This is a genomic window from Streptomyces sp. NPDC058662, from assembly GCF_042716255.1.
Classification (GTDB): domain Bacteria; phylum Actinomycetota; class Actinomycetes; order Streptomycetales; family Streptomycetaceae; genus Streptomyces.
Map to the genome: position 1 here is coordinate 1 of NZ_JBHXRU010000035.1, position 55,748 is coordinate 55,748.

Below are 55,748 nucleotides of genomic sequence, written 5' to 3' on the forward strand. Positions count from 1 at the left end.
GGGCGGGGACACCCAGAAGGAAGGGTCAGGAACCCGGCGTCGGACCGGCGGGCGTCGGCGCCCCGCCGTCCTCGGCCGGAGCCCCGGCGTCGGCGTCGCCGCCGGCCGGAGCCGATGACGTGCCTGCGGCGACGGCCGCGGCCGGCGCCGCGGTCCGCTCGTCCGCCGCGGCGCGGATCCCGCGCCACGCGGACTCCGCAGCCTGCTGTTCCGCTTCCTTCTTGCTGCGGCCGGTGCCGGTGCCGTACGAGACACCACCGACGCGGGCGGCAGCGGTGAAGGTCTTCTCGTGGTCCGGACCGGTCTCGGTGACCAGGTATTCCGGTACGCCAAGACCTTCGGCAGCCGTGAGCTCCTGGAGACTGGTCTTCCAGTCCAGGCCGGCCCCGAGGTTGGAGGACTTCTCGATGAGCGGATCGAAGAGCCGGTGCACCAGCTCCGATGCCGCGTCGAGGCCCTGGTCGAGGTAGACCGCGCCGATCACCGCTTCAAGGGTGTCGGCGAGGATGGAGGCCTTGTCCCGGCCGCCCGTGCCCTCTTCGCCCCGGCCGAGCCGGATGAAGGAGCCGAGTCCGAGGCCGCGCCCGACCTCCGCCAGTGCGCGCGAGTTGACCACCGCGGCCCGAAGCTTGGCCAGCTGGCCTTCGGGGAGATCCGGGTGGGTCGTGTACAGCGTGTCCGTGACCACCAGGCCCAGCACGGAGTCCCCGAGGAACTCCAGCCGTTCGTTGGTGGGCAGACCGCCGTTCTCGTACGCGTACGAGCGGTGGGTGAGCGCACGCACCAGAAGGGCGGTCTCGAGTTGATACCCGAGCCGCCCTTCCAGAAGCGTGTGGGACGAGGCCGCGTTGCTACTGACTGCCTGCTTCTCAGCGTTGGACAGCTCAGACATTGCGCCTCTCACCGGCCGCTCAGACCTCTAGGACCTGGCGCTTGTTGTAGGTGCCGCAGCTCGGGCACGCAATGTGCTGGAGCTTCGGCTCCTGGCAACGCTCGCACGAAACCAGGGTGGGGACCGCAGCCTTCCACTGCGACCGGCGGTGGCGCGTGTTGCTGCGCGACATCTTCCGCTTCGGAACAGCCACGGCTACTTCTCCTGCTTCTCGGCGGCGCTCTGAACGTCGTCAGATGCAGTGCCGCTCATGTTGTCCTTCTCGTCGTCCTGATCGGTCACGACGAGTTCCTGCAATGCCGCCCAACGGATGTCGACGGCATCATGGTGGTGGTCCGGGTCGTCGTTCAGGCTGAGCCCGCATTCGGGGCACAGTCCGAGACAGTCCTCCCGGCACACCGGCTGCAGCGGCAGTGCGAGCACCACCACGTCGCGCAGCACGGGTTCGAGGTCGAACAAGCCGTCCTCTAGAAAGAGCGTGTCCTCGTCGTCCTCGGCGTCGTCGGCCGGTTCCGCCTTGGAGCGGCTCCGGTCGTCGGCGTCAGGGTACGAGAACATCTCCTGGAAGTCCGCCTTGAGCTCGCGCTCGACGGACTCCAGACACCTTACGCACTCCCCTTCGGCGGATGCACGGGCGGTGCCTGTGACAAGCACCCCTTCCATGACCGATTCGAGGCGGAGCTTGAGCTTGAGCGGGGTGCCTTCCGGCACTCCGATGACGCCGGCGATACCGAGGTCCGCCGGTGCCGGGATCTCGCGGGACAACCGCTGCATGGCACCAGGACGCCGACCCAGCTCGTGCGTGTCGAACACGAGGGGGTCGTGGTGGTCGAGGCGGGTATTCAGGGCCGTTCCTGCTTTCACGGATCGCTCAAGATCAAAGATTCCGCCACACAAGGGCAGCATGGACCGCGGTGCATACGCGCGACCGAAGAGCCAGGATACCCGGCACGGCGCCCTGAGCCCAATCCGGGGCCGGACCGCGAGAGAGGCGGCCTAGCGGCCCTGCTCGTACTGGCGCAGCTGGTCCAGGTTGATCATGCTCGTGTCGAAGAAGCTGGTCTCGTCCAGCCCCGGCTGCTGCTGGGGCTGCTGCTGGGCCTGGGGCTGCTGGTAGGCCGCGTACGGGTCGGAGGGGTTGTCGCCGTAGTGCGCCGCGTACCCCGTCCCCGCGCCGTCCGTGCCCGCGCCGGCGTAGGGGTCGGGCTGCTGCTGGTAGCCGGCGTAGGGGTCCGCGTAGGACGGCGCGGCATAGCCTGCGCCGGAGTACGGGTCCTGGCCGCCGCCGGTGTGGTCGGAGTACTGCGCGGCGTAGGCCTCCAGGTCGGAGCCGGCGGCCGCGTACGACTCGTACGACGGCTGCGCCGGGACCGGGGCGTGGGCCCGGGCGGCCGGCTCGGGCTCGGCCAGTCCCGCCAGGAAGTCCGCGTCGCTCGCCGAGCGGGAGGGCTGTCCGTCCGCCGCGTCCTGGGCCGCCATGTGCGCGCCGAGGTCGTCGGACGGCACCCGGCCCAGCAGCTTCTGGCGGCCCCGGCCGACGGCCTCCAGGGTCTTGGCGAGCACGGCCTCGAAGGTCGCCAGCTTGGTGTCCACGTACGCGTCCGCCTGCTGCCGCTGCGTCTCGGGGTCGTGGCTGCGCTCGGGGGCCTCCAGGTAGTCGGGGTTCCCGTAGCCCTGGCCGTCCGGACCCGGTCCCCGGCCCAGCAGCTTCTCCCGGCCCCGGTCCACCGACCCGATGGTCTTGGTGAGCACGACCTCGAAGTTCGCGAGCTTGCTGTCGACGTAGTCGTCGGCCTCGGCCCGGATCTCCTCGGCCTCCCTGCGGGCGTCCTCCAGGATGCGGTCCGCCTCCGCGCGGGAGCGCCGCGCGATCTCGGTGTCGGAGATCAGCGAACCGCGCTGGTTGTGCGCGGACTCGATGATGCGCTCCGCCTCACGCCGCGCGTCCTCCACCATCTGCTCGCGGCCGCCGATGAGCTCCTGGGCCTGCGCGAGCGATCCCGGGAGCGCCTGGCGCACCTCTTCGAGCCGGTCGAGCAGCTCGGCGCGGTTGATCACGCAGGAGGCGGACATGGGCATGGAGCGGGCGCCGCCGACGGCCGCGACGATCTCGTCGAGCTTCTTCTGCACGTCCATGGGGGCTCGCACTCTCTCGGCCTCGGGCGGTTCCTGAGACGGACGGGACGACTGTAAGGCCACCGGGCGGGCCGACGGGCACCGACTGAGGGGACGTCAGCGGGTCAGCGGTCGCGCAGCCGTTCCAGCAGCGCGGCGTGCACCGGGGCCGGCAGCAGGTGGGCGACATCGCCGCCCCAGGCCGCGACCTCCTTGACCAGCGAGGAGGACAGGAAGCTGTACGTCGGGTTGGTCGGGACGAAGAGCGTCTCGACGCCGGAGAGCCCCATGTTCATCTGGGCCATCTGGAGCTCGTAGTCGAAGTCGCTGACGGCGCGCAGGCCCTTGACGATGGCCGGGATGTCCCGCTGCTTGCAGAAGTCGACGAGCAGTCCGTGGAAGGACTCGACCTCGATGTTGCCGTAGTCGGCCGTCGCCTCGCGGATCAGCTCGATCCGCTCCTCGACGCTGAACAGGCCCTGCTTGGACTGGTTGATCATCACGGCGACGTGGACCACGTCGTAGAGCCGGGAGGCTCTGCCGATGATGTCGAGGTGCCCGTTGGTGATGGGGTCGAACGACCCCGGACAGACGGCGCGGCGCAACTGAAGTCCCTCGCTCTCCGGTGCGGACATCATGACTCTTCGCTGGTGAAGGCGGCGCGACCGTACCAAAGGGTGCCCTCGCCGTACTTCCGCGACCGGAGCGGCTCGAACCCCTCGGGCCACGGGAAGGCGCCGCTCCTGGTGCTGCGCTCCACGGTGACGAGCGCGTCGTCCGTGAGCCAGCCATTGGACCGGAGTGTGAGGAGGATCTCCCGAAGATCGTCGTGGGTGACGGCGTACGGCGGGTCCAGGAAGACGATGTCGTACGGGTCCCCGCCGGCCTTCGCCGCAGCGATCTGCTCGGCCCTGCCGGGGCGGAATTCCGCGCCGGGCAGACCCACCGCCGCGATGTTGTCGCGGATGGACTTGGCGGCCTTCGGGTCGGTCTCGACCAGCAGGGCCCGCTCCGCGCCCCGGGAGAGGGCCTCCAGGCCGACGGCGCCCGAGCCGGCGTACAGGTCGAGGACGCGGGAGCCCTCGACGCCGTGCAGCGACTCCCAGGTGGAGAAGAGGCCTTCGCGCATCCGGTCCGAGGTGGGCCGGGTTCCGGTGCCCGGGGGCACGGCCAGCCGTCGCCCGCCGGCGCTGCCGGCGATCACGCGGGTCATCTGGGGTCCTTCGGTACGACGGTGGGGGAGGTCCGCGACGGCGCCGCGGACCTCCAACGATAGGTCGTGCCGCTCAGCCCTTCTCCAGGTACTGCTCGCGGTCGGTGTCGAGCAGGGCGTGCAGCGCGGTCCGCAGGCCGGGCAGCCGCTCCAGGGCGGGGTCCTCGGCGACGACGCGGGTGGCCTCCTCCCGGGCCTGGGCGATGACCTCCTCGTCCTCGATGACGGCGAGCATCCGCAGCGAGGAGCGCACTCCGGACTGGGCCTGGCCCAGTACGTCGCCCTCGCGGCGCTGCTCCAGGTCGATCCGGGAGAGCTCGAAGCCGTCGAGGGTGGCGGCGACGGCCGCCAGCCTGGCGCGGGCCGGGCTGGCCTCGTGCATCTCGCTGACCAGCAGGCACAGTCCGGGTGCGGTGCCGCGGCCGACGCGGCCGCGCAGCTGGTGCAGTTGGGAGACGCCGAACCGGTCCGCGTCCATGATCACCATCACCGTGGAGTTGGGGACGTTCACGCCGACCTCGATGACGGTGGTGGCGACGAGCACCTGGACCTCGCCCGCGGTGAAGCGGCGCATCACGTCGTCCTTGTCGGCCGGGTCCATCCGCCCGTGCAGCACCTCGACGGACAGCCCGGCGAGGGGGCCGCGGGCGAGCTGCTCGGCGATCTCCAGGACGGCGAGCGGGGGACGGCGGTCGCCCTCGTCCGCGGCCGCCTTCTTCTTGGCCCCGGCGCCCTCGTCGTCGCCGTCGCCGATCCGGGGGCAGACCACGTAGGCCTGGTGGCCCTTGTCCACCTCCTCCCTCACCCGCTCCCAGGCGCGGGTGAGGAAGTGGGGCTTGTCCTGGGCGGGCACCACGTGGGTGGCGATGGGCGAGCGCCCGGCGGGCAACTGGTCCAGGACGGAGGTCTCCAGGTCGCCGAAGACCGTCATCGCGACCGTCCGCGGGATCGGGGTCGCGGTCATCACCAGCAGGTGCGGGGGCTGCTTGCCCTTCGACCGGAGGGCGTCGCGCTGCTCCACGCCGAAGCGGTGCTGCTCGTCGACGACGACCAGGCCCAGGTCGTGGAACTTGACCTTGTCCTCGATGAGGGCGTGGGTGCCGATCACGATGCCGGCCTCGCCGGTGACCAGGTCGAGCAGGGCCCGGCGGCGGGCGGGCACCCCCATGGAGCCGGTGAGCAGCACCACCTTGGTGCCCCGGTCGGAGCCGCCGAGCATGCCGCCCTCGGCCAGCTCGCCCATCATCTCGGTGATGGAGCGGTGGTGCTGCTGCGCGAGGACCTCGGTGGGCGCGAGCAGCGCCGCCTGCCCGCCGGAGTCGACGACGGCGAGCATGGCCCGCAGGGCGACCATCGTCTTGCCGGAGCCGACCTCGCCCTGGAGGAGGCGGTGCATGGGGTGGCTGGTGGCCAGGTCGTCGAAGATCTCCTTCGAGACGGTCTCCTGGCCCCGGGTGAGGGTGAAGGGCAGCTCGGCGTCGAAGGAGTCGAGCAGGCCGCCGGGGGTGGGGCGGCGGGGCACGGCGGGGAGTTGGGAGTCCGCATGGCGACGGCGGGCCAGCGCGACCTGGAGGACGAAGGCCTCGTCCCACTTCAGGCGCAGGCGGGCGTCCTCGATATCGGCTTTGCTGCCCGGCCGGTGGATCTTCAGCAGGGCCTCGGTGAGCGGGACCAGACCGCGCCCGTCGCGCAGGGCGGGCGGGAGCGGGTCCACGGTCTCGGGGACGGCGGGGAGTACCGCGTCCACGCACTTGGCGATCTTCCAGGACTCCAGTTTGGCGCACGCCGGGTAGATCGGGATGAGCTGGTTCGCGAAGGCGGTGGCCGCGTCCCGGTCGGAGGCGTCGGCGCCGAGCGGTTCGTAGGCCGGGTGGGAGAGCTGGAGCTTGCGGTTGAACATGCCGACCTTGCCCGCGAACATGGCGCGGGTGCCGGGCAGCAGGTCCTTGTGCGGTTTGTGGACGCCCGCGCCGAAGAAGACGAGCTGGAGCCTGCCGCTGCCGTCGGTGATGGTGACTTCGAGGCGTCTGCCGCGGCCTCCGTTGAAGGTCAGGATCCGGGCGTCGGCCACCTGCGCGACCACCGTCACGTGCTCGTCGAGCTGGTCGGCGAGCTCGGCGAGCGGCGTCAGTTCGCCGCGCTCCGCGTACCGGCGGGGGTAGTGGTGGAGCAGGTCCAGGGCCGTGTGCAGGCCGAGCTGCTCGGCCAGCACCTTGGCGGTGGCGGGGCCGAGGGTCTTCTTGAGGTCTTCGTCGAGCGCGGGCACGTGTTCCATTGCACACCATGGCGCCGACAGGACCGCCCGGCGACCCCGCCGACCGCCCGCCCGCGTGCCGCTACTCGGCCCCGATCACTCGACCCCGATGAGGAGCGGCGCCGAGTAGCGCCCGCCCCGGTAGGTGACCGTGTCCACGGCCAGGTGCCCGTGCTGGACGTACGCCTCCAGGCGTTCGGCCAGGGCGTCCGGCACGTCGGGGCCCAGGACCAGGGTGACCAGTTCGCCGCCGGAGCCGAGCATCCGGTCCAGGACGGCCTCGGCGGTCTCGGGCAGGCCCGGGGCGATCACGGCGACGTCGCCGTCGATGAGCCCGAGCACGTCGCCTGCCTGGCAGATGCCGGCCGAGGTGAAGGACTGCCGCTCGGCCACGGCGAGTTCGCCGTACCGGGTGGCGCCGGCGGCCGCGGTCATGGCGACCACGTCCTCGTCGAAGCTGCCGTCCGGGTCGTGCACGGCGAGGGCGGCCAGGGCCTGGACCGCGGACCGGGTGGGCACGACGGCCACCCGTACCCCCTCGGCCCGGGCCTGTTCGGCCGCGGCGGCCGCCGCGGCGCGCATGTCGGCGCCGCCCTGCAGGAGCACGACCTCGCGGGCGTGCGCGCGCCGGACCGCGTCGAGCAGTTCGGCGGCGGCCGGGGGCTCGCCGGGGCGCGCGAGCACGGGGGTCGCGCCGGCCTCGGCGCACAGTTCGGCCAGTCCCTCGCCCGGGACCACGGCGACCACGGCCCGCTGGGCGCGCTCGCCCCGGGCGCGCCGTCGTTCGTCGCCGAAGTGCGTGATGCGTATCCGGTAGGGCCGCCCGGCGACGACGCCGGCCTCCACGGCCGCGCCGGGGTCGTCGACGTGGACGTGGACGTTCCACAGGCCGTCGCCGCCGACCACGACGAGGGAGTCGCCGAGCCCGTCGAGGCGGGCGCGCAGTTCGCCGACCGCCGCCCCGGTGGCCTCCAGCAGGTAGACCACCTCGTACGCAGGCCCCTCGTGCTCCCGCGCGCAGGGTTCCGGCGGTACGGGTACGGGCACCGCCCGGCCGAGGACCGGTTCGTCGGCCGGCGCCTGGCCGGACAGGGCCTGCCACAGGGCCCCGAGTACGGCGACCAGCCCGCAGCCGCCGGCGTCGACGACCCCCGCCCGGCCCAGCTCGGCCAGCTGCCCCGGGGTCTCGGCCAGCGCGGTGCGGGCGCCGTCGTAGGCGGCCCGGGCCACATCCGCGGCGGTGCCCGCGGCGGCCTCCGCGGCGGCGCCGGCCCGGGCCGCGGCGGTGGCGACGGTGAGCATGGTGCCCTCCACCGGGTGCGCGACGGCCTCGTAGGCCGATTCGGCGGCCCGGGTCAGTGCCTGGGACAGCAGCCGGCCCGGGCCGCGCGCCCCGGGCTCGTCGGCGAGTACGTCGGCGACCCCGCGCAGCAGCTGCGCCAGGATCGTCCCGGAGTTGCCCCGGGCCCCGGTGAGCGCTCCGTGCGCGTAGGCCCGTACGGCCGTGGCCAGGGAGGTGGCGGCTGTGGCGTCCGTCATACCCTTCGTGCCGCGGTCCGTGTCCTCGAAGGCCTCCTCCAGGGCGCGGTCCGCGGATTCGGCGGTGAGGAGGAGGTTGGTGCCGGTGTCCGCGTCGGCGACGGGGTAGACGTTGATCGCGTCGATGTCCTCGCGGGCCCGGCCCAGCGCGGCCACGGCCAGCGAGCTCCAGGTGCGCACCGCGTCGGCGTCGAGCTCGTCAGGGGGCTGCGGCTGGGGCTCGTGCGGCACCGGGCGTTCCTCCTTGTGCGGGCCAGGGTTCACCGCAGGGTAACGAAGGGCCGCCGGGGGGCCGGGACCGCGGGGCGGGGGCGGCGGCAGCCGTGGTAGTTTTCTTGGACCGGCGCAGGCGTTGTATGCTGCTCCGGTTGCCCGATGAGAGTCGGGCCATTCCCCCGGCAAACCACTTCAGATCTCTGATCCGGTGCGCCGGATTTCACTGTAAGTGCATCTGAAGTCTTTGGAGTGACCTGTGGCTGCCAACTGCGACGTTTGCGCCAAGGGGCCGAGCTTCGGCAACAGCATCTCCCACTCGCACCGCCGCACCTCGCGTCGCTGGAACCCGAACATCCAGCGCGTCCGTGCCGTGGTCAATGGGACGCCGAAGCGCCTCAACGCCTGCACCTCGTGCATCAAGGCCGGCAAGGTCTCGCGCTGACGCCTTTCGTCGTAGCGCAGCCCTTTCCGGTTGCCAAGAAGGCCGGTTCACCTCTGGTGAACCGGCCTTTTGCCTTCCCCCGCCCCGGTTCCGCTGCCGCGGCTGGGGCGGGGTACGGCGCTCAGCGCCACCGCCAGGCGTGATCCACCGGGCCGATGCCCGCGCCGAGCGGGAAGCCGGCGACGATGGCCCCGGTGACGTACTCCTTCGCGGCCGTGACGGCCTCGGGGACCTCCAGGCCCTTCGCCAGCCCCGCCGCGACGGCACTGGCCAGGGTGCAGCCCGTGCCGTGCGTGTGCCGGCGGTCGTGGCGCGGGGCGCGCAGCCAGTGCTCCCGGGACCCGTCGGTGAGCAGGTCGACCGCTTGCCCGCCGTGCGCGGCCAGGTGACCGCCCTTGATCAGCGCCCAGGTCGGCCCGTGGCCGAGGACGGCTCCGGCGGCCCTGCGCATGTCGTCCTCGGTCTCCACCACCAGGCCGGTGAGCTGCTCCACCTCGTCCAGGTTCGGAGTGGCGACCGTGGCCCGCGGCAGCAGCTCCCGGCGTACGGCGTCCAGGGCGGAGGCGGCGAGCAGCGCGTCGCCGTGCTTGGAGACGCCGACGGGGTCCACGACCACCGGGGCCGCGGTCCCGGCCAGCAGGGCCGCCACCGTCTCCACCAGCACGGCCGAGGACAGCATCCCGGTCTTCACCGCCCCCACGCCGATGTCGTCCACCACGGCCCGGTACTGGGCCGTGACGGCCTCCGCGGGCAGCTCCCAGGCCCCCCGCACCCCCAGGGAGTTCTGGGCGGTCACGGCCGTCACCACGCTCATGCCGTGGACCCCGAGGGCCAGCATGGTCTTGAGGTCGGCCTGGATGCCGGCGCCGCCGCCGGAGTCGGATCCGGCGACGGTCAGGCACAGCGGCGGGGCGCCGCTCACCGCACGCCCTCCTCGGCGGCCGGATCGGCCCCGAAGTGGTCCCAGCCGCCGGTGCTGGTCCAGGGCGCGCCGTCCACGGTGACCTGGGGCAGGGCGGAGCGGTTCAGCACCTCGCCGATGACCTTCCAGCGGGCCGGAAGCTTCACGTCGGGCGGGAAGGTGGCCACGATCGCGTGGTCCTCTCCCCCGGTGAGCACCCACTGCAGCGGGTCCACGCCGACGGCCTGCCCGATGTCGTGCATCTGGGTCGGGATGTCCACGGCCGAGGAGCGCAGGTCGATCCGTACCTTGCTGGCCTCGGCGATGTGCCCGAGGTCGGCGATCAGGCCGTCGCTGACGTCCGTCATGGCGGTGGCGCCCAGGCCCGCGGCCGCGGGGCCCGCGTGGTACGGCGGCTCGGGGCGGCGGTGCGCCTCGACGAAGGCCCGCGGGGAGCGGAAGCCGCGCGAGAGCACGGCGAACCCGGCCGCGGACCAGCCCAGCCAGCCGGTGACGGCCACGACGTCGCCGGGCTGGGCGCCGGAGCGCAGGACGGGCTCGTGGTTGCGCAGGTCGCCCAGGGCGGTGATGGCGACCGTGATGGTGTCCCCCCGCACGACGTCGCCGCCGACGACGGCCGCTCCCGCGACCTGGCACTCGTCGCGGATGCCGTCCATCAGCTCGGTGGGCCAGGTGACCGGCAGTTCGGCCGGGACCACGAGGCCGAGCAGCAGCGCGGTCGGCACCGCGCCCATGGCGGCGATGTCGGCGAGGTTCTGCGCGGCGGCCTTGCGGCCGACGTCGTAGGCCGTGGACCAGTCGCGCCGGAAGTGCCTGCCCTCCAGCAGGATGTCGGTGCTCGCCACGACCCGCCGGTCGGGGGCCGACACCACCGCGGCGTCGTCGCCCGGCCCGAGCCGGACCGCCGGGGTGGTGGTGAGCCGTGAGGTGAGCTCCCTGATGAGCCCGAACTCCCCCAGCTCGCCCACAGTGCCCTTCATCGCTGTGCCCCTTCTTGCCCAGTCCGCTTGCGGTCGCGAGCCGTCACAGCTCTGGGTACCGTCAACAGATACGTCAACTTCTGCTCTCCGTACGCCCCGCCGTGCGTGGCGCCGGGCCCGCGGGTCTCCCCGCGGCGCTCGACGACGCGGTACCGTGGCGTCCCTTCTTCCCCGGGCCCACCTGATCTCCCAGGGCCCATCCGAAGGTTAGGGGAAATGATCCTCGTGGCCGCCCTGGAGGTTCCGTGGTACAGGCGTACATCCTCATCCAGACCGAGGTGGGCAAGGCGTCGTTCGTCGCCGAGTCCATCGGGCAGATCCCGGGAGTGATTCAGGCCGAGGACGTGACGGGGCCGTACGACGTGATCGTGCGCGCCCAGGCCGACACTGTCGACGAGCTCGGCCGCATGGTCGTCGCCAAGGTCCAGCAGGTGGAGGGGATCACCCGCACCTTGACCTGCCCGGTGGTCCATCTGTAGCCCCCGTCTAGTCTTGGCCGGTGATGTCCTTCCACCGCCGGCCCCTGCGTCTCCTGGCCCTGCCCGCCGTACCGGTGCTGCTGGCCCTCCCCGCCTGCTCCCCGGAGGGTTCCCGGGCCCGGGTGGACCCGCCGCCCACGCCGCCCGCCGCCGTCGCGGAGCTCTGTGCAGCACTGCACGGCAAGCTCCCGGCGACGGTGGCCGGCCTGGAGCGGACCGCCACCGAACCGGAGTCACCCCTGACCGCCGCGTGGGGCGGCTCGGCGATCGTACTGCGGTGCGGTATCCCCAAGCCCCCCGAGATGGCGGATCCGGAGCAGGAGGGGGTCCAGGTGGACGACGTGGCCTGGCTGCTGGAGAAACTGCCCGCCGGCGCCGGCGGCGGGTTCCGGTTCACCACCGGGCTGCGCAAGGCGTACACGGAGGTCCGGGTCGACAAGGAGCACGCGACCGACGCGGGCATGCTGGTCGGGCTGTCCGCCGCGATCGCCGAGACCGTGCCCGAGGGCATCTCCCCGTACTGAGGGCCCCGCGAACGGGTTCCCACCGGGGCCCGTCGGCGCCGCCGCCCGCCCCACCGCACACCGACCGCCCGCCGGGAATCCCGGCGGGCGGTCGGCCGTGCTCGCGGGGAGGGACGACCTAGCGCAGCCCGGTGGAGCGGCGCAGGGCGGCCCGGATCAGCAGGTCCACCAGTTCCGGGTACTCGATGCCCGACTCCTGCCACATGCGCGGGTACATGGAGATCGGCGTGAAGCCCGGCATCGTGTTGATCTCGTTGATGACGAAGGTGCCGTCCTCGGTGAGGAAGAAGTCGGCGCGCACCAGGCCCTCGCAGGAGGCGGCCTCGTAGGCCTCGATCGCGAGCCGCTGCACCTCGGCGGTCTGCTCCGGGGTGAGCGGGGCGGGCACGATCCCGGAGGCGGCGTCGATGTACTTGGCCTCGAAGTCGTAGAAGTCGTGGCTGGAGACCGGCGGGATCTCGGCGGGCGCGCTCGCGCGCGGGCCGTCCTCGAACTCCAGCACCCCGCACTCGATCTCGCGGCCGCGCAGCAGCGCCTCCACGATGATCTTCGGGTCGTGCCGGCGCGCCTCGCGGATCGCGGCGTCCAGGCCGGAGGCGTCGTCGACCTTGGTGATGCCGATCGAGGAGCCGGCCCGGGCGGGCTTGATGAACAGCGGCCAGCCGTGCTCGGCGGCGAAGTCCATGATCTTCGCCTCGGCGGCGGACCGGTCGGCCTCCCACTCGCGGGGGCGGATGGTCACGTACGGGCCGACGCGCAGCCCGAAGGAGGTGAACACCCGCTTCATGTAGTCCTTGTCCTGGCCGACGGCCGAGGCGAGGACGCCCGAGCCGACGTACGGGACGCCGGAGAGCTCCAGCAGGCCCTGCAGGGTGCCGTCCTCGCCGTAGGGGCCGTGCAGTACGGGGAAGACGACGTCGACCTCGCCCAGCGCCTTGGGCACGGCGCCCGGCTCGGTGTAGAGGACCTCGCGGTGGGCGGGGTCGACGGAGAGCACGACGGCGCCGTCCTCGGACTCCGCGAGGTCGTCGACGTCGGGGAGCCTGCCGTCCGTGATGGCCATCCGGGCGGGCTCGTCGGCGGTCAGCGCCCACCGGCCGTCCGTGGTGATGCCGATGGGCAGCACCTCGTACATGGACCGGTCGATGGAGCGCAGCACGGCGCCCGCGGTGACGACCGAGATGGCGTGTTCCGAGCTGCGGCCGCCGAACACGACGGCTACGCGGGGCTTGCGGCCCTGCTGCTCAGGGGTCTGGGGGAGGTTCTCGCTGCTCATATCGCCACGAGAGTACCCGCTCACGCGTCCGGAACGGAGTCAGTGGCGTTCCGGTTTGGCGCTGCGCCCCATCAGTTCCTTGAGCGCCACCAGGGTCGGCTTGCCGTGGTGGACGATGTCGACAACCGTGTCGGTGATCGGCATGTCGACGCCGTACCGGCGCGCCAGATCGGCCACGGACTGGCAGGACTTGACGCCCTCGGCGGTCTGCTTGGTGACCGCGATGGTCTCCTCCAGGGTCATCCCGCGGCCCAGGTTGGTGCCGAAGGTGTGGTTCCTGGAGAGCGGCGAGGAGCAGGTGGCGACCAGGTCGCCGAGGCCCGCGAGGCCGGAGAAGGTGAGCGCGTCGGCGCCCATCGCCAGGCCCAGACGGGTCGTTTCGGCGAGGCCGCGGGTGATGAGCGAGCCCTTGGTGTTGTCGCCGAGCCCCATGCCGTCCGCGATGCCGACGGCCAGGCCGATGACGTTCTTGACGGCTCCGCCCAGCTCGCAACCGACCACGTCGGTGTTGGTGTAGGGGCGGAAGGAGGGGGTGTGGCAGGCGGCCTGCAGGCGCCGGGCCACGTCCTCGTCCACGCAGGCGACCACGGAGGCGGCCGGCTGGCGGGCCGCGATCTCGCGGGCCAGGTTGGGTCCGGTGACGACGGCGACGCGCTCCCCGGGGACCTTGGCCACCTCCTCGATGACCTCGCTCATCCGCTTGGCGGTGCCGAGTTCGATGCCCTTCATCAGGGACACGAGGACGGTGTCGGCGGCCAGCAGCGGGGCCCACTCGGCGAGGTTGCCGCGCAGTGTCTGCGAGGGGACGGCGAGCACGGTGAAGTCGGCGCCGCGCGCGGCGAGGGCCGGGTCGGTGGTGGCGCGGAGGTTCTCCGGCAGTTCGACGCCGGGCAGGTAGTCGGGGTTGGTCCGGCCGTCGTTGACGGCGTCGACCAGCTCCTGGCGGCGGCCCCACAGGGTCACGTCGCAGCCGGCGTCGGCGAGCACGATGCCGAAGGCCGTGCCCCAGGAGCCGGTTCCGTAGACGGCTGCCTTCACGGGACGTGTCACTTCTTGCCCTCCCCCGCGGCCCTGCGCCGCTGTTCCGCCCTGGCCTTGCGATGGTCGTACGGCTGCGCGGGCGCGGTTTCGCCCCGCACCTCCTCCAGGAGCCCGGTGATGGCCGCCATGATGGCCTCCGTCGCCTCCTTGAGCACGTCCGGGGTGGGTTCCCGGTCGTAGAAGGCGGAGAGGTCCACGGGCGGTCCGGCGAGCACCCGGAGGGTCTTGCGCGGGAAGAGCCGCAGCTTCCTCTCCCGCGCGTACGGCGGCATGGCGAGGTTCGCGCCCCACTGGGCCACCGGGATGACGGGCGCCCGCGTGATCAGGGCGACACGGGCGGCGCCGGTCTTCCCGGCCATCGGCCACATGTCCGGATCACGGGTCAGGGTGCCTTCCGGGTAAAAGGCCACGCATTCGCCGCGGTCGATCGCGTCCACCGCGGCCCGGAATGCGTCCAGGGCGTTGGTGCTCTCCCGGTAGACGGGGATCTGCCCCGATCCGCGCAGGATCGCCCCGACGAAAGGCACCTGGAAGAGGCCCGCCTTGGCGAGCAATCGCGGCACGCGGCCGGTGTTGTACTGGAAGTGCGCGTAGGAGAGCGGGTCCAGATACGAGTTGTGATTGACAGCGGTGATAAATCCGCCCTCAGCCGGAATGTGCTCCATTCCCCGCCAGTCCCGCTTGAAGAGCACTACCAGCGGCGGTTTCGCGATGGCCGCCGCCAGGCGGTACCAGAAGCCGATTCTGCGGCGGGACACTCGGACACCTTCCTCTAGGACCGTTGCGCGGCCTGGGCGCCCCGTCCGCCGGACAAGTGTCGCCCCAGGCCCGGCCTCTGTCGAGAACACCGTACGCCCCGCTCGCGGCACCGGACTCCCGGGCCGCCCGGCCGGGAGCGACAATGGGCCGACACATGACCCGGCCATGACCCGACCATGGCCCAGGACCGTGCCGGAGCGCACCGCAGGGAAGGGGCCGGCCACGAACGCCGTCTGGAGTCTGGTGGTCCCGCTCAAGCCCCTGGCGTCGGCCAAGAGCCGTCTCGCGGCGGCCGTGGGCGCCTCCCGTCCGGGGCTCGCGCTGGCCTTCGCGCAGGACACCGTGACGGCGGCGCTGGCCTGTCCGGCGGTCGCCGATGTGGTGGTCGTCACGGACGACGCCCCGGCCGGCGGGGAACTGGCCCGGCTCGGCGCACGGATCGTCGCGGACCGACCGGGCGCGGGGCTCAACGCCGCGCTGGCCCACGGCGCGCGGGAGGTCCGCACGGGCCGGCCCGGTGCGGCGGTGGCCGCGCTGAACGCCGATCTGCCCGCGCTGCGGCCACTCGAATTGCTACGCGTGCTCGAAAACGCCTCGGTATTTCCCAGGGCATTTCTGGCGGATGCGGCCGGAATCGGGACGACCTTGCTTTCCGCGGCCCCGGGTATGGAATTGGCCCCCGCGTTCGGCGGCCCGTCCCGGGTCCGGCATTCGGCGTCGGGCGCGGTGGAAATAGGCCTGCGGGGCGTCGACAGCGTGCGGCGGGACGTGGACACGGGAGCCGACCTGCGGACCGCGCTCGCCCTCGGTGTGGGCCGTCACACCGCCCGATACAGTGCCGGTATGCAGGCGACCGCGTACACGTACGACTCCCGGACCCGCAGCGGCAGTGTGCTGCTGGACGACGGCACGCCGGTGCCCTTCGGGGCGCCGGCCTTCGACGCGGGGGGCCTGCGGCTGCTGCGGCCCGGGCAGCGGGTGCGGATCGAGACGGACGGCGAGGGCGCCGGCCTGCGGATCACCCTGGTCACGCTCCAGACCTTCTGACCTCCCGGCCTCCCGGCCTCCCGGCCTTCCGGCTCCTTGACCTGCGCCCGGCGGCCCGGCGGGACCTCGGGGGCAGCACCGCGGGCCGGTTCCCCCGCCGACAGGGGAAACCGGCCCGGCGTGTGCGACTCGTGCCCTACTTGCTGCGGGCGGTGGTCTTCTTCGCGGTGGCCTTGCGCGTCGCGGTCTTCTTGGCGGGCGCCTTCGTCGCGGCGGTGGTCTTCTTCGCCGCCGGGGCGGTCTTCTTCGCGGTGGCGGTGGTCTTCTTCGCCGCCGGAGTGGTCTTCTTCGCGGTGGCGGTGGTCTTCTTCGCCGTGGCGGTCGCCTTCTTCGCGGTGGCCGTGCTCTTCACCGCCGCCTTCTTGGCGGTCGCGGTGGTCTTCTTGGCGGTGGTCTTCTTCGCGACCGCGGTCTTCGCCGCGGCCTTCTTGGCGGTCGTCGCCTTCTTCGCGGCGGCCTTCTTCACCGTCGCGGAGGCACCACCGGTGAGGCTGCCCTTGGGCGCCTTCTTCACCGACACCTCGCCGCCCTTGGGCAGCTTCTTGGTGCCGCTGACCAGGTCCTTGAAGCCCTGGCCGGCGCGGAAACGGGGCACGGAGGTCTTCTTGACCCGGACGCGCTCACCCGTCTGCGGGTTCCGGGCGTAACGGGCCGGACGGTCGACCTTCTCGAACGAGCCGAAGCCCGTGACCGAGACCCGGTCGCCCCCGACGGTAGCGCGGACGATCGCGTCCAGTACCGCGTCGACGGCGTCCGCGGCCTGCTGGCGACCGCCCAGCTTGTCGGCAATCGCTTCTACGAGCTGCGCCTTGTTCACGTCTTCCCCTTCGGAGACTTCGCCAGAACGAATGTGTTCAAGCTTATTTCGCACGTTAGGCGGATATATACCGCAAATCAAACACGAAACGGGCTAATCACCCTAGTGCCGCAACGCTGTAGGCCGTTACGGAGTTCCTTCGCATCAGTCGCCTTCAGGGAATCGACCCTCGTCGAGGTCCTTCATCAACCTGTCCAGGCGCCTTGCCGCATCGGCGAGATCGTGCTTCGCCGCAGCCGTGACGACCAACAGCTTCCGGGACAGCGCCATCCTTACGCCCTCCGGGACTTGCAGTGAGCGCACCCTTGCGTGCGCTTCTTTCAGCCGGTCCGCGACGAGCTCGTAGAGCTTGAGTTGACTGTCGCGTTCCATGCACAGATTGTGCCATCTGGGGCGAGTTGTCGCCTCACGGGGCCTCAACAAACGGCTGTGCCCCCCACCGGAGGGTGGGGGGCACCGTGTTGCCTATGTGATCGCGGTGGCTGAATAAGGGCTGATCAGACGGGAATCAAGCCCGAATCGTACGCGGCTTGTGGGCCGGCCGGCCGCTTTCGTACGTGGCGATGTCGGCTTCGTTCTGAAGGGTGAGGGAGATGTCGTCCAGACCCTCCAGCAGGCGCCAGCGGGCGTTGTCGTCGAGCTCGAACTCCGCCTCGACGCCCTCGGCTCGCACCTGTCGGTCGACGAGGTCGACGGTGATCTCGGCGGTGGGGTCCGCCTCGGTCAGCTGCCACAGCCGCTCGACGGTCTCCTGCGGGAGCACGACCGTCAGCAGGCCGTTCTTGAGCGAGTTCCCGCGGAAGATGTCGGCGAAGCGGGAGGAGATGACCGCCTTGAAGCCGAAGTTCTGCAGGGCCCAGACGGCGTGCTCGCGGGACGAGCCGGTGCCGAAGTCGGGGCCGGCGACCAGCACGGTCGCGCCCGCGCGCTCCGGGCGGTTCGTGACGAACTCCGGGTCCTTGCGCCAGGCCTCGAAGAGCCCGTCCTCGAACCCGTCACGGGTGATCTTCTTCAGCCAGTGGGCCGGGATGATCTGGTCGGTGTCGACGTTGCTGCGGCGCAGCGGGACGGCCCGGCCGGTGTGGGTGGTGAAGGCTTCCATGGTTCAGACTCCGGCGGTCGCGGTGGCGTCGGACAGATCGGCGGGCGAGGCCAGATGGCCCAGTACCGCGGTGGCCGCGGCCACCTGCGGGGAGACCAGGTGGGTCCGTCCGCCCTTGCCCTGACGGCCCTCGAAGTTGCGGTTGGAGGTGGACGCGGAGCGCTCACCGGGAGCCAGTTGGTCGGGGTTCATGCCCAGGCACATCGAGCAGCCCGCGTGCCGCCATTCGGCGCCGGCCTCCTTGAAGACCTGGTCCAGGCCCTCTTCGACGGCCTGGAGCGCGACCCGGACCGAGCCCGGGACGACCAGCATCCGTACGCCGTCGGCGACTTTGCGGCCCTCGATGATCCCGGCGACGGCGCGCAGGTCCTCGATGCGGCCGTTGGTGCAGGAACCTACGAAGACGGTGTCGACCCTGATGTCGCGCAGCGGCTGCCCGGCGGTCAACCCCATGTACTCCAGGGCCTTTTCGGCGGCGTTGCGCTCCGAGGCGTCCTCGTACGAAGCCGGGTCGGGGACGCTGGCCGACAGCGGCGCGCCCTGCCCGGGGTTGGTGCCCCAGGTGACGAACGGGGACAGCGTGGTGCCGTCGATGACGACCTCGGCGTCGAAGACCGCGTCCTCGTCGGTGCGCAGGGTCTTCCAGTACTCCACCGCCGCGTCCCAGTCCGCGCCCTCGGGGGCGTGGTCGCGGCCCTTGAGGTAGTCGAAGGTGGTCCGGTCGGGGGCGATCATGCCGGCCCGGGCTCCGGCCTCGATCGACATGTTGCAGATGGTCATGCGCGCTTCCATCGAGAGCTTCTCGACAGCCTCGCCGCGGTACTCCAGGATGTAGCCCTGGCCGCCGCCGGTGCCGATCCTGGCGATGATCGCCAGGATCAGGTCCTTGGCGGTGACGCCCTCGGCCAGCGCGCCGGTGACGGTGATCGCCATCGTCTTGGGGCGGGCCAGCGGCAGCGTCTGGGTGGCCAGCACGTGCTCCACCTGGCTGGTGCCGATGCCGAAGGCCAGCGCGCCGAAGGCTCCGTGCGTGGAGGTGTGCGAGTCGCCGCAGACCACGGTGGTGCCGGGCTGCGTCAGGCCCAGCTGGGGTCCCACGACGTGGACGACACCCTGCTCGACGTCGCCCAGCGAGTGCAGGCGTACGCCGAACTCGGCGCAGTTCTTGCGCAGCGTCTCCAGCTGGGTCCGGGAGACCGGGTCCGCGATCGGCTTGTCGATGTCGATGGTGGGGGTGTTGTGGTCCTCGGTCGCGATGGTGAGGTCGAGGCGTCGGACCTTGCGGCCGGCCTGGCGCAGGCCCTCGAAGGCCTGCGGGCTGGTCACCTCGTGCAGCAGGTGCAGATCAATGAAGAGGAGGTCGGGCTCGCCTTCGGCGCGCCGGACGACATGGTCGTCCCAGACCTTCTCCGCGAGTGTCCTACCCATCGCTTTCCCTCCGGCCGGCCGGTTGTGCCGGCGCTTCATAGAGATCTGTTGCGCCTGGTCGCCCGTACCCCACGCGCGGGACGACCGGCTCGGACCCAGTGGTTCGTGGACCCGCACATACAGACTCGCTGGTTCTTGGAAAAATTGAACTTGCGTTTCACAGTGTGAGACGCGAATATCGTTTCATGGACAACTCTAGCGGCGTCGGCGTTCTCGACAAGGCAGCTCTGGTATTGAGCGCACTGGAGTCCGGTCCGGCCACCCTCGCCGGGCTGGTCGCGGCGACAGGGCTCGCACGACCCACGGCACATCGCCTCGCCGTGGCACTGGAACACCACCGGATGGTGGCGAGGGACATGCAGGGCCGGTTCATCCTCGGACCGCGGTTGGCGGAGCTCGCCGCCGCGGCCGGCGAGGACCGCCTGCTGGCCACGGCGGGACCGGTACTCACCCACCTGCGCGACGTGACGGGGGAGAGCGCGCAGCTCTACCGCCGCCAGGGGGACATGCGCATCTGCGTGGCGGCGGCCGAGCGGCTGTCGGGCCTGCGGGACACGGTCCCGGTCGGCTCCACGCTCCCGATGAAGGCGGGCTCGGCCGCGCAGATCCTGATGGCCTGGGAGGAGCCCGAGCGGCTGCACCGCGGCCTGCAGGGCGCGCGCTTCACGGCGACCGCTCTCTCGGGCGTACGGCGCCGGGGCTGGGCCCAGTCGATCGGCGAGCGGGAGCCCGGCGTGGCCTCCGTATCGGCCCCGGTGCGCGGGCCGTCGAACCGGGTGGTGGCCTCCGTGTCGGTCTCCGGGCCGATCGAGCGGCTGACGCGACACCCCGGCCGCATGCACGCCCAGGCCGTCATCGACGCGGCCGCACGCCTCACGGAGGCCTTGCGCCGCTCGGGCTGACCCGGCCCGGGCCCCGACAAATCAAAAGCACCACAGACCCCTGAAGGGGCCGCCTGCCGACGCCGCACACGTCCAGCTAGCGGCCCCTTCCCATGGGGCGTGAGTACCCCTACATCGGACCCCGACGGGTCACACTCAGTGCCCAGCGGTACAGGTCAGGCACTCGGAACGAGCGTGTAGCGGCATCACTCTCGACGGCTGCGATCAGCCCGGCCTCCTGCGCAAGCCCGATGAGGTCCTCGGGTGTCTCCCCCAGCGCCTCTTCCAGGGCGTCCTCGCCCACGGGAGTACGCCCATACTCCCTGAGAGCAGCCGCCACCTGGCGAAGTTCCTGGAACTCCTCGTCCAGGAGCGCCGAGAGCGCCGGTTCACTCACATGCTCAAGGCTCAGGGCGAGACTTCGCGGTCGTAGCACTGACCGTTCATATCCGCTACGCCTTTCTTCGTCCTTCTCCCACTCCAACGCTGCGGCGAACAACTGCAACAGCGCTCTAGGAGAGTGGTCTCCATTGGCGTCCGCCAACCGGTTCCACACCCAGTTCGAGGTGAAAGCCGTACGCTCACCGCGCATTCGCTCTCCGACCAGCGCACCCCAGGCAGAAGCAACCTGGTCGGGGCTCCAGGAAGCTACGTCCGTCGCTGGCAGGAGTTCGTCGGTCGCGGCAAGGATCTCCCGGAAGGCTGGGGCCCTCACCGCCCTCTTGAGGACAACCTTGAAATATTCCTCGCGCTCCTCCCACTGCAGTCGCCGCGACAAACCGTAGAAGTGGCTCTTGTTCTCGAAACGGAGGCCGTGCCAGATGTCTTGCCGGACCAAAATCTTCAGGCGCACCCCTTTGAGCCGAGGTGCCAGGTCGGCCTGCTTCGTGAGGAGGCCCGCGATTGCGGCAGACCTTCGGATCCGCTGCTCAGGCGAGTGCCCGAAGGCAGTGTCCAGGCCATCGAACAAGATCAGCAGCTTGTCACCCATAGCGTCGACCCTGCGGAGCCAGTCAGCACACTGCAACGGGCCCATGGGGTCCGCGATGACCTGCGCAATGGCCTGGGTTGCTGCGAAGTCACCCACGTCGATGCCGTGCATGGCCGGGTGAGGCGCACCTTGTTCCTGTGACGGCGCATGAGTCCGGTAGATCGCCAGCGCTACCAGAACCTGCCAGAACGCCCCCCAGTCCAGCCCCTTCGCATCAAGGGCTCCCTCGATCGCATCGTAGTTCTCCGGCCCGAAGGACCAGTCGGGACGACCACTGAACTGGTTCGGAGTGGTTGCCAGGATAGGAGTCCACCCGTCGGAGCCACCTGCTGCAAGCCAGCGGAACAGGGCCGTCTTGCCGGTGCCCTTTCGCCCGAGGATGAGCGGGATGTGAGGGTCCGCTGTCTCGTTTACCTGGCGTGTCACCACGTAATCGAGCAGAAAGTCCTCGTGCTCAAGCAGCTCTGCCGTACCTGTCGAGAACGAGAGCTGACGCAACGCCGCCTTCTTGCTCTCGGAGGTCCGCTTGTGCGCCAAGGGTTCTGCGTTGGGTTCCGGCACGATCTGCAGGATCCAGTCCGCAATCCTGGCGTAAGGGGACAGCTGCCCCTGCACCGTCGACACCGTGTCCGAAAAGGCGACGTCAGCGCTGTACGGCACCACGTGAGTGATCTCCTCCGCCGACAGGGCCGACGCTTCAACCCGAGCCGAGCTGAATGGCTGCACCCAGCCGTCCACCCACCCCTTCGCCCGTTCGGCCAACCGGGACGCGCTGAGCCCCGGCGGCATAGGGGACACAACGAAACGCGGTTCCGGAGTCAGTCTGACTCCAACGTCGCGCCGCGTCGTGGACCGCAGTAGCGCCTTGGTCAGAAGCTCCGTTCCCGGCTTGGCCTGACCGTGTGGATGAAAGCAGACGACGGCCATGTCGGAGACGTCGAAGAGCAGCGGCGCTGCAACCGGACTCACACCCGTACGTGAGTCGATCAGAATCACGTCCGGCCGCAGGTTGGACTCACGTGCGTCGTCGATGAGCTTGTGCAGGGCATTGACGCGCTCGCGGTACCAGATCTCCGGCTCCAGGGCACGCAACTGGGTGGCATAGGTGCCGTCGAGCTTGCCGGCCGGGATGCAGAAGAGGCGTCCTGCATCGTCCACGGGCACCACGTGCTCAAGAATCGACGGACTTGCTTCGAACTCGTACTGCAACAGAAGAGAGACGACTCCGCGGTCCGTCCCGACTTCGTCCTCGATTCCGAAGAGAGAGTCGAGCCCGGGTGCTTCGAGATCCATATCGATACAGAGGACCGTGAGGCCGTGCTCCGCGGTCAACCGGCGAGCGGCAGCAACCAGAGCCGTGCTCCTGCCCACACCGCCTTTCAAGCTGTAGAACGTGACGACCGGAGCGGACTCAAGGTCGTCATCGAGGTCGCTGGCAAAGGTGATCTCTGTCGGCTCACTGTCATCGACCAGCTCCAGTGCGGAAGACCACGCCGGCACTCGGGTGGGCTCCGAAGCCAGCTCGCCATACCAGACGGTCTCCGCCGGCGTGATCAGTTCCCACGTGTGAACCCGCCCCGCGGCATCCTCGCCGAGGTGCGCGATCACCCGCTGCCGCCGTTCCTCGCCTGTCGAGGCCGCGAAAGCCTCCGACACGGCACGTACAGTGAAACCGCCGGCGTCCGACACCACCTGTACCTGCGCTCCGGGCGCCTCGGCCTCAACGGACCGTACGATCCGTTCAACTGCTTCGCGGTCTGACATGCTGCCTGCCGTCCCCTTCATCGCCGAACCCCTCTGCCCCTGCCCGACCCCTTCGACCCTGCGTCCCGAATCCGCGTGGAGACCCAGCCTGCCAGGTCGGTACCACCTTTCAGCAGGTCTCCCGGATCAACATCCTTGGGAAGTTCAGCCTCGTAGCGCAGTTCCGTGCCCCAGTGGGAAAGGAAGAGTTCGCCGTGACCGCGAGGGTTCGGGAAGGAGGCAGAAGCCCACAGGCCGCGCAGATTGTGCCCCTCCCGGCCACTGCGCGAAAACCGGATTCCGCGCATGTGCAGATAGTGTTTCAGTCGGCACTCCACCACGTAGCCGGCTAGATAGATCGCACCGAGCACCTGCCCTGCGTCCCTGAGGATCTGCGCCTCCGTTGCCCGAACCCTGGCAACATCATGAAAGTTGCTCATCATCCGCCCCTCCCCGGAGTCCCGGCGATGATGTTCTCACTCCCACGTCGCGCTTCGGGTGGAATCGGACGATATGCAACGCGAAGAGGCCCTCCGCGATGATCGCGGAGGGCCTCTTCGATGCGTACCCCCGACCGGATTCGAACCGGCGCTACCGCCTTGAGAGGGCGGCGTGCTAGGCCGCTACACAACGGGGGCCTGCTGGTGCTGCTGTTACTGCGCTGGGCTACCAGGACTCGAACCTAGAATAAGGGAACCAGAAACCCTCGTGTTGCCAATTACACTATAGCCCAAAGTGGTCTAGACCAGACCAACAGTACCCCCGACCGGATTCGAACCGGCGCTACCGCCTTGAGAGGGCGGCGTGCTAGGCCGCTACACAACGGGGGCCCTAGCGATCCTGCATCAAGACGTCCGGGTGCGACCCTGGAGATCTCGCGGGAAGGATCTGTACCCCCGACCGGATTCGAACCGGCGCTACCGCCTTGAGAGGGCGGCGTGCTAGGCCGCTACACAACGGGGGCAAGCACTGCGTTACTACTGCACTGCGCTGGGGTACCAGGACTCGAACCTAGAATAAGGGAACCAGAAACCCTCGTGTTGCCAATTACACTATACCCCACCGAAAGTCAACCCCTGAGGGGTTTTTCTTTTCTGGTGGCGCTCCGGTCCGGCCTTTCGGCCCGCTCCGGTGGCGCAGAAAGAACATTACCGGATGCCTGACCGTGCTCCAAAACGGGTATCCCCGGCCAGCAGGTCGGGAAGCCCGGCGAGTCCCCCGATACGGTGCACGCCGTCGGGTCCCGGCCCCCGGGCGCCGTCCCGGTCGAGCCAGACCGCGAGCAGCCCCGCGTCCCGGGCCCCGCGCGCGTCGATCTCCGGCTGGTCGCCCACGTAGGCCACCTCCCCCGGCGGCAGCCCGAGGGCCTCGCAGGCACCGAGGAAGGCAGCCGCGTCGGGCTTGCTGAACCCGAGCTCCACGGCGCAGACCAGCACCTCGAACCGGTCCCGCAGGCCGAGGTGGCGCAGTTTGGGGTCCTGGTTGGCCAGGGAGGCGTTGGAGAGCACGCCGTGCCGGTAGCCGGCGGCGAGGGCGTCCAGCGCGGGCACCACGTCGGGAAAGAGGGTCCAGGCGGTCTTGTAGTGCGCGATGTACTGGTCGAACCAGGCGTCGGCGGCCTCACCGCTCATCCCCGGCGCGCCGAGGAAGTCCCGGACCCGGTCCCTGCGCTGCCCCTGGAAGGTGACCGCGCCCTCGGCGAAGCGCGCCCAGTGCCGGTCGGTGAGCTCCCGCCACACGGCCAGCGCCCGCTCGGGGCTGCCGTACCGGTCCTTGGGCTCCGTGGCGTCCAGCTGGCGGGCGAGCCCGGCCGCGTCCGCGCCGGTGTAGTCGAACAGGGTGTCGTCGACGTCCCACAGCACGGCTCGGATCGGCATGGGCCCGACCCTACTCCGCCCCGTCCGCGCGCAGGGGCCGGCGGGGGAAACCCCCCGGGGGCGGCGGCCGGGTGCGGCTGCCGCCCCCGGGGGGACGTACGGGGCGTAGCGGCGGTCAGCCGGCGAGCTTGGCCAGGGCCGCGTCGATGCGGGACAGGGACCTGTCCTTGCCCAGGATCTGCAGGGACTCGAAGAGCGGCAGGCCGACCGTGCGGCCGGTGACGGCGACACGGACGGGGGCCTGGGCCTTGCCGAGCTTGAGGCCGTGGGCCTCGCCGGCGGTCAGGACGGCCTGCTTGAGGGACTCCGGGTCCGACCAGTCGGCGGACGCGAGGTTCTCGCGGGCCGTGGTGAGCAGCGCGGCCGGCTCGCCCTTCATCGCCTTGGCCCAGGAGGCCTCGTCCTCGACGGGCTCTTTGAGGAAGAGGAAGTCGACGTTGGCGGTGATGTCGGAGAGGACCGTCACACGCGTCTGGGCGTACGGGGCGATGGCCGCCCAGGCCTCGGCGTCGAAGTCCTGCGGCGCCCAGTTGGCGTGCGGGGCCCGCAGCCAGGGGGTGCAGGCGTCCGCGAAGGCCTTCGGGTCCAGGAGGCGGATGTGGTCGGCGTTGATCGCCTCCGCCTTCTTCAGGTCGAACCGCGCGGGGTTGGCGTTCACGTCCGGGATGTCGAACTTCGCCACCATCTCCTCGATGGTGAAGATGTCCTGGTCCTTGGAGAAGGACCAGCCCAGGAGCGAGAGGTAGTTCAGCAGGCCCTCGGGGAGGAAGCCCCGCTCGCGGTACAGGTTGAGCGAGGACTCGGGGTCGCGCTTGGACAGCTTCTTGTTGCCCTCGCCCATGACGTACGGCAGGTGGCCGAACTCCGGGACCGCCCGGGCGACGCCGAGCTCGATCAGCGCCTTGTACAGCGCGATCTGGCGCGGGGTGGAGGACAGCAGGTCCTCGCCGCGCAGGACGTGGGTGATCTCCATCAGCGCGTCGTCGACCGGGTTGACCAGGGTGTAGAGCGGGGCGCCGTTGGCCCGGACGATGCCGAAGTCCGGCACGTTCTCGGGCGTGAAGGACAGCTCGCCGCGCACCAGGTCGGTGAAGGTGATCGTCTCGTCGGGCATCCGGAAGCGGACGATCGAGGTGCGGCCCTCGGCCTCGTACGCGCTCCGGCGCTCGGCGTCGAGGTCGCGGCAGTGGCCGTCGTAGCCGGAGGGCCTGCCGGCGGCGCGGGCGGCGTCGCGGCGGGCGTCGAGCTCCTCGGTGGTGCAGTAGCAGCGGTACGCGTGGCCGCCGTCCTGGAGCTTGCGCGCGACGTCCGCGTAGATGTCCATGCGCTGGGACTGGCGGTAGGGGGCGTGCGGTCCGCCCACCTCGGGGCCCTCGTCCCAGGTGAAGCCGAGCCAGCGCAGCGAGTCGAGCAGCTGGTCGTACGACTCCTCGGAGTCGCGGGCCGCGTCGGTGTCCTCGATGCGGAAGACGAACGTGCCGCCGTGGTGGCGGGCGAACGCCCAGTTGAAGAGGGCCGTCCGGACCAGGCCGACGTGGGGGTTGCCGGTCGGGGAGGGACAGAAACGGACGCGGACGGGTGCGTTAGCCACGCTTGATCACCTTGTTGGTGAGAGTGCCGATGCCTTCGATGGTGACGGCGACCTCGTCGCCGACGTTCAGGGGGCCGACTCCGGCCGGGGTCCCCGTGAGGATGACGTCGCCGGGGAGGAGCGTCATGGCCTCGGTGATGTGGACGATGAGGTCCTCGATCGAGCGGACCATCTCGCTGGTGCGGCCGAGCTGGCGCTGCTCGCCGTTGACCGTGCACTGGACGGCGAGGTCGCTCGGGTCCAGCTCGGTCTCGATCCAGGGGCCGAGCGGGCAGGAGCTGTCGAAGCCCTTGGCCCGGGCCCACTGCTGCTCGCGCTGCTGGACGTCGCGGGCGGTGACGTCGTTGGCGCAGGTGTAGCCGAGGACGACGTCCTTGACGCGCTCCCTGGGGACCTCGCGGCACATGCGGCCGATCACCACGGCGAGCTCCGCCTCGTGCTGGAGGTCCTGGGTGAAGGAGGGGTACGCGATCGGGTCGCCGGGGCCGACCACCGAGGTGGAGGGTTTGAAGAAGGTGAGCGGGGTCCCGGGGACCTCCTGGCCGAGCTCCGCCGCGTGCTCCGCGTAGTTGCGGCCGACGGCCACGACCTTGTTCGGGAGTACGGGCGGCAGCAGTCGGACCTTGCTCAGCGGGACCTTGGTCCCGCTGAGCTCGAAGTCCGCGAACGGGATGCCCTTGATGATGTCGAGGACGAGCGTCGATTCGTCGCCGGGGGCGGTGCTGCCCTCGACCGCGCCGAACGCGACGTTGCCGTCGATCGAGAACCTGGCGATGCGCACGTGTTGCGTCTGCCCCTCTGGTTGCGCCGGCTGGAGTCTGCGGGCTCCAGGCTAACGCGGCGGGAGGGGACGCTTCGCGCTGCTGCGCTAGGACGCGGCGGCGGCCGGCGGCGCGTCCATCAGGATCGTGCGCCGCGGGTTGGCCGTCTGCGCCGGGAGCTCGACGGAGTGTTCCGGGGCCAGGGGCGCCTGCAGCTCCTCCGCGTCCTTGAGGTGCACGAGGGTGGTGCGGCGGGGGTTGGCTATGTTGCGGAACATCGTCGTCGTCTTCATCGGAGTCTGCGGTCCTCGGTTCGGTCTCGTGGGTCTCGGTTGTCGCACGCCCAACCCTGCAAAGGGAAAGGCTAAACATCTGAATCCCCGACTCAACCGGGAAGTAATGGCCATGGCTGTGTGAGTTTGCTCACCCGTGACCCGACAATCCCGACATACCAGACAGTGGTTCTGACCCGAAAAAACGGACATTGTGCCACTGAATGAGCCATTCCGCTCCTGATCATCTCGACTGGGACACCTTGCCGGACCGAGTGTTTGGTCGACGTAAGTCCGAATTCTCCCCATAGTCGCTCCACATGGCGTAGCCCTCCCGTCACGACGCGTGACCGACCTCGCGGGCCGACACGCGCACCTTGTTGGAGATCCGCCTCTGTGCTGGAATTCGCGGGACCGCCGCGGGAAACAGCCGGCGCGCAGGTGGCGCGACACAGCGCCGAGCGCGGCGGCAAGGAGAGGGAGACGCGCCGGTCACCGACGACCACCATGGGGCGTTCCGCCCCACGACTCGACACCGTCCCACCGGTCGCCCGGCGGGACGCCTGGTCCAGAGGTTGCGACGCTAGTGCAGGGACGATTCAAGAGGGATGGCAGCGCTGCGGCGGAGCAGGAGCCGCGCGGCGGGACCGACCGTGGCTCCTCGCCCCAGCACGCCCAGAACCGCGGGCCGGCTGTAGAGGGCGCGGGCCCGGACTCCTCCGCCTCGTTGAAGGCGAAGGGCCGCGGCAGGGCCGCCAAGGGCAAGGGCCAGGACAAGGCCGGCTCGGTCGAGCAGCAGGACGTGGCGATACCGAAGGCCCCCAGCGGGCCCGGTTCTCGTCTGGCCATGCAGAACTGGCGCATCAGCACGCGACTGGTGTCGCTGCTGACCCTGCCGGTCGTCGCCGCCACCACGCTCGGTGGCGTCCGCATCAACGACTCGCTCAACGACATCGCGCAGCTGGAGCACATGCAGCTGCTGACGACGATGACCCGGCAGGCCACCAACCTGGCCGCCGCGCTCCAGGAGGAGCGCGACAAGTCCGCCGGTCCGCTGTCGATCGACAAGTCGGGCAAGCCCAACAGCACCGTCGACGGCGTCCGCGCGACGACCGACGCGGCCGCCACGTCCTTCGCCGCCGCGACCGACCGGGTCGACGGCGTCACCGACAAGGACGAGACCCTCAAGTCGATCCGCAACAACATCCTGCAGATCGGCCGCCAGCTCACCAACATCGAGGAAATCCGGCGCAAGGCGTACGCCAACGGCGCCCAGCAGACCGTCACCGAGTACAACGCGCTGATCGTCTCGCTGCTCTCGCTGTCGCAGGACATGGCCCAGGCCACCTCCAGCCCCGAGATGATCAAGCGCACCCGTGCCCTGGCGGCGTTCTCCTCCGCCAAGGAGTACGCCTCGATCCAGCGCGCGATCATCGCCGCCTCGCTCCCCAGCAGCAATGCCGAGCAGGGCGAGCTGAAGGAGAACGACCGGCTCTACGCCCTCTCCGCCCTCAAGGGCGAGAGCCAGGCGAAGACCACCTTCACGCTCGTCTACCAGGGTCGGCCCGAGGAGCTCCTCGCCGCGCTCGGCGACGGCAACACCGAGATCGCCAGCGCCGACCACTACGCGCGCCGCGTGCTGAGCACCAAGGACCAGTTCGCCAAGGAGAAGAACCGGTCCTGGATGGACTGGTACGACTCCGACGACAACAAGCTCCAGGCGATGAAGGTCATCGAGCTGACCCTGCTTGAGGACATGGAGCAGAAGGCCCGCGAGCTCAAGAACGAGTCGCAGCAGGACGCCATCATCAACGGTGCGCTGATCCTCCTCGTCCTCGGTGTCTCGCTCGTCGGCGCATTCGTCATGGCGCGCTCGATGATCCGCTCGCTGCGCCGCCTGCAGGACACCGCGACCCGGGTCGCCCAGGACCGTCTGCCGGAGCTCGTCAAGCAGCTGTCGGAGTCCGACCCGCAGGACGTCGACACATCCGTGGAGTCGGTCGGCCTGCACACCCGCGACGAGATCGGCCAGGTCGCCGCGGCCTTCGACGACGTGCACCGCGAGGCCGTCCGCCTCGCCGCCGAGCAGGCCCTCCTGCGAGGCAACGTCAACGCGATGTTCACCAACCTCTCGCGCCGTTCGCAGGGCCTCATCCAGCGCCAGCTCTCACTCATCTCCGAGCTGGAGTCGCGCGAGGCCGACCCGGACCAGCTGTCCTCGCTCTTCAAGCTCGACCACCTCGCGACCCGCATGCGCCGTAACGGCGAGAACCTCCTCGTCCTCGCGGGCGAGGAGCCGGGCCGCCGGTGGACCCGCCCCGTCCCGCTCGTCGACGTGCTCCGTGCCGCCGCGTCCGAGGTGGAGCAGTACGAGCGCATCGAACTCTCGTCGGTGCCCGGCACCGACGTGGCCGGCCGCGTCGTCAACGACCTCGTGCACCTCCTCGCCGAGCTGCTGGAGAACGCCACCTCGTTCTCCTCGCCGCAGACCAAGGTCAAGGTGACCGGTCACGCGCTGCCCGACGGCCGGGTGCTCGTCGAGATCCACGACACCGGTATCGGCCTCTCCCCCGAGGACCTCGCCGCGATCAACGAGCGGCTCGCCGCTCCGCCGACCGTGGACGTCTCGGTCTCCCGCCGCATGGGCCTGTTCGTGGTCGGCCGCCTGTCCCTGCGACACGGCATCCGCATCCAGCTGCGCCCGTCCGACTCCGGCGGTACGACGGCGCTCGTCATGCTCCCGGTCGACGTCGCCCAGGGCGGCAAGAAGCCGGCCCCGATGCCGGGCCAGGCCGGCGGCGCCCAGGGCGCCCCGGGGGCCCAGGGTTCCGTGGCCGGTGCGGGCGCCCGTCCGTCCGTCGGCGGCGCCCCGCAGCGCGGCCAGGTCCCCTCGGGCAACCAGCGCACCGCTCTGCCGGGGCGCGACGGTTCCACCGGCCCGCAGGGCGGACGGCCCGGCCCGCAGGGCGGTCCGGGTGCTTCCGGCGGCCGCCCGCAGCAGGGTGCGACCACCTCCGGCCAGGGCCAGGGCGCCTTCGGCGCCGGTGCGCCGCTGGCGGCCCGCGGTCCGCAGGCCCGGCCGACGGGGGCTCCTCCGGCAGCCGGCCCCGCCGGATTCCCGCAGGGCAGCGGCTTCGAACGCCCTCAGCAGAACCAGCAGCCGCAGCACCAGCCGTCGCAGCACCAGCAGCCGGCCGCCCCCGCGCCGGCCCAGGGTCCGGGACAGGGCCAAGGTCCGGGACAGGGCCAGGCTCCGGGACAGGGCCAGGCTCCCGCGCCGCGCGGCGCCCGGCCGCAGCTGCCGCCGCGAGGTGGCGCCGCGCGTCCGGAGCTCCCCGGTCCGCAGGCCACCAGCTGGGGTGCCGACCAGGCCCGCGGCCACGACGAGCTGTCGGGCCCCGGTTCGACCGCCGAGTTCGCCCGCCCCGACTTCAACGCCCCCGCGCCCCAGGCGGACGGCGGCAACAGCACCACCGGGCAGTTCGAGCGTCCCGACGTACGGGGTTCCGTGAACCCGTCCGCCACGGGCCAGTTCGAGCGTCCCGAGCTGCGCGGCCCCGCAGACCCGTCCTCGACGGGGCAGTTCGCCCGGCCCGGTACCCAGGCCCAGCGGCCCGGCGGCCCGGGAGTCGGCGGATTCGCCCAGGCGCCGCAGCAGCCCCAGGGCGGCCGGCCCGGCGGCGGGTACGCGCCCGTACCGCCGGCCTCCCGGCCCGAGGCGCCCCGGCTGCCGCAGGCCCACCGGCCGGAGGCCCTGCCCCCGGCCCGGAACGCCGGTGACGGCCGCAGTCCGATCTTCGACACACTGGAGTCGAACTGGTTCCGCGAGGAGGGGCAGCAGCCCGCCGCGCAGGGGCCGTCCGTACCCCAGCAGCCGCAGCAGTCCGCTCCGGCGTTCCCGGCCCCGCAGCAGCAGCCGCTGCCGCAGCGCGGCCAGGAGCCCGCGGCCGAGCCCGCCGCGACGGCGACCGGCAGCATGCCGACCGTCAGCTGGCGGTCCTCGCCGAACGACGAGCTGATGCGGCAGGCCGAGCGCGTGCGCCAGCCCGCCGCCGGCGGCATCACGACCTCGGGGCTGCCCCGCCGGGTCCCGCGGGCGAACCTCGTGGCCGGCACCGCGCAGCAGCAGGCCGAGGCGCAGCCCGGTCCGCAGGTCTCCCGGGCGCCGGATGACGTCCGCGGCCGTCTGACCAACCTCCGACGCGGTATCCAGCAGGGCCGTCAGGCCGGCAACAGCGGTCCGGCGACCGGCAGTTACCAGATCGACCCCACTTACCAGCAGGAGCGATAGTTGAGTTCGATGAGCCAGGCGGCACAGAACCTGAACTGGTTGATCACCAACTTCGTGGACAACACCCCCGGGGTGTCCCACACCGTGGTGGTCTCCGCCGACGGACTCCTTCTGGCGATGTCCGAAGGGTTCCCCCGCGACCGCGCCGACCAGCTGGCGGCCGTGGCCTCCGGACTGACCTCGCTGACCGCGGGCGCCTCCCGCATCTTCGAGGGCGGCGCCGTCAACCAGACCGTGGTCGAGATGGACCGGGGCTTCCTGTTCCTCATGTCCGTCTCCGACGGGTCCTCGCTGGCCGTGCTCGCGCACCCCGAGTGCGACATCGGCCTCGTGGGCTACGAGATGGCCCTCCTCGTGGACCGCGCGGGCAGCGTCCTCACCCCGGACCTGCGCGCGGAACTGCAGGGAAGCCTGCTCACCTGACAACCCCCCTCTCGGCCGGACGGTACTTCCGGCCGGGGGACCCGGGCCCACGCCCCGGGAACCCAGTACCCCCGACAGGCCGTCATTACGCCCCCCACCGGCCGCCCCGTCAGACGGCACGCTGACCACTGCTGTCCAGCCCGGAGGATCAATGACCCCGCCCCCCGCCTATCCCGACGCGTACGGAGACTCGTACTCGGAAGGCGACCAGCCGCTGGTGCGTCCGTACGCGATGACCGGCGGCCGGACCCGGCCCCGCTACCAGCTCGCCATCGAGGCCCTGGTCAGCACCACGGCCGATCCGATGCACCTGTCCGGCCTCCTCCCGGAGCACCAGCGCATCTGCACGCTGTGCCGCGAGGTGAAGTCGGTCGCGGAGGTCTCCGCACTGCTGTCGATGCCGCTCGGTGTCGCCCGGATCCTCGTCGCCGACCTGGCGGAGGCCGGAATGGTGGCCATCCACCAGCCGGGCAATGGAGAGGCCGGCGGCACGCCGGACGTGACACTGCTCGAAAGGGTGCTCAGTGGACTTCGCAAGCTCTAACGGCGGAGCGGCTCCCCGCTCCACCACCTCCGCGAAGATCGTGGTGGCGGGCGGCTTCGGCGTGGGCAAGACCACGTTCGTCGGCGCCGTCTCCGAGATCAACCCGCTGCGCACCGAAGCCGTCATGACCTCCGCCTCGGCAGGAATCGACGACCTCACCCACACCGGTGACAAGACGACCACCACCGTCGCCATGGACTTCGGGCGCATCACCCTCGACCAGGACCTGATCCTGTACCTCTTCGGTACACCCGGCCAGGACCGCTTCTGGTTCATGTGGGACGACCTCGTCCGCGGCGCCATCGGCGCCATCGTCCTCGTCGACACCCGCCGCCTCGCCGACTGCTTCCCCGCCGTCGACTACTTCGAGAACAGCGGCCTGCCCTTCGTCATCGCCCTCAACGGCTTCGAAGGACACCAGCCCTACACCCCCGAAGAAGTCCGCGAAGCCCTCCAGATCGGCCCCGACGCCCCCATCATCACCACCGACGCCCGCCACCGTGCCGACGCCAAGAGCGCCCTCATCACCCTCGTCGAACACGCCCTCATGGCCCGGCTCAAGTAGCGGGGCCGTACCTGCCGTGCGGGAGGGGCGGGCTGTGTCTTCCGACACGGCCCGCCCCCGTCGTTCATAACGTTTCGACAGACAATTGCCGCCGATCGGCCACCCGGTGCGTTCGGTTGGTACCGCTACGCGCACAACTCCCCTCATTTTTGCTGCAGGACGCTCTTTATGTCCGATTTATGTGGGGCATAAGGCTCTGGGCCGCGCCGAATTCAACTGTTTGGAACACAGCAGTCACCCGTGCTGGAATTCAACGAACTAGCTAGTAGCACCGCCGAGAGGTTGTTGGTCGAGTGAGGCGAAGCAACTCAAGCCCCGCGGATGAACCCGCGCGTGGCAACTTCACCCCGCCGCCGCGAGCGGCCGCGTCGCCCGTCGACGTGCCCGTGGATCCGCCCGCGAGCAGCGGGAGCACCAGCAGGTTCTCGCCCCGCAACTGGCGTGTGCCGACCCGTCTGAACGCGATCCTGCTCGTCCCCGCCCTGGTGGGTCTGGTCATGGGCGGCTTCCAGGTGAAGGGCTCCATCGACACCTGGAACGAGGCCAAGGACGCCGAGAAGATAGCCAAGGTCGTCCAGGCCGCCTCCGAGTACAGCCAGGCGCTGCTCAACGAGCGCGACCTGACGGCCGCGCCCCTGCTGAGCGGCGACACCAAGAGCGAGGTCGTCACCAAGGCCTACGGGGCCACCGACGCCGCCAAGGTGAAGTTCGACCAGGCCGTCCAGGACATGCCCGACAAGCAGGGCCTGGACCGCCGCCTCGCCCTCTTCCGCACGGACGAGCCGAAGCTGAAGCTCGTCCGCGAGAACGCCTACGTCCAGGCCCGCGAGAGCGCCAAGAAGAACCTGCCGACCCTGCCCGGTCCCATCCCGACCGAAGAGGGCTATGTGCTGGTCCAGCACTACCTCATGCAGTTCGCCAACGAGCTCGGCCTCGGCACCGGCAACGTGACCTCGTACGGCCGCATGGTCTACGCGATCCAGCTGGCCAAGGCGGCCAACTCGCTGCAGCGGTCCGTCGGCACCCACCTCCTGGTGCGGCCCAACCCCGACGAGAACATCCGCAAGTCGCAGCTCGTCGCCTTCTCCTCGTACGCCTACCTCGAAGAGATCGCCATCGGCGAGTACGTCGCCGCGGGCACCGAGGAGGACACCGCCCGCCTCAAGGAGGTCATGGCCCAGAAGACGAAGGACGGAGCCGCAGCGCTCGCCGACGCCAAGGGCCAGGCCGAACTCGCGGGCAAGGAGTTCAAGGCCCCGCCGGTCATCAACGACTCGGCGCTGCTGGGCATGACCGACGCCATCGCCAGCGGCGAGAAGAACACCACGCTCGCCAGGAACGGCACCACGCCGCAGTTCTGGCAGTACGCCGCCACCGCGAAGTTCGACGGCTACGACCAGATCGAGAAGGAACTCCTCGACAAGGCCATCAAGGACGCCGTCGCGATCTCCGACGAGGCCCGCAACGACGCCATCGTCAACGGCGCCATCGTCGTCGTGGCCCTGCTCGCCGCCTTCATCCTGGCGGGTCTCATGGCCCGCCAGATGGGCCGCGCGATGCGCCGCCTGCGCGGCGCCGCCTTCGACATCGCCGAGCAGCGCCTGCCGATGCTCGTCGACCAGCTCTCCCGCACCGATCCCGGCAAGGTCGACACCCGCGTCCTGCCGATCCCGATCGACTCCCGGGACGAGATCGGCGAGGTCGCGCGCGCCTTCGACCAGGTCCACCGGGAAGCGGTACGGCTCGCGGCCGAGCAGGCCCTCCTGCGAGGGAACGTCAACGCGATCTTCACGAACCTCTCCATGCGCAACCAGTCGCTGATCGAGGGCCAGCTGACCCTCATCACCGACCTGGAGAACAACGAGGCGGACCCGGACCAGCTGGAGAACCTCTTCCGCCTGGACCACCTGGCCACCCGTATGCGCCGCAACGGCGAGAACCTCCTCATCCTCGCGGGTGAGAACCCGGGCCGCCGCTGGGACCAGCCGGTGCCCCTCGTCGACGTGCTGCGCGCCGCCTCCTCCGAGGTGGAGCAGTACGAGCGCATCGAGCTCTCCGGCGTCTCCGACGCCGAGATCCACGGCCAGGCCGTGACCGACCTCGTGCACCTCCTCGCCGAGCTCCTGGAGAACGCCACCACGTTCTCCTCCCCGCAGACCAAGGTCCGCGTCAACGCCACCCGGCTGCCCGACGGCCGCGTGATGGTCGAGATCCACGACAAGGGCATCGGCCTCACCGCCGAGGACTTCGCGGACATCAACCACAAGCTGGCCAACCCGCCGACCGTGGACGCCGCGATCTCGCAGCGCATGGGTCTGTTCGTGGTCGGCCGGCTGGCGGACCGGCACAGCATCCGCGTCCAGCTGCGCCCCTCGGGCGAGGCGGCCGGCACCACCTCGCTGGTCATGCTCCCCGACGCCATCACCCACGGTGGCGGTGGCGAGGGCGTACCGGACGACGACTTCACGGTCTCCTCGATCATCCCGGAGCAGCGGAGCCAGCAGGCCGCCCCGCTGCGCACCGCCGCGGAGCTCGGCTTCGACGACTCGCGCTACGACGCCCCGGGCTCCTCGGGCCCGTCGGTCGACCCGGTCGTGCGGTCCCTGGGCCGCGAGGAGCGCCGGGCGTCCCTGGAGGCGCAGGTCGGCTTCCCGCAGGGTCAGGAGCAGTACGCCGAGCCCGCCGCCCAGGACTATCCGGAACCCCAGCCGGAGCACGGGTACCAGCAGTACCAGGGGTACGAGCAGCAGCCCGAGCAGGGCTACAACGGCTCGTACGAGGCTCCGGGGGCCCAGCAGGGCTACGAGGGATACGCGCAGCAGGACTACGCTTATCCGGAAGCGGGCTACCAGGACCAGCCGCAGGCCGCCCCGTCCTACGACGGCGGCTACGAAGCCCGGCCCGAGCAGGCCCAGTGGCCCGAGCAGAACACGTATCCCGCTGGCTACCAGCAGGATTACGGGACCGAATCGGAATCCCCGGCCGGTCCCGAAGCAGCCCCGGAGCGCGTAGGCTTCGACCGTCCGGAAGCCGCTGCCGACACCGGTCACCAGGTGACCGGAGCGGGACTGCCGCGCCGCGGCAGCCAGCAGCAGTGGCAGCCGGCACAGCAGGAAGCGGAGTCCGCCGGATCCCTCTTCGAGCAGCGGCCCAAGCGTCAGCAGACGCCCGCTGAACCGGAGCGGTCCCCGGAGGAGACGGAAGGCACGGCGGCTTGGCGTTCACGCAACGACGAGCGCTGGCAGCAGGCCGGAAAACTCCGTGAGCCGAAGGCCGGCGGGGTCACCCCCTCCGGTCTCCCTCGGCGGGTGCCCAAGGCCAACCTGGTCGAGGGCGTGGCGGAGACGACCCCGCAGGGCGGCCCCCAGGTCTCCCGCGCTCCGGAGGACGTCCGCGGCAGGTTGAGCAACCTGCGGCGGGGTGTCCAGCAGGGACGCAATGCGGGTTCTGAGCAGTCAAGTAACAGCTATGACCAGGAGCGTTAGTGTGAGCCCGATGAGCCAGGCGGCACAGAACCTGAACTGGTTGATCACCAACTTCGTGGACAACACCCCTGGGGTGTCCCACACCGTGGTGGTCTCCGCCGACGGACTGCTTCTGGCGATGTCCGACGGGTTTCCGCGGGACCGCGCCGACCAACTGTCGGCCGTGGCCTCCGGACTGACCTCGCTGACCGCCGGCGCCTCCCGCATCTTCGAGGGCGGCGCCGTCAACCAGACCGTGGTCGAGATGGACCGGGGGTTCCTGTTCCTCATGTCCGTCTCCGACGGATCGTCCCTCGCGGTACTGGCGCACCCCGAGTGCGACATCGGCCTCGTGGGCTACGAGATGGCTCTTCTGGTGGACCGCGCGGGCAGCGTCCTCACCCCGGACCTGCGCGCGGAACTGCAGGGCAGCCTTCTCAACTAACAGACAGGCAGTGCGTTTCGCGCCATCGCACCATAGGGTGCGGTGGCGCGGTTCCACAGGGAGTACTGCGCATTTGGAGTCGGAGGAGGAGACGTGACAACACCCGGAGGACATCCCTATGGCGGCGCACAGCAGCCGCAGGGTGGGCACGACCAGAACCGCTTCAACTTCCCGTCTGCTCCCAGCCGGCCCGTCCAGGAGCACAATCCCTACCAGCAGCAGCCGTACGGCCAGCCGCAGCAGCCCCACGTACCTTCGCAGCAGCAGCCGCCGCGCGCCGCGCGGCAGCCCGCTCCGAAGGCGCACAACCCGCTGGTGCGTCCGTACGCGATGACCGGCGGCCGGACCCGGCCGCGTTACCAGCTCGCCATCGAGGCGCTGGTCAGTACCACGGCGGACCCCGCGCGCCTGCAAGGGCAGTTGCCCGAGCACCAGCGCATCTGCCGCCTGTGCCAGGAGATCAAATCCGTCGCGGAGATCTCGGCACTTCTCTCCATTCCTCTTGGTGTCGCCCGCATCCTCGTCGCCGACTTGGCGGAGGCGGGCCTTGTCGCCATTCATCAGCCCGGCGGCGACGAGTCTGCCGGCGGCCAGCCAGATGTGACACTGCTCGAAAGGGTGCTCAGTGGACTTCGCAAGCTCTAACGGCGGAGCGGCTCCCCGCTCCACCACCTCCGCGAAGATCGTGGTGGCGGGCGGCTTCGGCGTGGGCAAGACCACGTTCGTCGGCGCCGTCTCCGAGATCAACCCGCTGCGCACCGAAGCCGTCATGACCTCCGCCTCGGCAGGAATCGACGACCTCACCCACACCGGTGACAAGACGACCACCACCGTCGCCATGGACTTCGGGCGCATCACCCTCGACCAGGACCTGATCCTGTACCTCTTCGGTACACCCGGCCAGGACCGCTTCTGGTTCATGTGGGACGACCTCGTCCGCGGCGCCATCGGCGCCATCGTCCTCGTCGACACCCGCCGCCTCGCCGACTGCTTCCCCGCCGTCGACTACTTCGAGAACAGCGGCCTGCCCTTCGTCATCGCCCTCAACGGCTTCGAAGGACACCAGCCCTACACCCCCGAAGAAGTCCGCGAAGCCCTCCAGATCGGCCCCGACGCCCCCATCATCACCACCGACGCCCGCCACCGCGCCGACGCCAAGAGCGCCCTCATCACCCTCGTCGAACACGCCCTCATGGCCCGGCTGCGGTAAGAGGCTGCTCCGCGCCGCCGAAGGCTTCCGAAAGGCCCCCCGTGTCACGGACCGGGGGGCCTTCGCCGTCCGCCGGGAGGCGGGGGCGGGAGGCGCGGGCGCGGGCCGTGGGCGCGGGGCGTGGAGCCGTGGGTCCGGACAGCGCGAAGGCCCCGCGCCCGGGAGACGGGTGCGGGGCCTTCGGTCGTGCTCGGGACTCAGCCCTGCCAGCTGTGCGGCGCCCGGAAGCCGGGCGTGCGCTCCAGGCGGCGCCAGCCGGCCTGCGAGCGGCCCGTGCGGGCCGAGGCGTCCTCGGGGGTGGCGGCGGCGCGGGCGAGCAGGATGGCGGTGATCGCGGCCAGCTCCTCCGGCTCGGCGTGGCCCTTCTCGACGCGCAGCAGGGTGTCGGTGGCAATGCTCATCGTTGGCAGGTCTCCTTTTACTGCGGCGGGTTGCCGTGCTTGCGCGACGGCAGGTCGGCGTGCTTGTTGCGGAGCATCGCGAGGGCGCTGACGAGGACTCCGCGGGTCTCGGCGGGGTCGATGACGTCGTCGACGAGGCCTCGCTCGGCCGCGTAGTAGGGGTGCATCAGCTCGGCCTTGTACTCCTTGACCATGCGGGTGCGCATGGCCTCGGGGTCCTCGGCGTCCGCGATCTGCTTGCGGAAGATGACGTTGGCGGCACCCTCGGCGCCCATGACGGCGATCTCGTTGGTGGGCCAGGCGTAGGTGATGTCGGCGCCGATGGACTGGGAGTCCATGACGATGTACGCGCCGCCGTAGGCCTTGCGCAGGATCAGCGAGATCCGCGGGACGGTGGCGTTGCAGTACGCGTACAGCAGCTTGGCGCCGTGGCGGATGATGCCGCCGTGCTCCTGGTCGACGCCCGGCAGGAAGCCGGGGACGTCGAGGAGGGTGATGATCGGGATGTTGAAGGCGTCGCAGAGCTGGACGAAGCGCGCCGCCTTCTCCGAGGCGTGGATGTCCAGGACGCCGGCCAGGTGGCCGGGCTGGTTGGCGACGATGCCGACGACCTGGCCGTCGAGCCGGGCCAGGGCGCAGATGATGTTGCGGGCCCAGCGCTCGTGGATCTCCAGGACGTCGCCCTCGTCGACGAGCTCCTCGATGACCTTGAGCATGTCGTACGGGCGGTTGCCGTCCGCGGGCACCAGGTCCAGCAGGACCTCCGAGCGGCGGTCCGCCGGGTCGTTGGTCTCGTGGACGGGCGGGTTCTCGCGGTTGTTGGACGGCAGCATCGTGATGAGGTAGCGGACCTCGGCGATGCAGGTCTCCTCGTCGTCGTACGCGAAGTGCGCGACGCCCGAGGTCTCGGCGTGCACGTCCGCGCCGCCGAGGCCGTTCTGGGTGATCTCCTCGCCGGTCACCGCGCGGACGACGTCCGGGCCGGTGATGAACATCTGCGAGGTCTCGCGGACCATGAACACGAAGTCCGTCAGGGCCGGGGAGTAGGCCGCGCCGCCGGCGCAGGGGCCCAGCATGACCGAGATCTGCGGGATGACGCCGGAGGCCTTGGTGTTGCGCTGGAAGATGCCGCCGTAGCCGGCGAGGGCGGAGACGCCCTCCTGGATCCGGGCGCCGGCGCCGTCGTTCAGGGAGACCAGTGGGGCGCCGGCCGCGATGGCCATGTCCATGATCTTGTGGATCTTCGTGGCGTGGGCCTCGCCGAGGGCGCCGCCGAAGATGCGGAAGTCGTGCGCGTAGACGAAGACCGTGCGGCCCTCGACGGTGCCCCAGCCGGTGATGACACCGTCGGTGTAGGGCTTCTTGTTCTCCAGGCCGAAGCCGGTCGCGCGGTGGCGGCGCAGCTGCTCGACCTCCCGGAAGGAACCTTCGTCGAGCAGCAGCGCGATGCGCTCGCGGGCGGTGAGCTTGCCCTTGGCGTGCTGGGTCTCGGTCGCGCGGTCACTGGGGCCGCGCCGCGCCTGCTCGCGGAGGGAGTGCAGCTCGGCCACGCGCCCACGGGCGTCCGTCGGCTCGCTCGGGGTCTGGTCCACAACGGTCATGTACCGACCTTACGAAGCGCGCGGTCAAAAACCTCCGTTGATACCGCACAGTCTCAGCACTGATCCGCTGTACGGCCCGTACAGAACCGGCCCCGGAAGTACGGACTCCGCCAGCCGGGACCTTCGCCCTTTGTGGGACTTCCACACATCAGGCCGACATCGGGACAACAAGTTGAAATTTGAACAGACTCGGCATAGCCTCGAATCAGCGAAGTGGTTGAACCTTCAACAGCTCGCAACCCCCCGGATGTCGCGAGATGTCGCGGGACCTATCGAGGAGGAAGTCATGGGAATCTTCACCCGCCGCAACCAGCAGGCCGCGCCCGTCCAGAGCACCGCCGGCTCCGTCGCCACGCTCGAAGCGGACCCCGCCCTGGCCGCGCTCACCGGTGACTACGCCATCGACGCCGCGCACAGCAGCATCGGCTTCACCGTCCGCCACGCCATGGTGACCAACGTGCGCGGCTCCTTCGCCGACCACGAGGGCGCCCTGCACCTGGACGGGGCCGACCCCTCCCGCTCCACCGCCGTCATCGATGTGCGGACCGGCTCCGTGGACACGGGCATCGCCGACCGCGACGCCCACCTGCGCGGCGGCGACTTCTTCGACGCCGACACCTTCCCCCTGATGACCTTCCGGTCCACCGGGGCCGGCCGCGTCGGCGGCGACACCTACCGCATCACCGGCGACCTGACGATCAAGGACGTCACGCGCCCGCTCTCCCTCGACCTGGAGTTCAACGGGTCCGCCACCGACGTCTACGGGAGCGAGCGGGTCGGGTTCGAGGGCTCGGCCGAGATCCTGCGCTCCGACTGGGGCCTGACCTGGAACGCCGCGCTGGAGGCCGGAGGTGTGATGGTCAGCGACAAGGTGAAGCTGACCTTCGACATCTCGGCCGTCAAGCAGGCCTGACCGGGGCACCGGCCCACGGGGGCGGTTAGAAGCCGCCCCCGCCGTCGAAGCCGCCACCCCCGCCGAAGTCCCCGCCGCCGCCGAAGTCCCCGCCGCTGAAGTCGGACGGGTTGAAGTCGCCTCCGGAGGCGTCGCCCCCCTCGGAACCGCCGCCGAAGTCGGAGGCGTAGGCCGGGCCCGACATCATCGAACCGAGCATCGTGCCCATGAGCAGCCCGGGCAGGACGCCGCCGCCGAAGTAGCCCCCGGCCCACGGCCCGTACGCCGGGCCGGCGTCGTAGTAGGGGCGCGGCCCGCGCTCGGTGTCGACCGTACGCACCGCCGGGTCCAGGCCGTCGCGCAGCCGTACGGCGTCCGCCGCGCAGACCGGGACCGTACGCGGCGCCCCGCCGGCCGGCGCCCAGCTCGCGTCCTCGGCGCTCGGCCCGTGCCGGGGATCGAAGAAGCACGGCGAGCGGCGCTCGGGAACCGGCTCCCCCCGGCGGCGCGCGTCCAGGCATGCCAGTGCGTACCGGCCGTCCTCCAGCGTCCGCGTGACCTCCTGGACCTCCTCGGGGCGCCGCACGGAGGCCATGACCTGCTTGGCCCTCTCGTACGAGTCGAGGCCCCGCGCGTAGTCCTCGCGCATGGCGTCGTCCGCGCCGGGCTCGCCGGGGTGGAAGTCGAGGCGTTCGAGCTCCTCGCCGAAGGCCGTGATGTCCTCGTCGACGACCACGCCGAGACGGGCGACGGCCTCGCGCCGGGCCTCTTCCTTCCTCCTGCGGTTCCGGCGGACCAGGGCGTACGCGCCGCCGCCGCCCACCACCGCCACCGCGCCGAGCACGGCCAGCCCGCCGACCGGGGCGCCCTCGGCGGAGCCCGCGCTGTCCCAGGAGGCGGGGGCGGCGCCGCGGACCTGCCCCAGCGCCTGGTCGACGAAGTTGTTCAGCTGGGTGCCCGCGTCCACCGGCCCGCCGGTCCTGACCGCTTCGCTGAGGTCGCGCACGGCGTCGCCCGGCATGACCGCCCGGTCGGCGGCGGCGTCGAAGCCCTCCCCCAGCCGGATTCCGTAGAGACCCGTCACGCCGGTCCGGACCCGGACCGCTTCGAGCACCCGGTCCGGCGGGAACTCGGCGGTGGCCGGCAGCACGGCGACGAACACCGGCTTCCCGGCGTCCTCGATCTTCCGCGCGAGCGCGTCGGCGTCGGCCGGCGGCAACTGCGCCCGGACCCGGGGGTCGACGTAGACCGGCCCCTCCCTGAGGGCCTCGGCGACGGCGGCGGTCCCGGTGGCGGCCGGCGCCTGCGGCGCGGCTCCGAGGGCGGCCGCCGACAGGGCCACCAGCAGACCGGACAGCAGCGATCCCACGCGTACGGATATCAGCCTGGTCCTCATACCACGACGCTACCCGAACCGGTACTTTCCCGTGTGAGCGGGACATAAGGGCCCGGCTTCCCCGGGCCGGCGGCGCCCTCGGCTACTCGGCCGGCTCCACGCCCGCGTGGAGGAGTCCGTAGGTGAACGCGTCCTCCAGGGCCTGCCAGGACGCGGCGATCACGTTCTCGGCGACGCCGACCGTGGACCACTCACGGACGCCGTCCGTCGTGGCGATCAGCACCCGGGTCGTGGACTCCGTGCCGTGCTTGCCCTCCAGGATGCGGACCTTGTAGTCGACCAGCTCGAACTTGGCCAGCTGCGGGTAGAAGCGCTCCAGTGCCACCCGCAGGGCCCGGTCCAGGGCGTTGACGGGGCCGTTGCCCTCCGCCGTCGCGACGATCCGCTCGCCCTTGGCCCACAGCTTGACCGTGGCCTCGTTGGCGTGGATGCCGTCCGGGCGGTCCTCCACGATGGCCCGCCAGGACTCGACGCGGAAGTACTTGCGGGCCCGGCCCTCGGCCTCGGCGCGCAGCAGCAGCTCGAAGGAGGCGTCGGCCGCCTCGTACGTGTAGCCGCGCAGCTCCCGCTCCTTGACCCGCTCCACGACCCGGGAGATCAGCGCGCGGTCCCCGCCGAGGTCGACGCCGAGCTCCTTGCCCTTGAGCTCGATGGAGGCGCGGCCGGCCATGTCGGACACGAGCATGCGCATGGTGTTGCCGACCCGCGCGGGGTCGATGTGCTGGTACAGGTCGGGGTCGACCTTGATGGCCGAGGCGTGCAGGCCAGCCTTGTGCGCGAAGGCCGAGACACCCACGTACGGCTGGTGGGTGGAGGGGGTGAGGTTGACGACCTCGGCGATGGCGTGCGAGATGCGGGTCATCTCGGCCAGCGCGCCCTCGGGGAGCACCTGGCGGCCGTACTTGATCTCCAGGGCGGCCACGACGGGGAAGAGGTTGGCGTTGCCGACGCGCTCGCCGTAGCCGTTGGCGGTGCACTGGACGTGGGTGGCCCCCGCGTCGACGGCGGCCAGGGTGTTGGCGACGGCGCAGCCGGTGTCGTCCTGGGCGTGGATGCCCAGGCGGGCGCCGGTGTCGGCGAGGACGGTCGCGACGGTCGCCGTCACCTGGGCGGGGAGCATGCCGCCGTTGGTGTCGCAGAGGATGACCACGTCGGCGCCGGCCTCGTGCGCGGTGCGTACGACGGCCTTCGCGTACGCGGCGTCGGCCCGGTAGCCGTCGAAGAAGTGCTCGCAGTCGACGAAGACGCGGCGGCCCTGGGCGACGAGGTGGGAGACGGTGTCGCGGACCATCTCCAGGTTCTCGTCCAGGGTGGTGCGCAGGGCGAGTTCGACGTGGCGGTCGTGGGACTTGGCGACGAGCGTGATGACCGGCGCGCCGGACTCCAGCAGGGCCCGCACCTGGGGGTCCGTGGCGGCCGAGCCGCCGGCCCGCCGGGTCGCGCCGAAGGCGACCAGCTGGGCGTGCTTGAAGTCGATCTCGGCGCGGGCGCGGGCGAAGAACTCGGTGTCACGGGGGTTGGCGCCGGGCCAGCCGCCCTCGATGAAGCCCACTCCGAAGTCGTCCAGGTGCCGCGCGATCGTCAGCTTGTCGGCGACCGTGAGGTTGATGCCTTCGCGCTGGGCCCCGTCGCGCAGCGTGGTGTCGAAGACATGGAAGCTGTCGTCGAGGACCTCTGTCGTCGTCATGCTGATCTGACTCCTGTCGGATGAGTGGCTCCGGGTACCCGGGATCCACTGCCCCCATCATCGCGCGCTGCCCGCCCCCGGCAGGGTGGCCGGGAAACGAAAAAACCCCTCGCGGGTGCGAGAGGTCGGCGCGCGGGTCTGGGGCACGATGGCCGCCGCCGCGAAGTTCTTCCACGGTTCAGCGGTCAGTGCGGACCGGCGCGCTGCTGCCGATAATCATGGGCTGAGCAAGCACGCCCGCAGTCTGCCACAGAGCCCGTCGCGCGCGGACACGGATCTCACGATGCGGGCAGCGGTCTCCGGCCCGCCCGCACGCGCCGCCCCGCCGGCGCCGGCGCCGGCGGGGCGGGCCCTACTGGGGGGCCAGCGTCTCCGTGAGGAACTCCGCGACGTGCGCCAGGATGGACGACCGGTCCAGGGTAGGCAGGCCCACCGCCAGCTGGATGCTGAAACCGTCCAGCAGGGCCCGGACCCGGGTCGCGACGCGGTCGGCGTCCACCGCGCGGAACTCGCCGCGCGAGACGCCCTCGGCGAGCAGCGCCACCAGGTCGCGGTGCCAGGCGCCCTCGATGGCGGCCTGCCGGTCGCGCTCCTCGGGTCCGGCGTTCTGCGAGCGGTTCCAGACCTCCAGCCACAGGGTCCAGTGCGGGTCGCGGGGGCGGGTGGGCACATACAGGTCGACGTACTCGCGCAGCCGCTCGCCCACCGGGCCGCGCCGGGACAGCAGCGCGCGCCGTTCGGCGCCCAGCTCCGCCTCGCTCCACTCCAGGGTCTGCAGCAGGAGCTCGTCCTTGCTGCGGAAGTAGTAGAGGAGGTGGCCGCTGCTCATGCCGACCTCGCGGCCCAGGCCGGCCATGGTCAGGCCCTCCAGGCCGCGCTCGGCGATCGTGGCCATGGCGGCGACGAGTACGTCCTCGCGCGGGGGCGCGTTCTTGCGCGCCGCACGTACCGGTACTCCACCCGCCGCCATGGGCCACTCCTCGTCGTCCGGCCGCCGGTCCCCCTCGGGGTCAGACCTTCGGCTGCTGCTGGGTGATGCAGTGGATACCGCCACCCCCGGCGAAAATCGTACGTGCGTCGACGAGGGTCACGGTCCGCTCGGGGAACAGGTCCCGGAAGATCTCGGCCGCTTCCTCGTCACGGGGGTCGTCGAAGGCGCACAGCACCACGCCGCCGTTGCAGAGGTAGTGGTTGATGTACGAGTAGTCCACCCACTCCCCGTCCTCCACCAGCACGGTCGGCGCCGGGACCTCCACGACCTCCAGCCGCCGGCCGCGGGCGTCGGTGGAGGCGCGCAGGAGGGCGGCGATGGCCTTGCAGCGCTCGTGGTCCGGGTGGGCCGGGTCGGGCTGGGTGTGGACCACGACCGTGCCGGGGCGGGCGAAGGCGGCGACGATGTCGACATGGCCCTGGGTGCCGTAGGTGCCGTAGTCGCCGGCCAGGCCGTAGGGGAGCCAGATCGCCTTCGTGGTGCCGAGGTGGGCGTGGACCTCGGCCTCCACCTGCCGGCGGGTCCAGCCGGGGTTGCGGCCCTCGCCCAGCTGCACGGTGTCGGTGAGGAGTACGGTGCCCTCGCCGTCCACGTGGAAGGCGCCGCCCTCGTTCACGAGGGGGGTGCTGAACGTCCGGGTGCCGGCCACGTCGGAGACGTACCGGGCGATCTTCGCGTCGTGGTCCCAGCGGGCCCACTCCTGGGCGCCCCAGCCGTTGAAGGTCCAGTCCACGGCGGCCAGCTCGCCGGCGTCGTTGGTGACGAAGGTCGGACCGATGTCGCGCATCCAGGCGTCGTCGAGCTCGCGCTCGACCAGCCTCACCTCGTCGCCGACGAGCGCGCGGGCGCCCTCCGCGTCGCCGGGCGGGACCACGAGCGTGACGGGCTCGTACGCGCTCACCGCGCGGGCCACGGCGCCCCAGGCCTCGCGGGCCTCGGCGAGCTCCCGCGCGTCGGTGAAGGTCGGGTTGGGGCTGGGCCACGCCATCCAGGTGCGCTCGTGGGGGGCCCACTCGGCGGGCATCCGGAAGCCGGCGGCGGCCGGCGTGGCGTGGTTCTCGGGTTGTGCGGTCATGGCGGGAGGTCCTTACGGGCGGTGCCGGCTTACAGGAAGTACAGGCGGTTCAGGGAGACGGATTCGGCGGCCTCGGAGTGCAGCGGTTCCCCGTCGAGCGAGACGAGGCCGCTGCGCGCGTCCACATCGACCGCGCCCACCCGGGAGTTGAGGAGCAGGTCCCGCGGCCCGATGCCCCGGGTGCCGCGGACGGCGACGCGCCGGCGGCGGGTCGGCATCCCGTCCCCGCCGAGGACCGCCGAGGCGGCCGAGACGAAGGCGACGGAGATGTCGGCGGCGGTGGCTCCGTACGAGCCGAACTGCGGCCCGAGGACGAGGGGTTCACAGGTGTCGGTGGCCGCGTTCGGGTCACCGGTGACGCCGTAGGCCGGGAAGCCGGACTTGAGGACCAGCTGCGGTTTGGCGCCGAAGAACTGGGGGCGCCACAGCACGATGTCGGCGAGCTTGCCGACCTCGATGGAGCCGATCTCGTGGGACAGGCCGTGGGCGATGGCCGGGTTGATGGTCAGCTTGGCCATGTAGCGCAGGACGCGGGCGTTGTCGTCGCCCTCGCCGTCGCCGGCCAGGGGTCCCAGTTCGCCCTTCATCTTGGCGGCCATGGCGAAGGTGCGGCGGATGGTCTCGCCCGCGCGGCCCATGCCCTGGGCGTCGGAGGAGGTGATGCCGATCGCGCCCAGGTCGTGCAGCACGTCCTCGGCGCCCATGGTGCCCGCTCGGATCCGGTCGCGCGCCATGGCGGCGTCGCCCGGAAGGTCCGGCTTGAGGTCGTGGACGGAGACGATCATGCCGTAGTGCTCGGCGACCGCGTCCCGGCCGAAGGGCAGGGTGGGGTTGGTGGAGGAGCCGATCACGTTCGGCACGCCCGCCATCTTGAGCACGTTGGGGACGTGCCCGCCGCCGCAGCCCTCGATGTGGAAGGCGTGGATGGTGCGGCCGTCCAGCACCCGCAGGGTGTCCTCGACGGAGAGGCACTCGTTGAGGCCGTCACTGTGCAGGGCGACCTGTACGTCGTACTCCTCCGCCACCCGCAGGGCGGTGTCCAGGGCGCGGGTGTGCGCGCCCATGTCCTCGTGGACCTTGAAGCCGCAGGCGCCGCCCTCGGCGAGCGCCTCGACCAGGGGGGCGGCGTCCGAGGAGGACCCGCGGGCGAGGAAGCCGATGTTGACGGGCCAGGCGTCGAAGGCGTTGAAGGCGTGCTTCAGGGCCCAGGGGGAGTTGACGCCGACGCCCCAGACGGGGCCGAACTCCTGGCCGATGACCGTGGTGACGCCGGCGGCGAGCGACGCCTCCATGATGCGCGGCGAGAGCAGGTGGACGTGGGTGTCCACGGCGCCGGCCGTCGCGATCATGCCCTCGCCGGAGACGATCGAGGTGCCCGTGCCGACGACCACGTCGACGCCGTCGAGTGTGTCGGGGTTGCCGGCGCGGCCGATCGCGTGGATGCGGCCCTCGCGGATGCCGATGGAGACCTTGCGGATACCGAGCACGGCGTCGATGACGAGCACGTTGCTGATGACGACGTCGCAGGTCTCGCGGACGGCGGCGGCCTTCAGGTGCAGGCCGTCGCGGGCCGTCTTGCCGAAGCCGGCGAGGAATTCGTCGCCGGGCTTCTGCGCGTCGGACTCCACCCGGACGGTGAGCCCGGAGTCGCCGAGCCGCACCCGGTCGCCGGCGCGGGGGCCGAAGACGGAGGCGTACTCATGCGGGTCGATGTGCCGGCTGCCCGGCGCGCAGTGGTCGCTGTGGGGGGTCTTCCTGCTCACGCCCGGTCTCCGTCCGCGTGCTCGGTGGTGCCGGGGGCCGGGGCCTCGCGGCTCGGGGTCTGGCCGGCGTCGGGATTCTGGTGCGCGGGCGCGGCGGGGTCCTGGGGCCCGGGGGCGGGCGCGTCGGGGTGCGCGGGTGCGTCGGGGTGCGCGGGCGTGTCGGCGCCCAGGTAGCCGCAGGCCGCCGCTCGTGCCAGGGCCTGCGCCTTGGCTCCGGGGGCGTCCAGTGGGCCGTCGACGAGGCCGGCGAAGCCGATGGCCACGCGGCCGCCGCCGATCGGGACCAGGCCGACCTCCCCCTCCCCGTGCGGGTCGAAGCGCACGGACGAGCCGGCCGGTACGCACAGCCGCATCCCGTAGGCCGCGGCCCGGTCGAAGTCGAGGCGCGGGTTGGCCTCGAAGAAGTGGAAGTGGGAGGTGACGCTGACCGGGACGGGGGCGGTGTTGCGCACCCGCAGGCGCAGGGCCGGCTCCGGCTGCGGTGCGCCCGGGCCGGGCAGGACCGCGCCGGGGGCGTCGTCGCCGAGCGGGAGCGCGCCCCGGATCGGGGAGGAGACGACGGCGAGGCGGGAGCCGTCGTCGAAGACGGCCTCCACGTGCACCTCGGCGACCACGTCCGCGACACCCGGCAGGACGTCGTCGGGACCGAGGACGCTCCGGGCCTCCTCGATGGCCTCGGCGAGCCGCTTGCCGTCGCGCGCCGCCTCGCAGACCGTGTCCGCGACGAGCGCGGTTGCCTCGGGGACGTTGAGCCTCAGGCCCCTGGCCCGCCGGGCCCTGGCCAGTTCAGCGGCGCTGCGCAGCAGCAGCCGGTCGCGCTCCGTAGGGGTCAGCCGCACGCCGATCCACCACCTCTTGAGTCGATGGGTTAGAGCATCACTCTAACTCCTTATCTCGCTGCGAGGAATCATTGACCTGCTGGCATGGAGTGAGTCACATTGAGTGTCGCTCAAACATGTCACCGCAACAGCGCGCGCCCCCCGCCGCCCTGCCAAGGGAGTCCCCCATGCCCATCGAACAGCGCGGAGTCGACACCATCCCGGAGGAGGAGCGGACGAGCGGCCCTCGCGACCTGGTCTCGATCCTCCTCGGCTCCAACCTCTGCCTCGGCGTCATCGTGTTCGGCTGGCTGCCCCCGTCCTTCGGGCTGGGCCTGTGGCCCTCGGTCACCGCCATCGTGACCGGCACCCTCGTCGGTATCGCCTTCACCGCGCCGCTGGCCCTGGTGTCCCTGCGGACCGGGACCAACCTGTCCACCTCCAGCGGCGCCCAGTTCGGCGTCCGCGGGCGGCTCGTCGGCTCCGTGGTCGGCCTGCTGCTGTCCCTCGGCTACACCGCGCTGACCCTGTGGATCGGCGGAGACGTCATGGTCGGGGTCCTCTCCCGGCTCACCGGGCTGGCGGACACCGGCGCGTCGCGGGCCGCGATGTACGGGGTCCTGGCCGCCTTCACCGTCGTCGGCGCCGTCTTCGGCTACCGCCTCCTGCTGCGCCTGAGCAAGGTGCTGGCCGTCGCCATGGTGGTGCTGCTGGCCGTCGGCGTCCTCGCGTACGCGGGCGACTTCACCACCGCCGCCCCGCCCGGGACCCCGTACCTCCTCGGCTCCTTCTGGCCGACCTGGCTGCTCGCGGCCGTCGCCGCCGGGCTCAGCGGCCCCGTCGCCTTCATCACCCTGCTCGGCGACTACACCCGGTACATCTCCCCCCGCCGGTACGGCTCGCGCAAGGTGCTCGGCGCCACCTGCCTCGGCCTCCTCCTCGGCCTGCTGGTCCCGCAGCTGTTCGGCACCTACACCGCGCTCGCCGCCCGGGCCGGCGCGGACTACGCCGGGCCGCTCGTCGAGGCGGCGCCCGCCTGGTACCTCGTCCCGCTGCTCGCGGCGGCCGCGGGCGGTTCGGTCGGCAACGCCGGGCTGATGCTCTACTCCATGGGCCTGGACCTGGACGCGATCGTGCCGAGGACCACCCGCACCGCGGCCACGCTCGTCGCCGCGGCCGTCGCGACCGGCTTCGTCTTCCTCGGCTCCTTCGCCTGGAGCGCGCAGGCCGCGATGACCTCCTTCGTCCTGCTGCTCACCGCGCTCGGCACCCCGTGGGCCGTGGTCACCCTCATCGGGTACGCGCGCTGCCGGGGCCGGTACGACGCCGACGCCCTCCAGGTCTTCAACCGGCGGTCGGTGGGCGGGGTCTACTGGTACCGCGGCGGCTGGAACCCGGCCGCCACCGCGTCCTGGGCGTTCGGCGCCGGCGTCGGCCTGCTGGGCGTGTCGACGCCCCTCTACGAGGGCCCGCTGCTCGCCCTGACCGGCGGCGTCGACTGCTCCTTCGTCCTGTCCGCCCTAGCGGGCGGCCTCGCCTACGCCGCCCTCACCACCCGAACCCCCGCACCCGCCCCCACCCCCACCCACCCCACCGAGGAACCGGCCCCCGCCTGATCCCCGCCCCGGCATACGCGAAAGGCCCGCCCCCGACGATGCGCCGGGGGCGGGCCTTCGTACGGGTGGGTCAGCCCAGGCGGTGCATCCAGCCGTGGGGGTCGGCGGCGCGGCCGGTCTGGAGGTCCATGAGGGCCTTGCGCAGGCGCATGGTGACCTCGCCGGGCTCGCCGTTGCCCTGCGTCCAGTCGGCACGCTCGGACTTGACCCGGCCGACCGGGGTGATCGCGGCCGCGGTACCGCAGGCGAACACCTCGGTGAGGCTGCCGTTCGCGGCGTCGCGCTGCCAGTCCTCGGTGCTGATGCGGCCTTCCTCGGCGGTGTAGCCGAGGTCGCGGGCGAGGGTGAGGAGCGAGTTGCGGGTGATGCCCGGGAGCAGCGAGCCGGTGAGCTCCGGGGTGACGATGCGGTCCCCGTACACGAAGTACAGGTTCATCCCGCCCATCTCCTCGACCCAGCGGTGCTCCACGGCGTCGAGCCAGACCACCTGGTCGCAGCCGTGGGAGGCGGCCTGGGCCTGGGCCACGAGCGAGGCCGCGTAGTTGCCGCCGGTCTTGGCCTCGCCGGTGCCGCCCTTGACGGCGCGGACGTAGTCCTCGGAGAGCCAGACGGAGACGGGCTTGACGCCGCCGGGGAAGTACGCGCCGGCGGGCGAGGCGATGACGATGAAGAGGAACTCGTTGGCCGGGCGGACGCCGAGGCCGACCTCGGAGGCGAACATGAACGGCCGCAGGTAGAGGGAGGCCTCGCCGGAGTCCGGCACCCAGGCGCGGTCCTGCGTGATCAGCGCGTCGCAGGCGGCGATGAACAGGTCGGTCGGCAGCTCGGGCATCGCCATGCGGCGGGCGGAGGCCTGGAAGCGCTCGGCGTTGGCGAGCGGGCGGAAGGTGGCGACCGTGCCGTCGGGCTGACGGAAGGCCTTGGCCCCCTCGAAGATCGTCTGCGCGTAGTGCAGGGTCATGTTCGCCGGGTCGATCGACAGCGGCGCGTACGGAACCAGCTCGGCGTCGTGCCAGCCGCGTCCCTCGGTCCACTTGATCGTCACCATGTGATCGGTGAAGTGGCGGCCGAAGCCGGGGCTGACCAGGATCGCCTCGCGCTCCGCGTCGGACAGCGGGTGCGAGGAGGGCTTGAGCTCGATCGTGGGCGTCGTCATGAGTGCGTGTCCTTCACCGGTTGTGTATGGCGGACCGCGCTCACGGCGTACTAGGACGTCCGAGCTTCCCCGCATTCCGCGGCCTCGCGTTCGATTATCGCGCGCGTGGCTGCTTCGGAGAAACGGGGGATTGCGGCCCAGGGGAGATGGTGGCACCCGGGGCCGCGCAGGAAAAGCCGCCGGGTCCGTGTGCGACCCGGCGGCTCTGCCTGAGGTGGAGCTGCCGGGTCAGCCGGCTACGCGAGCGGCGAGTGCGTCGCCGATCTCGTCGGTGGAGCGGAAGGAGCCGTCGCGGGCGGCGAGGTCGGCCGAGACCGCGTCCTCGATGCGGGCGGCCCGGTCCTCAAGACCGAGGTGGCGCAGCAGGAGGGCGACGGAGAGGATCGTCGCGGTCGGGTCGGCCTTGCCGGTGCCCGCGATGTCCGGGGCCGAGCCGTGGACGGGCTCGAACATGGACGGGAAGGCGCCCGTCGGGTTGATGTTGCCGGAGGCCGCGAGACCGATTCCGCCGGTCACGGCGGCGGCCAGGTCGGTGAGGATGTCGCCGAAGAGGTTGTCCGTGACGATGACGTCGAACCGCTCGGGCTGGGTGACGAAGAAGATCGTCGCGGCGTCGACGTGCAAGTAGTCGGTGGTGACCTCGGGGTACTCCTGGCCGACCCGGTCGAAGATGTTCTTCCACAGGTGGCCGGCGTACACGAGGACGTTGTTCTTGTGCACCAGCGTCAGCTTCTTGCGCGGCCGGGCGTTCGCCCGCTCGTACGCGTCGCGGACGACGCGCTCGACGCCGTAGGCGGTGTTGATGCTGACCTCGGTGGCCACCTCGGCGGGCGTACCGGTGCGCAGGCTGCCGCCGTTGCCGGTGTACGGACCCTCGGTCCCCTCGCGGACCACGACGAAGTCGATCTCCGGACGGCCGGCGAGCGGGGTGGCCGTGTTCGGGAAGAGCTTCGAGGGGCGCAGGTTGATGAAGTGGTCGAAGGCGAAGCGGAGCTTCAGCAGCAGGCCGCGCTCCAGCACACCGGACGGGACCGACGGGTCGCCGATGGCTCCCAGCAGGATCGCGTCGTGGTGCTTGAGGGATTCGAGCTCCGCGTCCGGGAGCGTCTCACCGGTGCGGTGCCAGCGCTGGGCACCGAGGTCGTACTCCTTGGTCTCCAGCTTCACATCCTGGGGCAGGACCGCGGTAAGGACCTTGAGTCCCTGAGCCACGACTTCCTGGCCGATGCCATCACCGGGGATCACTGCGAGATTGATGCTGGTCGACATGGCGAAACCGTACTCCGTGTCCCAGCCCTCAGACATATCGCGTCCATCATGTGGACCAATGGACCAATCCGGACGCGACACGCCTGAGGGGCCAGGCGGGTGGGGGAAGGCGGTAGGACGGGGCGGGCGGTGGGGCGGACCGCTCAGTGGCCGGTCGAGCCGCCGTTGTCGCGGCGGTCGAGGGCGCGCTGGAGGGCGGCGGCGGCGTTCTTGCGGTCGGCGTCGGCGGTGGAGGAGTGGCGGACGCGGCGGCCTGCGGTGATTGCGGTCATGGTGATCGACTCCTTGAGATCACGGCGTGGCGGGGCCACGGATGAGGGGTTCCTTCAAGGCGCCGGAAGAGGCGGGGAGCGGTGCGCCGCAGGGGTTGCCTGCCGGGGGCGCGCGCTCACGACCGCCATTCGCCGGATCGGCGAGACGTTCGGCTCCTACAAAGCTAGGGCAGGTCCCGCTGTATGTCTCCGCAGTTACTCGGACTTCCTACTATCTGAGACGCCGAACGGCCCGGAAGGACGGCTCCGGCGCATCCGTTTCAGCCCTTCTCGGAGCGAAGTTCCCTGATCAGCGCCCGTACGGCGAGAGTGGAGGCGCATTCCGGCGCCGTGACGTACCCCACCTTTCTCACCGGCCGCCCCGGGCCCAGATCGGTGATGTCGACCGACTCGCCGGCCTCTCGCAGCGACAGGTGCGGCAGGATCGCCATACCGAGCCCCCGGCCGACCATCGTGAGCACCATCGCGTCGTCCTCGGCCTTGACGGTGGCCCTCGGGATCCAGTCCTGGGCCCGCCACCACGCGCGGGTGTACGAGCCGCAGTTCTCGTCCCAGTCGAGCAGGGGCAGCGTCCGCGGGTCGGGGTGCCCCACGGGATGGACCAGGGCGTACGCCTCCTCGCGCAGGACGCCGGCCAGCAGGCCCGGCGGCAGGTCGGCCGGGTCCCCCAGGGTCGCGATGGCGAGGTCGGCGCGGCCCGCCGCGACCTCCCCGGCCGTCCCGGCGCCCAGTTCGCGCACCACCCGCACCTCGGGCCGGATGCCCGGGTGGCGGGCCGTGAGCCGCTCCAGGGCCGGGGGCAGCAGGTGCAGGGCCGCGCTGCGGAAGGCCGCGACGCGCAGCACGCCGTCCGCGGTGTCCCGGCCCGCGCCGCGCGCCTCGGCGCCCATCACCTCGTACAGCCGCAGGATCCGCCGGGCGTGGCCGACGGCGCGCTCCCCCGCCGGGGTGGGCGAGGCGCCGCCGCGCCCGCGGTCGAAGAGCACCGCGCCGATCTTGGCCTCGCTGCCGCGCACCGAGTGGGAGACGGCCGACTGGGTGAGGCCGAGCGCCGCGGCGGCGGCGGTGAACCCGCCGGCCTCCGCGACGGCGACCAGGATCCGCAGTTCCTGCGGGAGGAGCTCGGCCACAGGGCCTCTCACCTCGTTCTATGAGCGTGGTTCATGGAGGGGGCGGGTGCCATGAACACAACCCCCTGCCCGTGCCCAGGATTCCCTCCTAGCGTCAGGACCATGACCACGAAGACCGCTCGCGCCGTCCACCAGATCGCCCGCCCCGCCGGCTTCCCCGCCGCCGGCGACTTCGCGTACGTCGAGTCCCGGGTGCCGGAACCGGCTCCCGGCACCGCCCTCGTGGAGAACCTCCTGCTGTCGGTGGACCCGTACCACCGGGGCCTGATGGACGGCGGCGAGGACGGATTCGCGCTGGACACCCCGCTGGAGGGGCGCTCGGTGGGCCGGGTCGTCGCCTCCCTCGACCCGGGCCTCGCCGAGGGCGACCTCGTCTTCCACCGCGAGGGCTGGCGCACCCACGCGCTCGTCACCCTCGGGCGCGACGGCGCGCGCAGGCTGCCCGGCCACCCGGGGGTCCCGCTGGAGGCGTACCTGTCCATCCTGGGCGGCACCGGCCTGACCGCGTACGCCGCCCTGACCCGCACCGCCGCGCTGCGGGAGGGCGAGGACCTGTTCGTGTCGGCCGCCGCCGGCGGGGTCGGTACGGCCGTCGGCAGGATCGCCCGGCTGCTCGGCGCCCGCCGGATCATCGGCAGCGCGGGCTCGGCGGCGAAGGTCCGCCACCTCGTCGGCGAGCTCGGCTTCGACGCGGCCTTCGACTACCACGACGGCCCGGTCGCCGAGCAGCTCGCGGCGGCCGCCCCCGACGGCATAGACGTCTATGTGGACAACGTCGGCGGCGACCATTTGGAGGGCGCGATCGGCGCGCTGCGCGCGTATGGGCGGATCGCGTGGGTCGGCGCCGTCGCCCAGTACAACGGGGACCGCTCCCCCGCCGCTCCCCGCAACCTCTTCGAGGTCGTCCACAAGTCGCTGCGCGTGGAGGGGGTACTGGTGCGCGACCACACCGATCTGCAGGAGGAGTTGGAGGACTTCCTCGTCCCCCATCTGCGCACGGGCCGGATCGGCACGGACACCACGGTCGTCCAGGGCTTCGATCGGACGGTGGAGGCCTTCCGGGGCATGCTCCGCGGGGACAACACGGGCAAGATGCTCGTACGGCTCGACCGTTGACCCCGGCCGGGGAGTTCGCCGCTACAGCACGTCCCCGTCGCGCCAGTCGAAGTCGAGCCGCCCGGCCGGGTCCGGCAGGAGCGCGCCGGGCGGCGCCCACAGGTAGGTGGACCCCTCCTCCTCGGGGAGGAGAACCGGCCCCCCGGGCGCCAGGGCCCCGATCCGGCCGCCCCACACCGTCCATCCCCGGCCGGCGTACAGGGCGGCCCCCTCCTCGGACGCCGACAGCCCTCCGAGGACGTACGCCCCCGCGATGACCTCCTCCAGAGCTGCCATGACGTGGCCGGCGAGCCCCCGCCGCCGCAGGTCGCGCCGTACGGCGACGGCCTCGACGTACCCCAGGCGCAGGGCGCGGCCGCCGTGCACGACCCGCCGCTGCACCACGCTCCCGTGGGCGACGAGCCGACCGCCCTCGCGCACCAGGGCGTGCATCCCGCCGAGGCCGTGCTCGAAGTCCTCGT

At 71.4% G+C, this 55,748-nt stretch carries 51 protein-coding genes, 5 tRNA genes and 1 pseudogene (1 of these 57 running past the window's edge); 16 read left to right on the plus strand and 41 right to left on the minus strand.

The annotated features are described in order from the left end of the window. Nucleotides 1-25: 25 nt before the first annotated feature. The 8 genes from rnc to ACFWUQ_RS15210 form a co-directional block, all read right to left on the minus strand. Nucleotides 26-892, minus strand: a complete 867-nt coding sequence (gene rnc, locus ACFWUQ_RS15175; protein ID WP_384537899.1) for a ribonuclease III — start codon at nt 890-892, stop codon at nt 26-28. 19 nt (nt 893-911) lie between these two features. After that, the gene (gene rpmF, locus ACFWUQ_RS15180) at nt 912-1,085 is read right to left on the minus strand and encodes a 50S ribosomal protein L32 (RefSeq protein ID WP_003965982.1); all 174 of its coding nucleotides are present in this window, start codon (nt 1,083-1,085) and stop codon (nt 912-914) included. A 2-nt stretch (nt 1,086-1,087) separates the two neighbouring features. Then, nucleotides 1,088-1,798 carry a YceD family protein gene (locus tag ACFWUQ_RS15185; protein WP_384537902.1) on the minus strand — a complete coding sequence of 237 codons (711 nt, stop codon included), beginning with the start codon at nt 1,796-1,798 and terminating at the stop codon, nt 1,088-1,090. 90 nt (nt 1,799-1,888) lie between these two features. Then, the gene (locus ACFWUQ_RS15190) at nt 1,889-3,028 is read right to left on the minus strand and encodes a DivIVA domain-containing protein (RefSeq protein WP_384537905.1); all 1,140 of its coding nucleotides are present in this window, start codon (nt 3,026-3,028) and stop codon (nt 1,889-1,891) included. A gap of 104 nt (nt 3,029-3,132) precedes the next feature. Further along, nucleotides 3,133-3,612 (minus strand): pantetheine-phosphate adenylyltransferase, encoded by a 480-nt coding sequence (gene coaD / locus ACFWUQ_RS15195; protein WP_384538018.1) that lies wholly within the window; start codon nt 3,610-3,612, stop codon nt 3,133-3,135. A gap of 29 nt (nt 3,613-3,641) precedes the next feature. Further along, nucleotides 3,642-4,220, minus strand: coding sequence for a 16S rRNA (guanine(966)-N(2))-methyltransferase RsmD (gene rsmD / locus ACFWUQ_RS15200; protein WP_384537908.1), 579 nt, complete (start codon nt 4,218-4,220; stop codon nt 3,642-3,644). Between the two features lie 73 nt (nt 4,221-4,293). Then, complete coding sequence (gene recG / locus ACFWUQ_RS15205; RefSeq protein ID WP_384537911.1) at nt 4,294-6,495, minus strand: ATP-dependent DNA helicase RecG; 2,202 nt, start codon at nt 6,493-6,495, stop codon at nt 4,294-4,296. Nucleotides 6,496-6,570: 75 nt separating this feature from the next. Beyond that, a complete protein-coding gene (locus tag ACFWUQ_RS15210) occupies nt 6,571-8,244 on the minus strand; it encodes a DAK2 domain-containing protein (protein WP_384537914.1) in 1,674 nt (557 codons plus the stop codon). 241 nt (nt 8,245-8,485) lie between these two features. On the opposite strand from ACFWUQ_RS15210, the gene rpmB reads away from it, so the two are divergent. Further along, nucleotides 8,486-8,671, plus strand: coding sequence for a 50S ribosomal protein L28 (rpmB, locus tag ACFWUQ_RS15215; RefSeq protein ID WP_073911113.1), 186 nt, complete (start codon nt 8,486-8,488; stop codon nt 8,669-8,671). Nucleotides 8,672-8,792: 121 nt separating this feature from the next. Here the strand turns inward: rpmB and thiD are convergent, their stop codons facing one another. Beyond that, complete coding sequence (thiD, locus tag ACFWUQ_RS15220; protein ID WP_384537916.1) at nt 8,793-9,593, minus strand: bifunctional hydroxymethylpyrimidine kinase/phosphomethylpyrimidine kinase; 801 nt, start codon at nt 9,591-9,593, stop codon at nt 8,793-8,795. Further along, nucleotides 9,590-10,573, minus strand: a complete 984-nt coding sequence (locus ACFWUQ_RS15225; RefSeq protein WP_384537919.1) for a thiamine-phosphate kinase — start codon at nt 10,571-10,573, stop codon at nt 9,590-9,592. Before ACFWUQ_RS15225 ends, thiD begins: the two co-directional genes overlap by 4 nt. A gap of 245 nt (nt 10,574-10,818) precedes the next feature. On the opposite strand from ACFWUQ_RS15225, the gene ACFWUQ_RS15230 reads away from it, so the two are divergent. Both ACFWUQ_RS15230 and ACFWUQ_RS15235 read left to right on the plus strand, forming a co-directional pair. After that, nucleotides 10,819-11,052: an Lrp/AsnC family transcriptional regulator gene (locus ACFWUQ_RS15230; protein WP_030028650.1), complete on the plus strand. Its 234-nt coding sequence runs from the start codon at nt 10,819-10,821 to the stop codon at nt 11,050-11,052. A gap of 23 nt (nt 11,053-11,075) precedes the next feature. Next, a complete protein-coding gene (locus ACFWUQ_RS15235) occupies nt 11,076-11,576 on the plus strand; it encodes a DUF3515 domain-containing protein (protein WP_384537922.1) in 501 nt (166 codons plus the stop codon). A 118-nt stretch (nt 11,577-11,694) separates the two neighbouring features. Here the strand turns inward: ACFWUQ_RS15235 and ACFWUQ_RS15240 are convergent, their stop codons facing one another. From ACFWUQ_RS15240 to ACFWUQ_RS15250, 3 genes are read right to left on the minus strand one after another with little or no spacing between them, the layout of a single operon-like run. Further along, nucleotides 11,695-12,852 (minus strand): D-alanine--D-alanine ligase family protein, encoded by a 1,158-nt coding sequence (locus tag ACFWUQ_RS15240; RefSeq protein ID WP_384537924.1) that lies wholly within the window; start codon nt 12,850-12,852, stop codon nt 11,695-11,697. A 39-nt stretch (nt 12,853-12,891) separates the two neighbouring features. Continuing rightward, nucleotides 12,892-13,902, minus strand: coding sequence for an NAD(P)H-dependent glycerol-3-phosphate dehydrogenase (locus ACFWUQ_RS15245; protein WP_384537926.1), 1,011 nt, complete (start codon nt 13,900-13,902; stop codon nt 12,892-12,894). Then, nucleotides 13,899-14,651, minus strand: a complete 753-nt coding sequence (locus tag ACFWUQ_RS15250; RefSeq protein WP_384537929.1) for a lysophospholipid acyltransferase family protein — start codon at nt 14,649-14,651, stop codon at nt 13,899-13,901. Before ACFWUQ_RS15250 ends, ACFWUQ_RS15245 begins: the two co-directional genes overlap by 4 nt. 166 nt (nt 14,652-14,817) lie before the next feature. Here ACFWUQ_RS15250 and cofC point away from each other — a divergent pair. Continuing rightward, a pseudogene (gene cofC, locus ACFWUQ_RS15255) lies at nt 14,818-15,492 on the plus strand (2-phospho-L-lactate guanylyltransferase); the annotation flags it as partial. A gap of 343 nt (nt 15,493-15,835) precedes the next feature. Here cofC and ACFWUQ_RS15260 read toward each other — a convergent pair. From ACFWUQ_RS15260 to leuC, 4 genes are all read right to left on the minus strand, one after another. Next, on the minus strand, nt 15,836-16,516 hold the full coding sequence (locus ACFWUQ_RS15260) for an HU family DNA-binding protein (protein WP_384537932.1): 681 nt from the start codon (nt 16,514-16,516) through the stop codon (nt 15,836-15,838). 144 nt (nt 16,517-16,660) lie between these two features. Next, nucleotides 16,661-16,888: a hypothetical protein gene (locus ACFWUQ_RS15265; protein WP_384537935.1), complete on the minus strand. Its 228-nt coding sequence runs from the start codon at nt 16,886-16,888 to the stop codon at nt 16,661-16,663. A 136-nt stretch (nt 16,889-17,024) separates the two neighbouring features. Then, entirely contained in the window at nt 17,025-17,618 is a 594-nt protein-coding gene (gene leuD, locus ACFWUQ_RS15270) for a 3-isopropylmalate dehydratase small subunit (protein ID WP_384537937.1), read from the minus strand. 3 nt (nt 17,619-17,621) lie between these two features. Further along, on the minus strand, nt 17,622-19,046 hold the full coding sequence (leuC, locus tag ACFWUQ_RS15275; RefSeq protein ID WP_384537940.1) for a 3-isopropylmalate dehydratase large subunit: 1,425 nt from the start codon (nt 19,044-19,046) through the stop codon (nt 17,622-17,624). A gap of 185 nt (nt 19,047-19,231) precedes the next feature. Between leuC and ndgR the strand changes: the two genes are divergently transcribed. After that, complete coding sequence (gene ndgR, locus ACFWUQ_RS15280; RefSeq protein ID WP_007266782.1) at nt 19,232-19,948, plus strand: IclR family transcriptional regulator NdgR; 717 nt, start codon at nt 19,232-19,234, stop codon at nt 19,946-19,948. 109 nt (nt 19,949-20,057) lie between these two features. On the opposite strand, the gene ACFWUQ_RS15285 is transcribed toward ndgR, so the two are convergent. From ACFWUQ_RS15285 to ACFWUQ_RS15335, 11 genes are all read right to left on the minus strand, one after another. Next, complete coding sequence (locus tag ACFWUQ_RS15285) at nt 20,058-22,682, minus strand: KGGVGR-motif variant AAA ATPase (protein ID WP_384537942.1); 2,625 nt, start codon at nt 22,680-22,682, stop codon at nt 20,058-20,060. A gap of 17 nt (nt 22,683-22,699) precedes the next feature. Further along, nucleotides 22,700-23,104, minus strand: coding sequence for a hypothetical protein (locus tag ACFWUQ_RS15290; protein ID WP_384537945.1), 405 nt, complete (start codon nt 23,102-23,104; stop codon nt 22,700-22,702). Nucleotides 23,105-23,226: 122 nt separating this feature from the next. Next, nucleotides 23,227-23,299: transfer RNA gene (locus tag ACFWUQ_RS15295), tRNA-Glu, on the minus strand. 23 nt (nt 23,300-23,322) lie between these two features. Beyond that, nucleotides 23,323-23,394: transfer RNA gene (locus tag ACFWUQ_RS15300), tRNA-Gln, on the minus strand. Between the two features lie 24 nt (nt 23,395-23,418). Beyond that, nucleotides 23,419-23,491, minus strand: a tRNA-Glu gene (locus ACFWUQ_RS15305). 61 nt (nt 23,492-23,552) lie between these two features. Further along, nucleotides 23,553-23,625, minus strand: a tRNA-Glu gene (locus ACFWUQ_RS15310). Nucleotides 23,626-23,651: 26 nt separating this feature from the next. Then, nucleotides 23,652-23,723 (minus strand) — tRNA-Gln (locus ACFWUQ_RS15315). Nucleotides 23,724-23,809: 86 nt separating this feature from the next. Continuing rightward, nucleotides 23,810-24,538 (minus strand): HAD family hydrolase, encoded by a 729-nt coding sequence (locus ACFWUQ_RS15320; protein ID WP_384537948.1) that lies wholly within the window; start codon nt 24,536-24,538, stop codon nt 23,810-23,812. Between the two features lie 115 nt (nt 24,539-24,653). Then, nucleotides 24,654-26,129 carry a glutamate--tRNA ligase gene (gene gltX / locus ACFWUQ_RS15325; protein ID WP_384537949.1) on the minus strand — a complete coding sequence of 492 codons (1,476 nt, stop codon included), beginning with the start codon at nt 26,127-26,129 and terminating at the stop codon, nt 24,654-24,656. Beyond that, nucleotides 26,122-26,910, minus strand: a complete 789-nt coding sequence (locus ACFWUQ_RS15330; RefSeq protein ID WP_384537952.1) for a fumarylacetoacetate hydrolase family protein — start codon at nt 26,908-26,910, stop codon at nt 26,122-26,124. The genes gltX and ACFWUQ_RS15330 overlap by 8 nt, the downstream gene beginning before the upstream one ends. 87 nt (nt 26,911-26,997) lie before the next feature. Then, entirely contained in the window at nt 26,998-27,183 is a 186-nt protein-coding gene (locus ACFWUQ_RS15335) for a hypothetical protein (protein WP_384537955.1), read from the minus strand. Between the two features lie 565 nt (nt 27,184-27,748). On the opposite strand from ACFWUQ_RS15335, the gene ACFWUQ_RS15340 reads away from it, so the two are divergent. The 8 genes from ACFWUQ_RS15340 to ACFWUQ_RS15375 all read left to right on the plus strand — a co-directional run bounded on the left by ACFWUQ_RS15340 (nt 27,749) and on the right by ACFWUQ_RS15375 (nt 38,104). Beyond that, the gene (locus tag ACFWUQ_RS15340) at nt 27,749-31,453 is read left to right on the plus strand and encodes a nitrate- and nitrite sensing domain-containing protein (RefSeq protein WP_384537958.1); all 3,705 of its coding nucleotides are present in this window, start codon (nt 27,749-27,751) and stop codon (nt 31,451-31,453) included. A 9-nt stretch (nt 31,454-31,462) separates the two neighbouring features. Continuing rightward, nucleotides 31,463-31,876 (plus strand): roadblock/LC7 domain-containing protein, encoded by a 414-nt coding sequence (locus tag ACFWUQ_RS15345; RefSeq protein WP_069922098.1) that lies wholly within the window; start codon nt 31,463-31,465, stop codon nt 31,874-31,876. A 151-nt stretch (nt 31,877-32,027) separates the two neighbouring features. After that, entirely contained in the window at nt 32,028-32,420 is a 393-nt protein-coding gene (locus ACFWUQ_RS15350) for a DUF742 domain-containing protein (protein WP_007266775.1), read from the plus strand. Beyond that, nucleotides 32,401-32,985, plus strand: coding sequence for an ATP/GTP-binding protein (locus ACFWUQ_RS15355; RefSeq protein WP_384537961.1), 585 nt, complete (start codon nt 32,401-32,403; stop codon nt 32,983-32,985). The genes ACFWUQ_RS15350 and ACFWUQ_RS15355 overlap by 20 nt, the downstream gene beginning before the upstream one ends. A 293-nt stretch (nt 32,986-33,278) precedes the next feature. Next, complete coding sequence (locus ACFWUQ_RS15360; protein ID WP_384537963.1) at nt 33,279-36,470, plus strand: nitrate- and nitrite sensing domain-containing protein; 3,192 nt, start codon at nt 33,279-33,281, stop codon at nt 36,468-36,470. 10 nt (nt 36,471-36,480) lie between these two features. Next, nucleotides 36,481-36,894, plus strand: a complete 414-nt coding sequence (locus tag ACFWUQ_RS15365) for a roadblock/LC7 domain-containing protein (protein WP_267717653.1) — start codon at nt 36,481-36,483, stop codon at nt 36,892-36,894. 93 nt (nt 36,895-36,987) lie between these two features. After that, on the plus strand, nt 36,988-37,539 hold the full coding sequence (locus ACFWUQ_RS15370; RefSeq protein ID WP_384537966.1) for a DUF742 domain-containing protein: 552 nt from the start codon (nt 36,988-36,990) through the stop codon (nt 37,537-37,539). After that, nucleotides 37,520-38,104: an ATP/GTP-binding protein gene (locus tag ACFWUQ_RS15375; protein WP_109781528.1), complete on the plus strand. Its 585-nt coding sequence runs from the start codon at nt 37,520-37,522 to the stop codon at nt 38,102-38,104. Before ACFWUQ_RS15370 ends, ACFWUQ_RS15375 begins: the two co-directional genes overlap by 20 nt. A 197-nt stretch (nt 38,105-38,301) precedes the next feature. Here the strand turns inward: ACFWUQ_RS15375 and ACFWUQ_RS15380 are convergent, their stop codons facing one another. Both ACFWUQ_RS15380 and ACFWUQ_RS15385 read right to left on the minus strand, forming a co-directional pair. Next, nucleotides 38,302-38,505, minus strand: a complete 204-nt coding sequence (locus tag ACFWUQ_RS15380; protein ID WP_384537969.1) for an acyl-CoA carboxylase subunit epsilon — start codon at nt 38,503-38,505, stop codon at nt 38,302-38,304. 17 nt (nt 38,506-38,522) lie between these two features. After that, nucleotides 38,523-40,106 carry an acyl-CoA carboxylase subunit beta gene (locus ACFWUQ_RS15385; RefSeq protein WP_384537972.1) on the minus strand — a complete coding sequence of 528 codons (1,584 nt, stop codon included), beginning with the start codon at nt 40,104-40,106 and terminating at the stop codon, nt 38,523-38,525. 286 nt (nt 40,107-40,392) lie between these two features. On the opposite strand from ACFWUQ_RS15385, the gene ACFWUQ_RS15390 reads away from it, so the two are divergent. Then, a complete protein-coding gene (locus tag ACFWUQ_RS15390; protein WP_384537976.1) occupies nt 40,393-41,019 on the plus strand; it encodes a YceI family protein in 627 nt (208 codons plus the stop codon). A gap of 25 nt (nt 41,020-41,044) precedes the next feature. On the opposite strand, the gene ACFWUQ_RS15395 is transcribed toward ACFWUQ_RS15390, so the two are convergent. The 6 genes from ACFWUQ_RS15395 to ureA all read right to left on the minus strand — a co-directional run bounded on the left by ACFWUQ_RS15395 (nt 41,045) and on the right by ureA (nt 48,749). Then, nucleotides 41,045-42,394, minus strand: a complete 1,350-nt coding sequence (locus ACFWUQ_RS15395) for a hypothetical protein (RefSeq protein WP_384537979.1) — start codon at nt 42,392-42,394, stop codon at nt 41,045-41,047. Nucleotides 42,395-42,476: 82 nt separating this feature from the next. Further along, on the minus strand, nt 42,477-44,081 hold the full coding sequence (cimA, locus tag ACFWUQ_RS15400; RefSeq protein ID WP_384537981.1) for a citramalate synthase: 1,605 nt from the start codon (nt 44,079-44,081) through the stop codon (nt 42,477-42,479). A gap of 352 nt (nt 44,082-44,433) precedes the next feature. Continuing rightward, a complete protein-coding gene (locus ACFWUQ_RS15405; protein WP_384537984.1) occupies nt 44,434-45,051 on the minus strand; it encodes a TetR/AcrR family transcriptional regulator in 618 nt (205 codons plus the stop codon). A gap of 40 nt (nt 45,052-45,091) precedes the next feature. Further along, nucleotides 45,092-46,147, minus strand: coding sequence for an agmatine/peptidylarginine deiminase (locus ACFWUQ_RS15410; protein WP_384537987.1), 1,056 nt, complete (start codon nt 46,145-46,147; stop codon nt 45,092-45,094). A gap of 29 nt (nt 46,148-46,176) precedes the next feature. Beyond that, the gene (locus tag ACFWUQ_RS15415) at nt 46,177-47,910 is read right to left on the minus strand and encodes an urease subunit alpha (RefSeq protein WP_384537990.1); all 1,734 of its coding nucleotides are present in this window, start codon (nt 47,908-47,910) and stop codon (nt 46,177-46,179) included. Further along, nucleotides 47,907-48,749 carry an urease subunit gamma gene (gene ureA, locus ACFWUQ_RS15420; RefSeq protein ID WP_384537993.1) on the minus strand — a complete coding sequence of 281 codons (843 nt, stop codon included), beginning with the start codon at nt 48,747-48,749 and terminating at the stop codon, nt 47,907-47,909. Before ureA ends, ACFWUQ_RS15415 begins: the two co-directional genes overlap by 4 nt. 167 nt (nt 48,750-48,916) lie before the next feature. On the opposite strand from ureA, the gene ACFWUQ_RS15425 reads away from it, so the two are divergent. Continuing rightward, nucleotides 48,917-50,344 carry a cytosine permease gene (locus tag ACFWUQ_RS15425; protein WP_384537995.1) on the plus strand — a complete coding sequence of 476 codons (1,428 nt, stop codon included), beginning with the start codon at nt 48,917-48,919 and terminating at the stop codon, nt 50,342-50,344. Between the two features lie 70 nt (nt 50,345-50,414). Here ACFWUQ_RS15425 and ACFWUQ_RS15430 read toward each other — a convergent pair whose 3' ends face one another. The 4 genes from ACFWUQ_RS15430 to ACFWUQ_RS15445 form a co-directional block, all read right to left on the minus strand. Continuing rightward, complete coding sequence (locus ACFWUQ_RS15430) at nt 50,415-51,500, minus strand: branched-chain amino acid aminotransferase (protein WP_384537998.1); 1,086 nt, start codon at nt 51,498-51,500, stop codon at nt 50,415-50,417. A gap of 228 nt (nt 51,501-51,728) precedes the next feature. Beyond that, complete coding sequence (locus ACFWUQ_RS15435) at nt 51,729-52,769, minus strand: 3-isopropylmalate dehydrogenase (RefSeq protein WP_384538000.1); 1,041 nt, start codon at nt 52,767-52,769, stop codon at nt 51,729-51,731. Nucleotides 52,770-52,912: 143 nt separating this feature from the next. Continuing rightward, nucleotides 52,913-53,041 carry a hypothetical protein gene (locus ACFWUQ_RS15440; protein ID WP_384538003.1) on the minus strand — a complete coding sequence of 43 codons (129 nt, stop codon included), beginning with the start codon at nt 53,039-53,041 and terminating at the stop codon, nt 52,913-52,915. A 260-nt stretch (nt 53,042-53,301) separates the two neighbouring features. Then, complete coding sequence (locus tag ACFWUQ_RS15445) at nt 53,302-54,171, minus strand: LysR family transcriptional regulator (RefSeq protein ID WP_384538005.1); 870 nt, start codon at nt 54,169-54,171, stop codon at nt 53,302-53,304. A gap of 102 nt (nt 54,172-54,273) precedes the next feature. Between ACFWUQ_RS15445 and ACFWUQ_RS15450 the strand changes: the two genes are divergently transcribed. Further along, nucleotides 54,274-55,287, plus strand: coding sequence for an NADP-dependent oxidoreductase (locus ACFWUQ_RS15450; protein ID WP_384538007.1), 1,014 nt, complete (start codon nt 54,274-54,276; stop codon nt 55,285-55,287). 21 nt (nt 55,288-55,308) lie between these two features. On the opposite strand, the gene ACFWUQ_RS15455 is transcribed toward ACFWUQ_RS15450, so the two are convergent. Continuing rightward, nucleotides 55,309-55,748, minus strand: partial view of a GNAT family N-acetyltransferase gene (locus tag ACFWUQ_RS15455; protein ID WP_384538010.1) — the 3' portion only. It continues 106 nt past the right edge of the window; 440 of the gene's 546 nt are visible here — the last part of the coding sequence; the start codon falls outside the window, past its right edge — the gene reads right to left on this strand; its stop codon occupies nt 55,309-55,311.

Coding starts and splice junctions, on each gene's coding strand:
- rnc (WP_384537899.1), bottom strand. CDS start 892: ATGTCTGAGCTGTCCAACGCTGAGAAGCAGGCAGTCAGTAGCAACGCG.
- ACFWUQ_RS15185 (WP_384537902.1), bottom strand. CDS start 1,798: ATGCTGCCCTTGTGTGGCGGAATCTTTGATCTTGAGCGATCCGTGAAA.
- ACFWUQ_RS15190 (WP_384537905.1), bottom strand. CDS start 3,028: ATGGACGTGCAGAAGAAGCTCGACGAGATCGTCGCGGCCGTCGGCGGC.
- rsmD (WP_384537908.1), bottom strand. CDS start 4,220: ATGACCCGCGTGATCGCCGGCAGCGCCGGCGGGCGACGGCTGGCCGTG.
- recG (WP_384537911.1), bottom strand. CDS start 6,495: ATGGAACACGTGCCCGCGCTCGACGAAGACCTCAAGAAGACCCTCGGC.
- ACFWUQ_RS15225 (WP_384537919.1), bottom strand. CDS start 10,573: ATGAAGGGCACTGTGGGCGAGCTGGGGGAGTTCGGGCTCATCAGGGAG.
- ACFWUQ_RS15235 (WP_384537922.1), top strand. CDS start 11,076: ATGTCCTTCCACCGCCGGCCCCTGCGTCTCCTGGCCCTGCCCGCCGTA.
- ACFWUQ_RS15240 (WP_384537924.1), bottom strand. CDS start 12,852: ATGAGCAGCGAGAACCTCCCCCAGACCCCTGAGCAGCAGGGCCGCAAG.
- ACFWUQ_RS15265 (WP_384537935.1), bottom strand. CDS start 16,888: ATGGAACGCGACAGTCAACTCAAGCTCTACGAGCTCGTCGCGGACCGG.
- leuD (WP_384537937.1), bottom strand. CDS start 17,618: ATGGAAGCCTTCACCACCCACACCGGCCGGGCCGTCCCGCTGCGCCGC.
- leuC (WP_384537940.1), bottom strand. CDS start 19,046: ATGGGTAGGACACTCGCGGAGAAGGTCTGGGACGACCATGTCGTCCGG.
- ndgR (WP_007266782.1), top strand. CDS start 19,232: ATGGACAACTCTAGCGGCGTCGGCGTTCTCGACAAGGCAGCTCTGGTA.
- ACFWUQ_RS15285 (WP_384537942.1), bottom strand. CDS start 22,682: ATGTCAGACCGCGAAGCAGTTGAACGGATCGTACGGTCCGTTGAGGCC.
- ACFWUQ_RS15290 (WP_384537945.1), bottom strand. CDS start 23,104: ATGATGAGCAACTTTCATGATGTTGCCAGGGTTCGGGCAACGGAGGCG.
- ACFWUQ_RS15320 (WP_384537948.1), bottom strand. CDS start 24,538: ATGCCGATCCGAGCCGTGCTGTGGGACGTCGACGACACCCTGTTCGAC.
- ACFWUQ_RS15335 (WP_384537955.1), bottom strand. CDS start 27,183: ATGAAGACGACGACGATGTTCCGCAACATAGCCAACCCCCGCCGCACC.
- ACFWUQ_RS15345 (WP_069922098.1), top strand. CDS start 31,463: ATGAGCCAGGCGGCACAGAACCTGAACTGGTTGATCACCAACTTCGTG.
- ACFWUQ_RS15350 (WP_007266775.1), top strand. CDS start 32,028: ATGACCCCGCCCCCCGCCTATCCCGACGCGTACGGAGACTCGTACTCG.
- ACFWUQ_RS15365 (WP_267717653.1), top strand. CDS start 36,481: ATGAGCCAGGCGGCACAGAACCTGAACTGGTTGATCACCAACTTCGTG.
- ACFWUQ_RS15380 (WP_384537969.1), bottom strand. CDS start 38,505: ATGAGCATTGCCACCGACACCCTGCTGCGCGTCGAGAAGGGCCACGCC.
- ACFWUQ_RS15385 (WP_384537972.1), bottom strand. CDS start 40,106: ATGACCGTTGTGGACCAGACCCCGAGCGAGCCGACGGACGCCCGTGGG.
- ACFWUQ_RS15390 (WP_384537976.1), top strand. CDS start 40,393: ATGGGAATCTTCACCCGCCGCAACCAGCAGGCCGCGCCCGTCCAGAGC.
- ACFWUQ_RS15395 (WP_384537979.1), bottom strand. CDS start 42,394: ATGAGGACCAGGCTGATATCCGTACGCGTGGGATCGCTGCTGTCCGGT.
- cimA (WP_384537981.1), bottom strand. CDS start 44,081: ATGACGACGACAGAGGTCCTCGACGACAGCTTCCATGTCTTCGACACC.
- ACFWUQ_RS15405 (WP_384537984.1), bottom strand. CDS start 45,051: ATGGCGGCGGGTGGAGTACCGGTACGTGCGGCGCGCAAGAACGCGCCC.
- ACFWUQ_RS15410 (WP_384537987.1), bottom strand. CDS start 46,147: ATGACCGCACAACCCGAGAACCACGCCACGCCGGCCGCCGCCGGCTTC.
- ACFWUQ_RS15425 (WP_384537995.1), top strand. CDS start 48,917: ATGCCCATCGAACAGCGCGGAGTCGACACCATCCCGGAGGAGGAGCGG.
- ACFWUQ_RS15430 (WP_384537998.1), bottom strand. CDS start 51,500: ATGACGACGCCCACGATCGAGCTCAAGCCCTCCTCGCACCCGCTGTCC.
- ACFWUQ_RS15435 (WP_384538000.1), bottom strand. CDS start 52,769: ATGTCGACCAGCATCAATCTCGCAGTGATCCCCGGTGATGGCATCGGC.
- ACFWUQ_RS15440 (WP_384538003.1), bottom strand. CDS start 53,041: ATGACCGCAATCACCGCAGGCCGCCGCGTCCGCCACTCCTCCACCGCC.
- ACFWUQ_RS15450 (WP_384538007.1), top strand. CDS start 54,274: ATGACCACGAAGACCGCTCGCGCCGTCCACCAGATCGCCCGCCCCGCC.